The 57,671-nt window shown below is 47.6% G+C and carries 48 protein-coding genes (2 of these 48 cut by a window edge); 30 read left to right on the top strand and 18 right to left on the bottom strand.

Annotation, left to right across the window (positions count from 1 at the left end):
- On the top strand, window positions 1–212 hold the end of the coding sequence (locus K7B67_RS15245; RefSeq protein WP_252176753.1) for an rRNA adenine N-6-methyltransferase family protein. 466 nt of this gene lie to the left of the window's left edge; 212 of the gene's 678 nt are visible here — the last part of the coding sequence; its start codon lies off the left edge, out of view; the stop codon is at window positions 210–212.
- On the opposite strand, the gene K7B67_RS15240 is transcribed toward K7B67_RS15245, so the two are convergent.
- Both K7B67_RS15240 and K7B67_RS15235 read right to left on the bottom strand, forming a co-directional pair.
- The gene (locus K7B67_RS15240; RefSeq protein WP_252176752.1) at window positions 178–969 is read right to left on the bottom strand and encodes a hypothetical protein; all 792 of its coding nucleotides are present in this window, start codon (window positions 967–969) and stop codon (window positions 178–180) included. The genes K7B67_RS15245 and K7B67_RS15240 overlap by 35 nt on opposite strands.
- 388 nt (window positions 970–1,357) lie before the next feature.
- Entirely contained in the window at window positions 1,358–2,356 is a 999-nt protein-coding gene (locus tag K7B67_RS15235) for a nucleoid-associated protein (RefSeq protein WP_252176751.1), read from the bottom strand.
- 460 nt (window positions 2,357–2,816) lie between these two features.
- Between K7B67_RS15235 and K7B67_RS15230 the strand changes: the two genes are divergently transcribed.
- The gene (locus K7B67_RS15230; protein ID WP_252176750.1) at window positions 2,817–6,119 is read left to right on the top strand and encodes an AAA family ATPase; all 3,303 of its coding nucleotides are present in this window, start codon (window positions 2,817–2,819) and stop codon (window positions 6,117–6,119) included.
- Between the two features lie 15 nt (window positions 6,120–6,134).
- On the opposite strand, the gene K7B67_RS15225 is transcribed toward K7B67_RS15230, so the two are convergent.
- The 4 genes from K7B67_RS15225 to K7B67_RS15210 all read right to left on the bottom strand — a co-directional run bounded on the left by K7B67_RS15225 (window position 6,135) and on the right by K7B67_RS15210 (window position 9,202).
- Window positions 6,135–6,728 (bottom strand): TetR/AcrR family transcriptional regulator, encoded by a 594-nt coding sequence (locus K7B67_RS15225; protein WP_252176749.1) that lies wholly within the window; start codon window positions 6,726–6,728, stop codon window positions 6,135–6,137.
- 1 nt (window position 6,729) lies between these two features.
- Window positions 6,730–8,187 (bottom strand): glycosyltransferase family 39 protein, encoded by a 1,458-nt coding sequence (locus tag K7B67_RS15220; RefSeq protein ID WP_252176748.1) that lies wholly within the window; start codon window positions 8,185–8,187, stop codon window positions 6,730–6,732.
- A 72-nt stretch (window positions 8,188–8,259) separates the two neighbouring features.
- Window positions 8,260–8,898 carry an alpha-ketoglutarate-dependent dioxygenase AlkB gene (locus K7B67_RS15215; protein ID WP_252176747.1) on the bottom strand — a complete coding sequence of 213 codons (639 nt, stop codon included), beginning with the start codon at window positions 8,896–8,898 and terminating at the stop codon, window positions 8,260–8,262.
- Between the two features lie 19 nt (window positions 8,899–8,917).
- A complete protein-coding gene (locus K7B67_RS15210; RefSeq protein ID WP_252176746.1) occupies window positions 8,918–9,202 on the bottom strand; it encodes a DUF406 family protein in 285 nt (94 codons plus the stop codon).
- A gap of 286 nt (window positions 9,203–9,488) precedes the next feature.
- Between K7B67_RS15210 and ppc the strand changes: the two genes are divergently transcribed.
- The 13 genes from ppc to K7B67_RS15145 all read left to right on the top strand — a co-directional run bounded on the left by ppc (window position 9,489) and on the right by K7B67_RS15145 (window position 23,260).
- On the top strand, window positions 9,489–12,122 hold the full coding sequence (gene ppc / locus K7B67_RS15205) for a phosphoenolpyruvate carboxylase (RefSeq protein ID WP_252176745.1): 2,634 nt from the start codon (window positions 9,489–9,491) through the stop codon (window positions 12,120–12,122).
- A 92-nt stretch (window positions 12,123–12,214) separates the two neighbouring features.
- Window positions 12,215–13,339 (top strand): beta-ketoacyl-ACP synthase III, encoded by a 1,125-nt coding sequence (locus tag K7B67_RS15200; RefSeq protein ID WP_252176744.1) that lies wholly within the window; start codon window positions 12,215–12,217, stop codon window positions 13,337–13,339.
- 98 nt (window positions 13,340–13,437) lie between these two features.
- Window positions 13,438–14,199 (top strand): bifunctional demethylmenaquinone methyltransferase/2-methoxy-6-polyprenyl-1,4-benzoquinol methylase UbiE, encoded by a 762-nt coding sequence (gene ubiE, locus K7B67_RS15195; protein WP_252176743.1) that lies wholly within the window; start codon window positions 13,438–13,440, stop codon window positions 14,197–14,199.
- 2 nt (window positions 14,200–14,201) lie between these two features.
- Complete coding sequence (locus K7B67_RS15190) at window positions 14,202–14,798, top strand: SCP2 sterol-binding domain-containing protein (RefSeq protein ID WP_252176742.1); 597 nt, start codon at window positions 14,202–14,204, stop codon at window positions 14,796–14,798.
- 58 nt (window positions 14,799–14,856) lie between these two features.
- Entirely contained in the window at window positions 14,857–16,458 is a 1,602-nt protein-coding gene (ubiB, locus tag K7B67_RS15185) for a ubiquinone biosynthesis regulatory protein kinase UbiB (RefSeq protein ID WP_252176741.1), read from the top strand.
- A gap of 15 nt (window positions 16,459–16,473) precedes the next feature.
- Complete coding sequence (hisI, locus tag K7B67_RS15180) at window positions 16,474–16,887, top strand: phosphoribosyl-AMP cyclohydrolase (RefSeq protein WP_252176740.1); 414 nt, start codon at window positions 16,474–16,476, stop codon at window positions 16,885–16,887.
- Window positions 16,880–17,281, top strand: coding sequence for a phosphoribosyl-ATP diphosphatase (locus tag K7B67_RS15175; protein ID WP_346658235.1), 402 nt, complete (start codon window positions 16,880–16,882; stop codon window positions 17,279–17,281). Before hisI ends, K7B67_RS15175 begins: the two co-directional genes overlap by 8 nt.
- A 203-nt stretch (window positions 17,282–17,484) precedes the next feature.
- A complete protein-coding gene (tatA, locus tag K7B67_RS15170) occupies window positions 17,485–17,700 on the top strand; it encodes a Sec-independent protein translocase subunit TatA (protein ID WP_252176739.1) in 216 nt (71 codons plus the stop codon).
- Between the two features lie 94 nt (window positions 17,701–17,794).
- Window positions 17,795–18,220 carry a Sec-independent protein translocase protein TatB gene (tatB, locus tag K7B67_RS15165; RefSeq protein ID WP_252176738.1) on the top strand — a complete coding sequence of 142 codons (426 nt, stop codon included), beginning with the start codon at window positions 17,795–17,797 and terminating at the stop codon, window positions 18,218–18,220.
- Window positions 18,217–18,954, top strand: coding sequence for a twin-arginine translocase subunit TatC (tatC, locus tag K7B67_RS15160; protein WP_252176737.1), 738 nt, complete (start codon window positions 18,217–18,219; stop codon window positions 18,952–18,954). Before tatB ends, tatC begins: the two co-directional genes overlap by 4 nt.
- 108 nt (window positions 18,955–19,062) lie before the next feature.
- Window positions 19,063–21,591, top strand: a complete 2,529-nt coding sequence (locus tag K7B67_RS15155) for a hypothetical protein (RefSeq protein WP_252176736.1) — start codon at window positions 19,063–19,065, stop codon at window positions 21,589–21,591.
- 84 nt (window positions 21,592–21,675) lie between these two features.
- Window positions 21,676–22,398, top strand: coding sequence for a 16S rRNA (uracil(1498)-N(3))-methyltransferase (locus tag K7B67_RS15150; protein ID WP_346658234.1), 723 nt, complete (start codon window positions 21,676–21,678; stop codon window positions 22,396–22,398).
- A 70-nt stretch (window positions 22,399–22,468) separates the two neighbouring features.
- Window positions 22,469–23,260: a DUF2059 domain-containing protein gene (locus K7B67_RS15145; protein ID WP_252176734.1), complete on the top strand. Its 792-nt coding sequence runs from the start codon at window positions 22,469–22,471 to the stop codon at window positions 23,258–23,260.
- A 60-nt stretch (window positions 23,261–23,320) separates the two neighbouring features.
- Here K7B67_RS15145 and K7B67_RS15140 read toward each other — a convergent pair whose 3' ends face one another.
- Window positions 23,321–24,133, bottom strand: coding sequence for a hypothetical protein (locus K7B67_RS15140; protein WP_252176733.1), 813 nt, complete (start codon window positions 24,131–24,133; stop codon window positions 23,321–23,323).
- A 96-nt stretch (window positions 24,134–24,229) separates the two neighbouring features.
- Window positions 24,230–27,238 carry a hypothetical protein gene (locus tag K7B67_RS15135; RefSeq protein WP_252176732.1) on the bottom strand — a complete coding sequence of 1,003 codons (3,009 nt, stop codon included), beginning with the start codon at window positions 27,236–27,238 and terminating at the stop codon, window positions 24,230–24,232.
- A 212-nt stretch (window positions 27,239–27,450) separates the two neighbouring features.
- Between K7B67_RS15135 and K7B67_RS15130 the strand changes: the two genes are divergently transcribed.
- Both K7B67_RS15130 and K7B67_RS15125 read left to right on the top strand, forming a co-directional pair.
- Complete coding sequence (locus K7B67_RS15130; RefSeq protein WP_252176731.1) at window positions 27,451–29,034, top strand: NTP/NDP exchange transporter; 1,584 nt, start codon at window positions 27,451–27,453, stop codon at window positions 29,032–29,034.
- Window positions 29,035–29,190: 156 nt separating this feature from the next.
- Window positions 29,191–30,552, top strand: a complete 1,362-nt coding sequence (locus K7B67_RS15125) for an OprD family outer membrane porin (protein WP_252176730.1) — start codon at window positions 29,191–29,193, stop codon at window positions 30,550–30,552.
- 36 nt (window positions 30,553–30,588) lie between these two features.
- Here K7B67_RS15125 and K7B67_RS15120 read toward each other — a convergent pair whose 3' ends face one another.
- The 5 genes from K7B67_RS15120 to deoA all read right to left on the bottom strand — a co-directional run bounded on the left by K7B67_RS15120 (window position 30,589) and on the right by deoA (window position 35,826).
- Window positions 30,589–31,809 (bottom strand): HD domain-containing protein, encoded by a 1,221-nt coding sequence (locus K7B67_RS15120; RefSeq protein WP_252176729.1) that lies wholly within the window; start codon window positions 31,807–31,809, stop codon window positions 30,589–30,591.
- Window positions 31,810–31,866: 57 nt separating this feature from the next.
- Window positions 31,867–32,976 carry an RNA-guided endonuclease TnpB family protein gene (locus tag K7B67_RS15115; protein WP_252176728.1) on the bottom strand — a complete coding sequence of 370 codons (1,110 nt, stop codon included), beginning with the start codon at window positions 32,974–32,976 and terminating at the stop codon, window positions 31,867–31,869.
- 22 nt (window positions 32,977–32,998) lie between these two features.
- Window positions 32,999–33,556 carry a recombinase family protein gene (locus K7B67_RS15110; RefSeq protein WP_252176727.1) on the bottom strand — a complete coding sequence of 186 codons (558 nt, stop codon included), beginning with the start codon at window positions 33,554–33,556 and terminating at the stop codon, window positions 32,999–33,001.
- Window positions 33,557–33,666: 110 nt separating this feature from the next.
- Window positions 33,667–34,416 carry an HAD-IIA family hydrolase gene (locus K7B67_RS15105; RefSeq protein WP_252176726.1) on the bottom strand — a complete coding sequence of 250 codons (750 nt, stop codon included), beginning with the start codon at window positions 34,414–34,416 and terminating at the stop codon, window positions 33,667–33,669.
- 87 nt (window positions 34,417–34,503) lie between these two features.
- On the bottom strand, window positions 34,504–35,826 hold the full coding sequence (deoA, locus tag K7B67_RS15100; RefSeq protein WP_252176725.1) for a thymidine phosphorylase: 1,323 nt from the start codon (window positions 35,824–35,826) through the stop codon (window positions 34,504–34,506).
- 408 nt (window positions 35,827–36,234) lie between these two features.
- Here deoA and K7B67_RS15095 point away from each other — a divergent pair, with 408 nt between their 5' ends.
- From K7B67_RS15095 to cysG, 6 genes are all read left to right on the top strand, one after another.
- Window positions 36,235–37,716 carry an MFS transporter gene (locus K7B67_RS15095; RefSeq protein WP_252176724.1) on the top strand — a complete coding sequence of 494 codons (1,482 nt, stop codon included), beginning with the start codon at window positions 36,235–36,237 and terminating at the stop codon, window positions 37,714–37,716.
- 741 nt (window positions 37,717–38,457) lie between these two features.
- Window positions 38,458–39,495: an anaerobic sulfite reductase subunit AsrA gene (gene asrA / locus K7B67_RS15090; RefSeq protein WP_252176723.1), complete on the top strand. Its 1,038-nt coding sequence runs from the start codon at window positions 38,458–38,460 to the stop codon at window positions 39,493–39,495.
- Window positions 39,488–40,342 carry an anaerobic sulfite reductase subunit AsrB gene (gene asrB, locus K7B67_RS15085; RefSeq protein WP_252176722.1) on the top strand — a complete coding sequence of 285 codons (855 nt, stop codon included), beginning with the start codon at window positions 39,488–39,490 and terminating at the stop codon, window positions 40,340–40,342. The genes asrA and asrB overlap by 8 nt, the downstream gene beginning before the upstream one ends.
- A gap of 12 nt (window positions 40,343–40,354) precedes the next feature.
- Window positions 40,355–41,374 carry a sulfite reductase subunit C gene (gene asrC, locus K7B67_RS15080; protein ID WP_252176721.1) on the top strand — a complete coding sequence of 340 codons (1,020 nt, stop codon included), beginning with the start codon at window positions 40,355–40,357 and terminating at the stop codon, window positions 41,372–41,374.
- Window positions 41,375–41,518: 144 nt separating this feature from the next.
- Window positions 41,519–42,004, top strand: coding sequence for a ferritin family protein (locus tag K7B67_RS15075; protein WP_252176720.1), 486 nt, complete (start codon window positions 41,519–41,521; stop codon window positions 42,002–42,004).
- Window positions 42,005–42,068: 64 nt separating this feature from the next.
- Entirely contained in the window at window positions 42,069–43,484 is a 1,416-nt protein-coding gene (cysG, locus tag K7B67_RS15070) for a siroheme synthase CysG (protein ID WP_252176719.1), read from the top strand.
- Between the two features lie 88 nt (window positions 43,485–43,572).
- Here the strand turns inward: cysG and K7B67_RS15065 are convergent, their stop codons facing one another.
- The 3 genes from K7B67_RS15065 to K7B67_RS15055 all read right to left on the bottom strand — a co-directional run bounded on the left by K7B67_RS15065 (window position 43,573) and on the right by K7B67_RS15055 (window position 45,054).
- Window positions 43,573–44,079, bottom strand: a complete 507-nt coding sequence (locus K7B67_RS15065) for a GNAT family N-acetyltransferase (protein WP_252176718.1) — start codon at window positions 44,077–44,079, stop codon at window positions 43,573–43,575.
- Entirely contained in the window at window positions 44,076–44,687 is a 612-nt protein-coding gene (locus tag K7B67_RS15060; RefSeq protein ID WP_252176717.1) for a GNAT family N-acetyltransferase, read from the bottom strand. The genes K7B67_RS15065 and K7B67_RS15060 overlap by 4 nt, the downstream gene beginning before the upstream one ends.
- A gap of 145 nt (window positions 44,688–44,832) precedes the next feature.
- Window positions 44,833–45,054, bottom strand: a complete 222-nt coding sequence (locus K7B67_RS15055; RefSeq protein WP_252176716.1) for a hypothetical protein — start codon at window positions 45,052–45,054, stop codon at window positions 44,833–44,835.
- A gap of 224 nt (window positions 45,055–45,278) precedes the next feature.
- Between K7B67_RS15055 and K7B67_RS15050 the strand changes: the two genes are divergently transcribed.
- Entirely contained in the window at window positions 45,279–45,851 is a 573-nt protein-coding gene (locus K7B67_RS15050) for a hypothetical protein (protein ID WP_252176715.1), read from the top strand.
- Window positions 45,852–46,091: 240 nt separating this feature from the next.
- Here K7B67_RS15050 and K7B67_RS15045 read toward each other — a convergent pair whose 3' ends face one another.
- Entirely contained in the window at window positions 46,092–47,111 is a 1,020-nt protein-coding gene (locus K7B67_RS15045; RefSeq protein ID WP_252176714.1) for an acyltransferase family protein, read from the bottom strand.
- 233 nt (window positions 47,112–47,344) lie between these two features.
- On the opposite strand from K7B67_RS15045, the gene K7B67_RS15040 reads away from it, so the two are divergent.
- Together K7B67_RS15040 and K7B67_RS15035 are read left to right on the top strand one after the other, a co-directional pair.
- Window positions 47,345–47,557 carry a hypothetical protein gene (locus K7B67_RS15040; protein ID WP_252176713.1) on the top strand — a complete coding sequence of 71 codons (213 nt, stop codon included), beginning with the start codon at window positions 47,345–47,347 and terminating at the stop codon, window positions 47,555–47,557.
- Window positions 47,558–47,679: 122 nt separating this feature from the next.
- Window positions 47,680–48,072 (top strand): DUF393 domain-containing protein, encoded by a 393-nt coding sequence (locus K7B67_RS15035; protein ID WP_252176712.1) that lies wholly within the window; start codon window positions 47,680–47,682, stop codon window positions 48,070–48,072.
- A gap of 24 nt (window positions 48,073–48,096) precedes the next feature.
- On the opposite strand, the gene K7B67_RS15030 is transcribed toward K7B67_RS15035, so the two are convergent.
- Window positions 48,097–51,453, bottom strand: a complete 3,357-nt coding sequence (locus K7B67_RS15030; protein ID WP_252176711.1) for a hypothetical protein — start codon at window positions 51,451–51,453, stop codon at window positions 48,097–48,099.
- A gap of 1,190 nt (window positions 51,454–52,643) precedes the next feature.
- Here K7B67_RS15030 and K7B67_RS15025 point away from each other — a divergent pair.
- The 4 genes from K7B67_RS15025 to K7B67_RS15010 all read left to right on the top strand — a co-directional run.
- Window positions 52,644–53,930: a C2H2-type zinc finger protein gene (locus K7B67_RS15025; protein WP_252176710.1), complete on the top strand. Its 1,287-nt coding sequence runs from the start codon at window positions 52,644–52,646 to the stop codon at window positions 53,928–53,930.
- Window positions 53,931–54,030: 100 nt separating this feature from the next.
- Complete coding sequence (locus K7B67_RS15020; protein WP_252176709.1) at window positions 54,031–55,527, top strand: hypothetical protein; 1,497 nt, start codon at window positions 54,031–54,033, stop codon at window positions 55,525–55,527.
- Window positions 55,524–56,726 carry a hypothetical protein gene (locus K7B67_RS15015; protein ID WP_252176708.1) on the top strand — a complete coding sequence of 401 codons (1,203 nt, stop codon included), beginning with the start codon at window positions 55,524–55,526 and terminating at the stop codon, window positions 56,724–56,726. Before K7B67_RS15020 ends, K7B67_RS15015 begins: the two co-directional genes overlap by 4 nt.
- Window positions 56,723–57,671, top strand: partial view of a hypothetical protein gene (locus K7B67_RS15010; protein WP_252176707.1) — the 5' portion only. The gene runs 464 nt beyond the window's last position; only the first 949 of its 1,413 coding nucleotides appear in the window; its start codon is at window positions 56,723–56,725; its stop codon lies beyond the right edge, outside the window. The genes K7B67_RS15015 and K7B67_RS15010 overlap by 4 nt, the downstream gene beginning before the upstream one ends.

The following is a 57,671-nucleotide window of genomic DNA, read 5'->3' as shown; positions in this document are numbered from 1 at the left end:
TGGATGATCTCACTATTCGTTGCCTGACGCTCAGAATGTTGGCTCTGAAACCCGGGAGCAGAGTGATTTCCGTCAGCTATCCTCTTCAGGAGTATTGCCCTGTACCGGGTATTTTTGAGCAGCAGGAGTCGTTTCCTGTTAGCTTTCCCTGGGGAGAAGCGGATGTCTTTTTGCAGGTCAGAACATCTTATGTGCAGAAGTCATCTGTCTGACAATGGCACTGCCATAGCGAGCTACCAATTCAGGAATCGTTTTTTCTGGAAATTGCTCTAAGCCCATCTTGATGAAGTTCCAGGTCACCTGAGCCTGTTGGATCGGTTTGGCAGCATGGGCGTGGCCGCTGTATTGTTTACCCAGTTTTAACAGCTTCTGTTCGAAATGTTGAGTCAGTGTTTGCAGTTGCAGCCGACCGGACGCGCTTTTGTCTTTTTTTAATTCTGAAAGAGTCAGGCTGAGGTATTGGCGAGACAGGCGTTCCATAAGTAATGCCTGTTCCAGAAAGCTGAGCTTTTTATTTTTAAGCGGGTTTTGGTTCAGAATTTTTTGTCTCAGCAGCAGTAGCTGTCTGTCCATCTTGGCCAGCGCCAACAGCAGTGTGTTGGCTGCCGGGGGGGCAGAGTGAGCGGGCAGGTCTGCCATCCAGGCGGCGTGTCGGCTGATAATAGGCCACAGCGCCAGAGTTGATAAGAGCAACTTTGAGGTTTCCTGATCGCTGGACTGTTCTGGCAGGGCCGGGATGCTTTGGTTCAGAAGAGTCAGGTTGTCCTGAAGGTTCTCCCTGGCGTCCTTATTGAGAAAATCAATCTGGAGCAGGTGAATATTGACGATCAGCTGGTTCAGCAATAACTCCTGCTCCAGAAGATGCTCAGGCGTTAATGGGGTGTTTTTAACAGACGGCTCTGAGGCTACAGTCTGGTGCATAAAAGTCAGGAGAAAAAGCAGTGCAGCCAGTAAATGAGCTTTAGACATGGCGGGGTCCGGAAACAGTGAAATCATCCCTTATTTATCGGATGCTCCGGCTATCACTTGATCGTGAAAACCCCGAAATAGTTTATTGATGTTGGCAGCCCTCAACAAAATGGTGAACAACCTCTGGATAGTACGTCGCTTCAATGAGTTTGATGTGAACAATCTACGTTCATCCTGAGCGGAGTCGAAGGATGTGGACTCCGAAGCAACAATGAAGACCGTGCCAACCACCCTTCGACTCCGCTCAGGGTGAACGGAGTTTGGGTGCCATCGATATAGGGAACCCGTCAATTACATTGAAACCGTGTACTAGTTCAATTAAAACAGCTCCACTAAAGTAGTTCTACCAAAGCAGGTGAGGGCATGCAAACACTGCCTGATTTAAACGTCAGTTGTTGCTTTCCAGTTGCTCCTTGAGTTTGGCAGGAACTTCCTTGATCACCAGCTGGTTCAGGTCTTTGTTGTACACTACCTGAGTGCCGAGCAGCTCGGCATCAAAAGCAATATTAAGTCCCTTGCTGCGACCCGTGTACTTAACCAGTTTGGTCAGAGTGCGTTTTTCTGGTGCCATGGGCTGACTCATGTCGTAGTCCCGGGTGTTGACGAAGCGGGCAAAATCATCGGAGCCCGCTTCACTCAGGTAGCCGGTCAGTTCATCCAGAGTCAGGGCGTCTCCTTCGTCTATTTTGGTCTGGCAAAAGTCATAGACCTGTCGGCTGACTTCCCTGTGATTTTCCAGCGAAGGTGCTTCCCTGGCGTACTCTTTTACAGCGCTGACCAGCGTGTCAGCCTCTTCCTTGCTATTACTGGTTTCATTGCAGCCCAGGGCTTCCTGAAACACATCGCTCAGTCGACGGCCACCACGGGGTCGCAGGAAAGAGAGGTAGCGACCGCTGTTTTCGTTGCCCTGCCATTCGGTAATATTAATGCGGCAGGCCAGCGGCATTCTGGCCGTATCAAGATAAGCGACATCCTGAATAGAAAGATCATCGGCCACGGTTACGCTGACATTGCTGGTCAGCATACAAAGCATGAAGTAGCGGGTCAGGCCCTGCTGGTAATCAGCAAACAGCAGGTAGCCTCCCCCCAGTGCTCCCGCCTGACCGAGCTGTTCTAAAAGCCGGTTCAGAGTGTTCCGGGTCAGGGCCGTAAAGTCCATTTTTTCTTCCAGGTAATCACCCAGTTCGGCTGGGAAAGGACTTTCGGCATCGGGGTTGAACTGACCGTACTGTTTGTCTTGTTTCTTGTTGTAGGTTTGCAGCAGGTCATCCAGCATGGCTTCCAGGGCTGGAGTGGGGGGCAGGCTATGACCCGCAGGAATAGCGGTCAGGGAATCGCTGCCGGGAGCTTGTTTGAGCTGGTGGACAATGATTTGTTGAATGGCCATAAATTAATAGTCTTGAAAGCAATAGTGGTTGTCTAACCCGAATATTTAATACGTAAAAGCAGGTTTCGTCCAATCACTTTGTTAATGATGACACTGCCAAAGTTGATTTTAACGGCAAGGAGTTGTCCTTCGATTTTGGCGTACTGCTACCTGTCCTCCGGAAAAAATTCACTGATACTGTCTCTGTTCATGGCACACTGGCAAGAGCGGTGCTATATAAAAGTCTCCAATTGGCAAAGGCCATTCAACAGGGCTGATTACTTAAGCCCCAAACAGGACGATTATTAAGTGCCAGATTATGTTCTATTTTATTCTGTCTTTGTTGTATATTCCTCAGCGATCAGAAAATTCTTATCTGAACGGCATCAATATAAAATTGCTTTCACTGCCGATGTTATTTCTGGGTATTTCGTTTTTGGTAGCACCTCTCAAAGTCTTGTCCGGTCAGGGTGGGGCGCTCGTGTCGACGAGCTATGCCGGCACCGCTCCAGGCATTTACAATCCATCCAGTATCCCGTTGCCCATCCTGTTACTCCCACTTGCCTACCGTACCTCTTTCAACCATTTTCCCAACTCTTTTTCCAACTCTTTTCCCAATTTTGGTACCAGCCAGAAGGCGAAGCCTGAACCCTCCTTTTGCATTCAGCCTGACGACCCTCATCCTACCTACAAGTCAGGCTGCCTGCCCCTGCCAGACGAGCTGAATATTAAACTGGCCCCGGAGCAGGGAGCCCCGGATCAATGGACCTGGGTGTTCCCTGGCAAAGGCAGGGGAGAACCTTCCCCAGAACCACAGGCAGAAATATTGCCCGGGCCTCCCGGCTCAAACGGCGGCATAACACCGGACACTAAAACGACGATCCAGCTTATTCCCCACAATTGCGATGATGAAGCCTGTCTGAGCTGGGGCTTTGATGATGGGCGAGAATGGATTATGGACCTGTCAGAAACCATTGCCCCATCATTCAAAGACGCCCCCCTTTGGAGTGGTCAGGAGACAGCACCGTCAGCGGCCAATAGACTCATGGCCACGAGAATGATTGATCAGAATGGCAACGTCGTTTATAGACTGAGTGAGAATAACCAGACCCGTTATATCAGTGAGGAAGAATACCGGCGGCTCCTGTCATTGCACTTTCAGGCCTGGCTTGAGTACCTGTATCCAGAATATTTCGGCCCCAGACTCGCTGCCGGAGGTGGTTGGCATCAATGGCACTGGCGAGTCCGGAAAGTGCCACGGAGTCCGGGAACCCCTCCCTCCGAGCCCCCCGAAAACTTAGCTGAGGCGCCAGGAGACATATCGTTGAGGTCCGCCAGTCCGTCACCTGATGGCGGAGGAAACCCTGGCGGAGAAGGCATGTCGGAACAGGAGTCTCCTGCGCCGCTCCCATCCGCTTCTGGTGCAGAAGGTCAGCCAGCTTCCGACCGTTTTTGGGTTGAAGCGAGTAAAAGTGACGATTCTTCCATAGTCACAATGTCACCGGAGGATATGCGACGGTTATCAATATTTCGCGGAGATACTGTCCTGCTAACCGGCAAATTAAAAAAGACTACTGTAGCTATTCTTTTATCGGAGCAGAATCAGACATTAGGCACGATCAAGATGCACAGGTCCACCCGGAGCAATCTTAAGCTGTCGTTGGGCGATCCAGTCAGAGTCACCCAGATGCCTGACATTAAGTACGGTAAACGGGTGCATATATTGCCAACAAAAGAAAGCATTGCAGGCATAACCGGTAACTTGTTTGATGTGTATTTGAAGCCATTTTTTAACGAAGCGTATCGACCTGTTACTAAAGGCGACATCATTCCTATCAGGGCAGCCATGCGAACCGTGGAGTTCCGGGTGATGGAAACGGATCCGGTGGGTAGCTGCATAGTTTCTCCGGACACTGTACTTTACTGTGAAGGCGAGCCCGTTGATCGGCAGGATGAGTCTTCAATTGGGAATATTGGTTATGATGACATTGGTGGGCTTGGACCACAGATTCGAAACATACGCGAAATTATTGAGCTTCCCCTGCGTTACCCACAACTGTTTTATACCCTGAACGCTAGCCCTGCAAAAGGAATACTCCTGACTGGACCACCGGGAACTGGAAAAACAATGATTGCCCGGGCCACTGCCAACGAGAGCGGCGCCTTCTTCTTTCTGATTAATGGCCCGGAAATTTTGAGCAAAATGTCAGGTGAGTCAGAGTCCAACCTGAGAAAGGCTTTTGATGAAGCTCAAAAAAACGCGCCTGCCATTATTTTTATTGATGAAATTGATTCCATAGCTCCCAAACGTGATAAAACCCAGGGTGAAGTGGAGCGACGGATTGTAGCTCAATTGCTTACCTTGATGGATGGTTTGCTGTCCAGGCATCAGGTTATAGTTCTGGCAGCCACCAACAGGGCTAATTCGATTGACCAGGCACTGCGCCGTTTTGGCCGGTTTGATAAAGAAATCCATATCGGTGTGCCTGACGAGGTCGGTCGTCTGGAAATTCTTCAGGTTCACACCAGAGACAAAAAACTGTCCGATGATGTGGATCTGGAAACGATTGCAAAAAGCTGCCACGGCTTCACCGGCGCAGACATCGCACAGCTTATTAGTGATGCTGCTGTGCTCTGTATCAGGCAAAAAGTAGATATTACTACCCTGGAGGATGGACAGAGCCTTGATGCCGAGCTTTTAGATAGCCTGGAAATCACTCATGCTCATTTTGAACAGGCTCTGGGTTCCTCCAGCCCATCCGCTCTCAGAGAAACCTATGTTGAGATACCCGCTGTGACCTGGGAAGACATCGGCGGCATGGCGGAGACCAAAAAGACATTGAATGAAATGGTTCGCAACCCCTTGGAATTTCCCGGGCTGCTCAAGCATTTTGGTCAGAAAACATCACGGGGTGTGCTTCTGTACGGCCCTCCTGGTTGTGGCAAAACACAGTTAGCCAAGGCTCTGGCCAACGATTGTCAGGCTAACTTCATTTCTATAAAAGGACCGGAGTTGCTGACTATGTGGTTTGGCGAGTCAGAGCGTAATGTGCGCGACCTTTTTGAAAAAGCCAGGCAATCAGCACCCTGCATTCTGTTTTTTGATGAAATTGATTCTTTAGCGACTAACAGGGGAGGGGCACTAGGGGACGCCAATGGTGCAAGCGATCGCGTTCTGAATCAACTGTTAACCGAGATTGATGGTATCACTGAGCGGAATCAAATTTACATCATTGCCGCCACCAACAGACCGGATATTCTTGATCCAGCCATTATGCGACCTGGTCGTTTCGACAAGCATATCTACATTCCGCTGCCGGATTATGAAAGCCGACTGCATATTTTCAAAGCGGTCCTGCGTAAAACCCCGGTACAGGACAATGTTGATTTAAGACAGCTGGCTCGCGCAACCCCAAGTTTCTCGGGAGCGGATATTAGCGAAGTCTGCCAGACAGCAATAAGACATGCAGTCAGGGAGTACGCTAGCCAACGCACCTCGGAGGGGGCTGGAAGTGAGCCAGTGAAAGCTGAAGAGTCCCTTGACAATTACATGTTGACGCGCAGCCACTTTGAGCAAGCTATGCTCACGGCGAGACGCAGCGTCAAACCCATGGATATGCGCCGTTATGAAAATTTTCAGGCGTATAAGGAAGGCCAAACCGGAATCCCATTCCGTTTTCAGGATACGCCCGCCCCTGAAAACGGAACGTCAGCTGGATCGGAAACGGTACCAGGAGAAGACAGATTTTATGAAGAAGAAGAAGATGATGACTTGTACGACTAGGCCACCTTTTCTCAGTCATGTTTTTGGGTTCAGAATATGCCCAAGGCTGCGCTTTACCAGTAGATCTAACTGATGCTGATTGGGATTGATTCTGGCCATTAACTGAAGGCCCAGAAAGAAGCTGGTGAGTTCCCGGGCTGCATCCGTGCTGCTCAGCCCGGGGGCGATCAGATTCTTTTCAGCACTGTTGAGAATCTGGGCCAGCAATGCCTGCTGAATCCTGTCGACAGCCTGTCTGACCAGTTCTGCAGCCTGATCTGGTAGCAAGTGCAGCTCTGTACTGGTACAGGCCAGAAAGCAGCAGTTCTGGTATTGCCTATCGCGGGAATGACGATAGCCGGCTGTCAGGAATCGGCGCAGCCCTTCAAGTGGAGGGCCTGAACTAAGATGCTTGTCAATTCTCAGTTGCAGGTAGTGGTCAATGTAATATTGCAGAACCTGCAGGTATAACCCTTCTTTGTTTTTAAAGTGATAATACAGGCTACCAGGGTGCAGGTCGGTGGCCTCTTCCAGCTGCCTGAGGGAGGATGCTGAGAACCCTCGTGACCAGAAGAGGGCGAGTGCATTATCCAGTGCCTTGTCTTTATTAAAAGAGGTATGCCTGCCCATGCTACTCCTTCTCAACCCAGAGGGTCCAGTTCCTGTATTCGGATACTTTTTCGAAACGGTCTCTCAGCGACTCAGACAGTATATTGATGTTGCCGTCACGAGTAGCCAGAAAGTCCCTGCGATCGTCGTGCAACTGATTGCTGATTTCCTCTTCGCTGTTGGCCAGCAACGCCTGACCGTGAGAATAAAAGCGAGCAGAGAAGGGACGCTTCAAAAAGTAAATAAGATGACCAGGCTGCTCTACCGTATGAGCCGTCATACTTTCGATCAGGTACTTTTGTGATTTTTTACCGCCGTCATTCATCATGACAACGGTGGTGGCAATCATCAACAAGGGGGTCAGGGTTGCCAGGGCGATCAGTTTGCGAGAATGGTCAGGCCAGTTCTCCCCGAACAGCCGTGCAATAATCAGTGCCAGGGCAGGCATAACGGGCAGGGTATATGTCCAGATCAGATTGGCGGTGAACGTGAAAAACACGGGCAGAAAGAGCAGCCAGCAAAGCAGGAAGTAATCCCATTCCTGCAACTTAAGGGTGGGCTTCTTCCGCCAGCCTTTCCAGAGCTGGGTGATAACCGCTCCCATTAATACGAATGTCCAGGGAAAGCCTCCCAGCAGCAGGTAGCCCCAGATGGATCCCAGTGGATGAACATGGGCATTGCCATATTCATCGCCGTCCCAGCCGGAGTCCAGGTAGCGGGAAAAGTGTTCACCAATAAACATGTACTCCAGCAGGCCGGGGTTGCGTATCTCGGCACTGATATACCAGGGAAGGGCAATGGCGGCGGCCAGAACCGTACCTTTGATCCAGGGGAATCTGTGCCACAGTGTGATCAATCTGCCTTTTGGCAGGCACCACAGGAAAATCGGGCCGCCTGCCAGAACCAGGGCCGCGAGCCCTTTGGCCAGAAGTGCCAGACCGCAACCCGCAAAAAACAGATACTGCCAGCGCCGTGCTTCGGATGCGTTTTCGCTGTGCCAGCCGATCCAGAAGCCGCAGAGGATCAGGGTGATGGTCAGGGTCATGACCGGGTCGGCCAGCACGGCTCCGGAAAGAACCATAAATGAGGCTGAGGTGATCAGGAACAGTACCGAAATGTTTGCCTGTTGCTTGCCCATTTGAAATCGGGCCAGCTTCCAGACCAGTGCCAGAGTGCCTATGCCGCACACCAGAGAGGGTAAGCGGGCGGCAAACTCATTGATGCCAAACAGTTTGAAGCTTATCGCTGAAAGCCAGATAAACAGTGGAGGTTTACCCAGGAAAGGGACGCCGTAATCAAAATAAGGGATGATCCAGTCGTTCGTCTCTACCATCAGTCTGACGATTTCACCGTATCGAGCTTCTGAGGTATCCATCAGGGGGTAAAGGCCCAGTGAGAACAGTCGGACCAGAATGGCAAACAGGATCAGGCAATACACCCAGAACCAGCGGGAAGAAGGCTTCACTAAGGCGTCAGTCATTATTGTTTTAAACCTTGTATCTGATTGCTATTGTTTTGGCTCTTGAGCGCGGGCAGTGTAAAAAGTCTCTGCTTAGCTGTCCACCAGGTTGTTATTTTTCCGTAGATATTCTGGCTCATCAATGACATTTCTGAAAGTCAGGTTAATACGGGGTAAAACATCTCTGGATGTTTTGGGAATACAGTGCTGCCAGCAGCGCTGGGTGGGGCCTGACATCACCAGCAGTGAGCCGGAAGGCAAGTCCAGTGACAAGGGTTGGATGCCTTTTGATTTGCCCTGTTTGTGTTTCAGCCGAAAACGCCTTTCCTGACCCAGGCTCAGTGAGGCAATAACAGGGTGCTCCCCAAGCTCTGCTTCATCGTCGGAATGCCAGCCATTGCTGTCATTGCCATCACGATAGAGGTTTAGCAGTACCGTGTTAAATGAACCGTGACAGGCTTGCTCAACCCTTGCTTTTAACGCTCGCAATACCGGAGTCCAGGGCTCTGGTGTTAGCTCCAGTCCAGAGTAGCGGTAGGTCATTCCCTGATCGCCATACCACGCCTGCAACCGCGGTACATCAAACGTTTTTCCAAACAGTGTGATTTGATCCTGACGCCACTGGATGCCAGAAAGAAGCTGCTGGTAGAAGGACTCACCGTCTTGGGGGGCTATCAGTTCCGGCCAGAAGAGTATCTCGGCATCAGGGGCTTTAAGGTTGATTGAACGCAATTCAGTTGACTGCGAAGGGTTATCGCAGGGACATTTCAAAGATCAGCTTCTCGGCGGCGCAGTCAAAGTCCAGCATCGCCTTAATCACGGTGATACCGTTTTCCTGGCAGGTTTCCGATTTTATCTTGCAGTTGCCTGATCCTACAGACAGAGCGCGTTCTTCAATTTCGCTGAACTTGTCCTGGGCGGAAATGGCCTCGTCGCCACGAATCTCCAGAGTCACCCAGGTATCATCGTCGCGGATCAGGGTGCCGACTTCTACGGTGTTGCAGTTGGTGCATTCATAGGGGTCTGTTTCGTTCATGCTAATACCTCGTTAAAAGCAAGCAAGCTCGCTATCTTTATCATGAAATGAATATGCTACACCATCTCCGGGGATAAATCAGAAATAATTGCTATTCTGCGACAGTCTGTCTGGTTTGTCATCAATCGTGTCCATGTTTTGTGCGCTATGTGCTTATTTGCGTGTATTGGTTGGTGTTTGTGAAAGCTTTTTTATTCGGTTTTTATGGTATAGGCTGAGTGATTCTCGAAGTCGTGCGTCATCAGAATAGGGTGGGCGTGCTTTAAAAACCTGGGAAGTTAAATCTATGACGGACAGCAAGACGAATTTGCGTCGGAACGTGAACCTGCTGGGGACACTGTTGGGCCAAACGATAAAAGAGCATCATGGCGAGGCTTTTTTCAATCGGATTGAAAGCATCCGTCAACTTTCCAAGGCGGCAAGAGCGGGCAGTGAAGATGATCGGGAAGTGTTACTGGATCAATTAAAAAACCTTTCCGATGACGATCTGGTTCCCGTTACCCGGGCATTCAGCCACTTTCTCAATCTGGCTAACCTGGCTGAGCAATACGACAGCATTGCCGTCAGCCACAACGAAGCTTTTTGTGTCCCGGATCACTTTGATGAGCTGATGGCCAGGCTGAGGCAACAGGGTTTCAGCCAAGAGCAAATCGCAGACAGCGTGGCCAGTCTTGATATGGAACTGGTGTTGACTGCTCACCCCACTGAAGTTTCCCGCAGAACCCTGATCCAGAAACATGAATCAATGTTTGAGTGCCTCAGCAAGCTGGAAAGCAGTCGTCTTAGTTTCAGAGAGCGGGCTCGTCTTGAAGAGCGTCTTCGTCAGTTGATTGCCCAGGCCTGGCACACCTATGAGTTCAGGATGAAGCGGCCAACGCCGGTGGATGAGGCCAAGGGTGGGTTTGCCACCATCGAGCACTCGCTGTGGAATGCGGTGCCTGACTTTGTTCGTGCCATGGATGAGCGGCTCAGGGAGCATACCGACATAGGTCTGCCTCTGGATGCTGTGCCGGTCCGTTTTTCTTCCTGGATGGGAGGAGACCGTGACGGCAACCCGTTTGTTACTGCCGAGGTGACCCGGGAGGTGCTGTTATTGAGCCGCTGGATGGCAGCGGATTTGTATCTCAGGGATCTGAAGCCCCTGATTGGTGAACTCTCCATGACGGAGTGCAACGAAGAGATCACCCAAAAGGTGGGGGAGTGCCGAGAGCCTTACCGGGTGGTTCTCAGGCAACTCAGGGAACGTCTCAGGGAGACCCGACGCTGGTGCGAATATTCACTGGTCGACAGACCCCGGTCTTCAGAAGTGCTGCTGGAACATAAAGACCTGATTGAGCCCCTGGAGCTTTGCTATCGCTCCCTGCACGACGTCGGTCTGGGCGTCATTGCCGATGGCCCGCTACTGGACATGATCCGTCGTGCTCACAGTTTTGGTCTCACCCTGATACGTCTGGATATTCGTCAGGAAGCGAGCAGACATACTCAGGCGATCAGTGAATTGACCAGGGCCCTGGGAATTGGCGATTACCAGAGTTGGGATGAACAGGAAAAACAGACCTTTCTGCTGAAAGAACTGCAAAACCCCAGACCCATGATTCCAGCCAGTTGGCAGCCTTCCGAAGAAGTAGCTGAAGTCATTGCCACCTGTCGTGTGATTGCCCGGGAAGGTCAGCAGGCATTAGGCGCTTATGTTATTTCCATGGCCTATACGCCGTCCGATGTCTTGTCGGTGGCACTGTTGCTTAAAGAGTGCGGTGTTGATTTTGCCATGCCCATTGCTCCCCTGTTTGAAACCCTTGATGCCCTGGACGGTGCCAGTGAGTGTATTCGCGCTCTACTGTCGTTGCCCTGGTATCGTGGTTATTGTCATGGCGGTCAGATGGTGATGATTGGTTATTCCGATTCTGCCAAAGATGCTGGCTGGATGGCGGCAGCCTGGGCTCAGTATCGGGCCATGGAAGAGGTGACCGAAGTCTGCGGTGAAAACAATGTCGAGCTGACCCTGTTCCATGGTCGTGGCGGAACCATTGGTCGTGGCGGTGGCCCTGCCCGTGCGGCGATTCTCTCCCAGCCCCCCGGTTCTGTGAAGGGTAATCTGCGCGTCACTGAACAGGGAGAAATGATCCGCTTCAAGTTTGGTTTCCCCGATGTGGCGATTAACAGCCTGATGCTTTATGCCAGCGCCACTCTGGAAGCAACCTTGTTGCCGCCACCTGCGCCAGAGCAAAGCTGGCGGGATATGATGGATCAGCTGGCCGCAGATTCCCTGCAAACGTACCGTAATATGGTTCGGGATGAGCCTGATTTTGTTCCTTACTTTCGTGCTGTGACGCCGGAACAGGAGCTGGCCAAGCTGCCGCTGGGCTCCCGACCGGCAAAGCGTAAGCCGAACGGTGGTGTGGAAAGTCTGCGGGCCATTCCATGGATATTCGCCTGGACCCAGATTCGTCTTATGCTGCCCACCTGGCTTGGGTGCGGAGTTGCCCTGAGGAATGCCCTTGAAAGCGGTCATAGGGAAACTCTGGAAGCGATGATCAGTCAGTGGCCCTTCTTCCAGGCACGACTGGAAATGCTGGAGATGGTCTTTATGAAAACGGATGCCAACCTGGCTGAATACTACGAAGACCGGCTGGTACCCACCGGGTTGCAGTATTTGGGGGGGCGTCTGCGCGAGCAACTGGAGACTTCAGTTCGGGCACTGCTGGAGCTGAAAGGCGGGGAAGAGTTGATGTCTAACCATCCTCAAAACAAGCAGGCCATCGCTTTGCGTAATCCTTATACCGACCCTCTGAACGTACTTCAGGCAGAGTTACTTTACCGGGTACGACATTCAGAAGAGGGAGAGGATTGTGAAAACCTGGAGCAGGCCCTGATGATCACCATTGCCGGCATTGCCGCAGGAATGCGTAATACGGGTTGATTGCTGACAGTGATCCGGATATTAAGGTTTTATTACCATGATGCATGATATACGATCACGGAGCACATAAAGACAAGGTGATCGGAACAAGCATGGCTGTCGCTGCAATTATTACAGGAACGGGGTTGTATACCCCGACCAGTTCCATCAGCAATGATGAGCTGGTCGCGAGCTATAACGACTGGGCTCAAAAAGAAAATGACCAGCACCAGCAGGCTATTGCTGCTGGTGAAAGGGAGCCTCTGCCATTGAGCAGCAGTGCCTTTATTGAAAAAGCATCGGGCATTAAAAGCCGCTACGTTATGGACCGGGAAGGTGTTCTTGACCCTGGTCGTATGGTGCCCTACCTGCCCGAGCGAGATAACGAAGAAATTTCCGTTCAGTGTGAAATGGCGTTGCATGCCGCCAGAGATGCCCTTTCCCAGGCCCGGGTAAGGCCAGAAGAGGTGGATCTGGTGATTGTCGCCTGTTCTAACCTGCAAAGGGCGTATCCTGCCGTTGCTGTTGAAGTGCAATATTACCTGGGGGCATCGGGTTACGCTTACGATATGAATGTTGCCTGTTCTTCTGCAACCTTTGGTATCAAAGCGGCGACGGACGCCATTCTTGCCGGTAACGCGCAAAGGGTACTGGTGATCAGTCCCGAGATCACGTCGGGTCATCTGAATTTCCGGGATCGTGACAGTCACTTTATTTTCGGAGATGCCGCTACTGCTGTAGTGGTTGAAGCCGACAGTGTTGCCAGAAACGAGCGGGGCTTTGAAATTCTGGGTACCAAAGCCTGGACTCAGTTTTCCAACCATATCCGTAATAATTTTGGATTTCTGAATCGCACGGATGAGTCCGGCATCGGACAACCGGATAAACTGTTTGTGCAGAATGGCCGCAAGGTGTTCAAGGAAGTCTGTCCGAAAGTAGCAGAGATCATTGCCGGTCATCTGGATGAGTTGAGGCTGACCTCTGGAGAACTCTCTCGTCTGTGGCTGCATCAGGCAAACCTGAGCATGAACCAGCTGATTTCACGGAAAGTACTGGGCCGTGAAGCAACCTCTGAAGAAGCACCGGTTATTCTGGATGAGTACGCCAATACCAGTTCTGCCGGATCAATCATTGCCTTCCATAAGCACTCGATTGACCTTGAGGCAGGTAGCTGTGGTGTGATCTGTTCTTTCGGAGCGGGTTATTCCATTGGCAGTGTTGTCGTCAGAAAGCGTTGAAATTACAATAGCCCGCAATTTTTCCCGAATGCTTGCCAGCACCCGTAAATCGAAAGACAGGGTTCGGATCGTTTTCTGGTACTGGGGCGGAGAACTGGATGACTGAGAAGGTAAGAGACCAGGATAAGACGCACTTTGGTTACAAAGATGTCAAACCTGATGATAAAGAGAGACTGGTGGCGGGTGTTTTTCACTCAGTGGCTGGCAGCTACGATGTGATGAATGACCTGATGTCCATGGGCGTTCACCGGCTCTGGAAGCGTTTTACCATAGAGCTTTCGGCAGTGCGCAAAGGTCATCAGGTGCTGGATATTGCCGGTGGTACCGGTGACCTCACCAAACAGTTTTCCCGTCTGGTAGGCGATACCGGTCGGGTTGTGCTGGCTGATATCAATGAATCCATGCTCAGGGTTGGTCGTGATCGTTTGATTGATCAGGGCATTGTCGGGAATGTTGAGTACGTTCAGGCCAACGCCGAGTGCCTGCCTTTCCCGGAGAACACCTTCGACTGCATAACCATCGCCTTTGGCCTGCGAAATGTGACTGACAAGGACGAAGCCCTGCGCTCCATGTGCCGGGTTCTTAAGCCTGGCGGTCGTTTGCTGGTTCTGGAGTTCTCAAAGACCAGTAATCCTCTGCTGACCAAAGCCTATGACGTTTATTCCTTCTATCTGTTGCCGGCCATAGGCAAGCTGGTGGCGGGTGATTCAGAGAGTTATCGCTACCTGGCTGAGAGTATTCGCAAGCATCCGGACCAGGAAACCCTGAAAGCCATGATGAAAGAGGCCGGTTTCGTGAATACCACTTATCACAACATGACCGGAGGCATTGTTGCCCTGCACAAAGGCATCAAACCCTGATTATGATGAAGACGGCATTTCTGGCGTTTCTGGAGACCCGGGTCAATCAGCTGCTAAAGCTGGATCCTGTCACAGCCGAGGCTCTGAAGTCCCTGGACGGCAGCGTTGTTCATTTCATTTGTCTTCAACCTGATTTTAATGGCTACGTTTTTCTCGACTCTTTAGGGGTTCGTTGTGCGGGCTGGCATGAAGGTATTGTGGATGTCACCCTGCGGGGGCCATTGAGCAGTTTTATCATGCTTGCCAGCAATCGGGAATCTTCCTGGGCTGCCGTCAGTGGCTTAGAAGTCTCGGGAGACCAGAATATTCTGGGAGCGCTGGAAGCCACTCATCGAAAGATGGAGCTTGACTGGGAAAGCCTGATCTGTGAGCAGATGGGCCCGGTAGCCGGGCATTCACTGGCTGAAGGACTGCGCTTGCTAACCTCGACCTTCGCAGGTTTAGGAGCCACGCTTTCTGGCCACGGAGCAGCTTACCTTCAGGAAGAGCTGGAGCTGGTTCCTTCTGAGCCGGAAATCGACACTTTCAGTCGAGAGGTGACCGCCCTGAATGAAGCTGTTGAAGACTTGAGCAGACGTTTGAACCAACAAGCGAGTTGAGCAAACACGAGTTGAGCAAACACGAGTTGAGCAAACAAAAGTATCGCGGGAGAAAAGGGTGCTGCAGTTTACCCGTTTAATAAAAATTGTCGGGGCTATTGCCCGCTACAGACTGGATGATCTGATCAAGATCGACCGCCTGCCCTTTCCCGCCAGAGTGCTGATGCGACTCCTTCCCTGGCGATACTTCATCAAGAACAATGACCCCAGGGCCATCCGACTGAGAAAAGGGCTGGAATCCCTGGGACCGATCTTTATCAAGTTCGGCCAGATTCTGTCTACCCGCCGCGATCTGCTGCCTGAAGACGTCAGTGATGAATTGGCTCGACTGCAGGATCAGGTGGCGCCTTTTCCTGCGACGGAGGCCGTTGCCATCATTGAACAAAGCCTCCATGCCCCGGTTTCAGAACTGTTTGACCGCTTCGATCACGAGCCTATGGCGTCTGCTTCCATAGCTCAGGTGCACTCCGCCCGACTGCACAGTGGAGAGGAGGTGGTGATTAAAGTGATACGGCCTGGTATTGAGAAGGTGATCCGCAAGGATATCCGGCTTATGTACGTCTTTGGTCGTTTGTTAGTCGCCCTTTTAAAAGAGGCCAGAAGGCTCAGGCCGATAGAAGTGGTCAGGGATTACGAGAAAACGATTCTTGATGAGCTGGACCTGCTGCGGGAAGCGGCCAATGCTTCCCTGTTACGCAGGCACTTTATCGATTCTCCATTGCTGTTTGTGCCTCAGGTTTACTGGGATTACTGCAAGCCTTCGGTGATGGTGATGGAGCGCATTTACGGTGTGCCTGTGGCGGATATAAAAACCCTGAAGGCCAGGGGCACCGATATGAAAAAGCTGGCGGAAAGGGGTGTTGAGATCTTCTTTACCCAGGTTTTCCGGGATCGGTTTTTCCATGCCGACATGCATCCGGGTAATATTTTTGTCGATATTTCTGACCCTTCCGAGCCCAAATACATCGGCATCGACTGTGGTATCGTCGGCACTCTGGAACCGGAAGATCAGTATTACCTGGCCTGCAACCTGCTGGCCTTTTTCAAGCGGGATTATCGTAGGGTCGCCCAACTGCATGTGGATTCCGGCTGGGTTCCTTCCGATACCGTAGTCGGAGAACTTGAGGCGGCTATCCGTACCGTGTGTGAGCCTGTATTTGAACGACCATTGAAAGATATTTCGTTTGGGTATCTGTTGGTCAGGTTGTTCCAGGTGGCACGGAGGTTTGAAATGGAAGTTCAGCCTCAGCTGGTTCTGCTGGAAAAAACGTTGCTCAATGTCGAAGGGCTGGGGCGACAGCTGTACCCGGATCTGGATCTTTGGAATACTGCACAGCCTTATCTTGAGAAGTGGATGAAGGATCAGGTCAGTCCCTGTGGCATCGGTCGCTCAGTGAAGGACAACCTTTCCGGCTGGCTGCTGAGTGCGCCCAATATGGCCAGAAATACGTTGCACAGTGTCAAACAGATTTCAGAGCATCAGCAAAAGCTGATGGCGATGCATAAACGGGAAGACCAGCAATCCGGCAAGATGAAGTGGTTGGGTGGGCTATTGGTTGCCGTAGCCGCGGCTGCTCTGGTGTTCCCTGAATGGTCAGCACAGGTCCCATGGCAGGGGGTGTTTATTGGCGGGCTCGGAGTCTGGCTCCTGGCTCGATAGGGGGAGGAGAGTAACATGAGTTGGTTGGATGAGGTTCGCTGGAACAGTGATGGTCTGGTGGCAGCGACAGCCCAGGATGTCCAAACCGGCAGGATACTGATGCAGGCCTGGATGAACCGGGAAGCCCTGGCTCTGACCGCTGGCGAACAACAGGCCGTTTACTGGTCGCGCTCCCGTGGCAAACTCTGGCGTAAAGGTGAGTCATCCGGCCATGTGCAGAAACTGCATGAACTGAGGCTGGATTGTGATGGCGACTCGGTTCTGCTGGTGGTGGAACAATTAGGTGGAATAGCCTGTCATACAGGTCGGGAATCCTGTTTTTATCGTAAGTTGACCGAAGACGGGCAATGGTTAACTACGGATGAAGTCCTGAAAAGCCCTGATGCTATCTACGGTGAAGACATGAGCGGAAGCAGCGATAATGGATAACATCTTAGAGAAGCTGGAAGCTGTGCTGGAAGAGCGCCGTCAGGCCAGTCCCGACAGCTCTTATGTCGCCAGTCTGCACGATGCCGGGATGGATAAGATCCTGAAAAAAGTCGGCGAAGAGTCGGCAGAAGTGCTGATTGCAGCGAAAGCAGCGGATTTGGGTGGCAGTCTTGATGATGTGGTTTATGAAACGGCAGACCTCTGGTTTCACTCGCTGGTCATGCTGTCCCATCTGGGGCTGAGCCACAAACAGGTTCTTAAAGAGCTGGAGCGACGCTTTGGTTTGTCGGGCATCGAAGAAAAGGCCTCTAGGAGCCTGACCGAGAATAGCGCCCGTAGCGAGGACGGCAGAAAATTGAGGATAAAAATTCGGTTTTGTGAGGAGAATAGCTAGCTATTTGACGAACAAAAGCGGATTTTTAGACCAATTTGCTGTCGCCGCAGTAGGGCAGCTATTCTCGGTCAGGCTCCTAGGGATACCTGAGTGTAGTGAAACCGGATATCCGGTAAAATAGATTGATCGTACAGCTGCATTCAAAGAGGGCGGCTGTTAATGTTTCCGGGGTTTCCCCGGCCAGCCTGAAAGGAAGGTGCAATATGGGATTTGGTGGAATCAGTATCTGGCAGTTGCTCATCATCCTGCTGATTGTAGTGATGCTGTTTGGTACTAAGAAACTGAAAGGCCTGGGGGGGGATCTGGGCGGTGCCGTCAAAGGATTCAAGAAAGCGATCTCCTCTGACGAAGAACAGAAGCCTCAGCAGTCCAGCAGTCATCAGGAAAAAGAGACTGAAGAAACTCAGCGTAAATCCTGAGGCAGGTGGTAGGACAGCTTTTGCCTCCCGTGTACCGGGACAGGGTAAGCTGCTGTATGTTCAAACATGTTTTTGAGATATCTCTGGAGATAAAGTGTTCGATATCGGTTTCACAGAGCTGCTTCTTATCGCTGTGATCGCTCTGGTCGTGCTGGGACCTGAGAGGCTGCCGGGTGCGATTCGAACCACGGCCTACTGGATCAGTAAGATAAAACGCAGCTTTCAGTCTGCCAAGGACGAGCTGGAGAAAGAGCTGGATGTCGAAGGCATCAAACGACAGATTCATAACGAACAGGTGATGAAAGAGCTGGAAAAAACCCGCTCCCAGGTGACTGAGTCGATCAAGGAGCCATTAGAGACCTTAAATAAGCCCATTGATCTTGGTGAGGGTCTTGGTGAGGGTCTTGGTGAGGGTCTTGGTGAGGGTCCTGGTGATAAAGATTCTGGCGACAAAGCTCCTGATGACACCAAAGGCAAAGCACAAAACAAAACTGAAGAGGAAAAAGATAAGAGCGCATGAGCGAAGATGAAGCCGACGGGGAACAGTCTCTGGTTCAGCATCTTGTTGAACTGAGGCGTCGTCTGCTTCGTGGTTTTGCGGCTGTGCTGCTGGTATTTCTGGGTCTCTTCTATTTTGCCAATGATATTTATCGGTTTGTTTCCGAGCCCCTGAGGGCGCACCTGCCCGAAGGGGGCACTATGATTGCCACCGAGGTGGCATCCCCCTTTCTGGCGCCCTTTAAGCTGACTCTGTTTGTGGCTTTTTTTCTGGCAATTCCCTACCTTCTGCATCAGATTTGGGCGTTTATTGCGCCGGGTCTGTATAAAAGTGAGAAACGGGTGGCTATTCCCATGCTGGTGGCCAGTGTTCTGCTTTTTTATCTGGGGATGGTGTTTGCCTATTACGTTGTCTTCCCGATTATCTTCTCTTTCTTTACTACCGTCGGGCCGGAATCGGTGACGGTGATGACGGATATCAATCGCTACCTCGAATTTATACTGAAAATGTTCTTTGCCTTCGGTATGGCTTTTGAAATTCCAGTCGCAACGGTAATGCTGGTTTGGAGCGGTATCTCAACCGTAGAAAGTTTGTCGAAAAAACGCCCTTATATAGTGATTGGCTGTTTCGTTATAGGCATGTTGCTGACTCCCCCCGACGTTGTTTCCCAGTCCCTTCTGGCCATTCCGATGTGGTTGCTGTTTGAAGTGGGTATCGTTTTCTCCCGACTCACTCAACGCTCAGCGCCAGATTAAAGTCGTGATCTCTCCTGTTTCGGACTACTGAGTGAAGTTTGTCACTGAAATGACTCGCCCTGCTTTGACTAAGTTGAATAGAAGGATGACACAACTTTCGGGGCGCATATGGATAATCTTCAGAAGACACCGCAGGACGACAGTGTTCTGCACCATCTCAGGATGGCTGCCATCAGTATTCGCAAAGCAACTTCTCTGGCACTTGGCAAAGCTCGGGCTTTCTGTCGGAGTGTGGTTGCGGTGCTGACCCCTTCCCGTCTGAAAAAAAATCTGGATCCTTTTAAACCATCTGCGTCGCCTATGAAACAGCGTTCAATATCAACGATGGGACCCCAGGGGCTGGCAGCATTAGTAAAAAGCTATTCATTTGCGGAGGTGGATGCATTCAAGGAGGATTTCAAACTCCGGGTTAGAGATGTTATGGATGATATGATTGCTATTAAAGGCGAAAAAGAACCGGAGCTACACAAGAAAGTAAAGAGCAGCCTTCTTGACAGAATCGATGATTGCCGCTCTTTGGATGAGGTGCTGTTTTTTTTGAATGATGTGGTACCAGAGCCCTATCTGAAGAGACTGTGTATGAGCTTCTTACAGATTGGACGAAAAACCGGGGCCGATTTGGGACTGTCAGAACAGGGCCGTTTATGGCTGGAATCCATGATCCAGAATGTATCGTTTGAAGGGCTAAAGGAAAATCTGTTTCAGCTATTAAAATCCGAACTGGGTCAATCCACTGAATGGCTGGCTGAGGGTTTTAAAGAATATACAGCGAAAGAACGCGATCTTTTGCATTCGATTCAGGCAGTCCAAGATATACCAGAAATGGTTTTATGTCTCGATAACCACTTTGAGCATTGTGAACAATATGGTTACCTTCTGAAACTGAAAACACTGGTGGCGCGGGCTGGATTTAAACCGAGATCTTTTAAGGTGCGGGCCCCGCTATTGGCTGCTGGTGATGAACTGGGTACATTTAAAGAGAAATTTTTCCCTCATCTGGAATTGATTCATAAGAATCAAAGTGAAGAAATAGACAGTCGATCCGGCCTGATAACAAATCAAATCAGTGCCCTGGCCCTGAATGTGATGAAGGCCAGCGATATCAATGACGTATTTGAGTTGATCAAACAGGAAGCACCTTCAAAACACGCGAAAAACCTGCTGACTGCCTTCAAGGAAATCTGTGAGGAAACCGGCGATAACTTGCAGCTGGATCCATCCATAAGACAGTTTCTGGAGGATCGCGAAAACTGCGCTGAAGACACCTCTTTAGACTTAAACTGGAGTCACGTGTCTCAAGACTTTGAGATGGTAGCCAAGCTGAAGGCAGACCTGATGGGTGATCTTGACACTATCATCAAGGGAATAGTAGATGAATGTTATGCGAAGGCTGCTCAGGAAAAGGTAGATAAAGAGGGCGAGTCTGCCTCGTCAGAAAAAAAATACGTCTTCATTTCATATGCTGAGGTTAATCCCGAAGATCTGCCCGATGTTAAAGCCCTGAAAGCACTGAAGACAGAGGTCGAACGCTGTGATTCTTATGAAGACATGGTGGCAGAGTTGATCAAGCATGCGCCTGAAAAATACACCACACCTCTGTTGCGTGGACTGGGAGAAATTTATGAAAACCTGAAAGACCCCGATGAGGAACTCTCTGATTCAGAGGAAGTTTCACAAGCTCCCGATTATGTGTCTGATGGCATACATGAAATATTTCCCCCGGTTGAGGTTGACGAATTAAAAGACTTTGAAGTGTCTTTAGATGATCCGCAAATACTCAATAAGGCTAGTGATTCTGGAAAAAAATATAATTTGCAAAAAGTATCTATTGGGGATCAGTTAAAAATAACAATGTTAAAGGCGACCGATGATTCTCAAGGGGAAGAAGTGTTAGATGATAAGCAAGACTTTTTGTGTGATTTTTTATTTCAACGTGACATAAAAAAAGTTTTTAAAATAAATATAAAAGGTAAAGAGTTTGCCATTTCCGTGCCGACGAAAAGTTATGAAGCGAGGCATTGGCCTACTGTGTTAAAGGAAACACAGTCAACAGAACGACTCAGGCAGCTAGGTTTTAACACGCTCTCTTTTCATAAAACCGTTCTTGTCGAGATAGACGGTGTGACTGTTCCCGCCACAGTTATGCCTTTATTTGACGATCTTGATGGCCAGATTGCAGATCATAAAAACGCCTATATTCTCGATTCATTTATAGACGACATTGCTGCTATAGATCAAAGTACTGGAGAAAAGTTCAAGGTTGAAGAAATTCCTGACGAAGAGGTGTTTTATGGTGTACTTCAGCATGCTATTGAAGACGCAGGCATATTGGTAAAGAATGGAATATGTCTGGACTCTGGCTCAATTAACTATCAGATACTCGAGTCTGGTGATGTTAAGTTGTTTTTGTCCGATTTTCCAGGAGGTATAATCGAAACAAATCACACAAATATGGATTTATGCAAAGCTTATGCTTCTCACTTGGTAGATAGTTTTGTTCAGTGTCTTAGAAAGCAGGATTGCATGAAATTTGAGACAGGCCATAAAAACCCAAAATTCATGCAAAGATTAATTGAGTTGATCGATCTGGCTTCCAAGGGGGAGAGAGTCCCTAGACCTCCCAGGGAGTCAAGTTGACTCCCTGTAATAAATCTTCGATAAAATTAGCCTTTCGTTAAGGGGGCTTTATCTGGACAATGCAGGTTTCTTTTCTGACTGTTGATGCTTTCCGATATGAACCTGCTGTTATTGACTCCCACCGATTTTATTTCTGAAAACCGCGTCAGCTTGACAGGCAGACCCCTGCAGCACGTTCTTAACGTTCATCGCTCTCAAACCGGTGATCGCATCAGGGTCGGAATGCTCAACGGAGAAATGGGTGAAGGCATCATTGTTTCTCTCACGGATCAGGCTATGGAGCTGGAGGTATGCCTGAATCAAAAGTCTCCTGAGCCTCTGCCCCTGACGGTTCTGCTGGCACTTCCCAGGCCGAAAATGCTAAAGAGGATTTTTCAGCACTTGTCGTCTATTGGGGTTAAGAAAATCATTCTTATGAACAGCTACCGGGTAGAGAAAAGCTTTTGGCAATCGCCCTGGCTATCGGCAGAAAAAGTCCGTGAGCAGCTTATTCTGGGGTTGGAACAGGCAAGGGATACGCTGCTACCGGAAGTCATCCTTGAAAAACGTTTCAAGCCTTTTGTTGAGGATCGTTTACCGGCCATGATGGACGGCAAACGTTGCTTGGTAGCGCACCCGGTAGGCGGGGTTCCATGCCCTCATCAGGTGGATGATGAAGTGGTTCTGGCTATTGGCCCCGAAGGTGGTTTTATTCCTTACGAAGTGGAGAAACTGGAACAGGCAGGGTTCGAACGGGTTCACCTGGGCCCAAGAATTCTTCGGGTGGAAACGGCTGTTACCGCTATTACCAGTAAGTTGTATGACTGAATCACATTTTACACGGTCCTGCGGTTTAGGTATGTTGTAAGCTCAACCTTCCTGCTCGCAGGGTCAGTGTATGGATACACAGCGCGACTTTTCATTACCCCGACTGAGCCATTGTTTAAAAACTCTGGCGCTCCTTCTCTTATTTGTCCTGAGCACAAAGCTGTCAGCGGCTGACAAAAATGTTCTGCTGGATGAACTCTACGAGAACGCTCAGCTGCAACAGCAGCTGGGTTGGGTGTTATCCAGTATGACCATTGACCAAAAGCAATACACATTGCCACCGGAAGTGGTGAATACAGTGAATCAGATCGTCAAGGTTCGCTACAGTCCCGATCTTTTCAAATCATCCATGGCGGCCACTCTCGATGAAGCGTTAAGTGTCGGTGAATTACTGAAACTCCTGGACTGGTACAACTCAGCATTGGGCCAAAAAATTCTGCGTCTGGAAATGGAAGCCAATGATCCTCGCAATGCACTGCGTATGCAGGCATACATAGAAAAATTATCCAAAGATTTACCCAGAACGAGTCGTATACGTCTGATAGAAGAATTGATGGAAACGCTGGATGCCGTTGAACTGGGCACTGAACTGGCTGCCAGTGCCTCGGTGGGAGCCAAACGCATACTCCATGAAGTCATGCCAATCAACGACGGGCGCCCTTTAAGGCCACCCGAGGTGCTTAAAGCCAGGGAAAAGCCGACCATACGTAAAGGGATGAGCGACCATATGAGATACGTCTATCTCTATACCTATCGCAGCTTGCCCGACAGTGAAATTCGCGCTTACCTGAATTTTGCCAGAAGCACTGCCATGCAGAATTTTCAGCGTGGGCAGATTCAGGCTATAGCTCGGATTCTTTAAAAAGGCTATTCAGTTTATATGGATGTCCTGATTTTCTTTCAGGAAGAGGGGCATTCAATACTAGTTTATATAGGATGGTGTAATAGACTCTGAAACAGGTGTTTTTTGAAGCCTGCACTGGCGAATACTATCTTGAATTTGTTTTTGCTTGCCACTAAGTATTTTACATAAGATATTTATCACAATTCGTGAAATATCAGATGTCGAGCTTACACAAGAAACAATGAAAAGTTTCATGTCTTCGGAAGTTTTACATCCGTTGAAAAGACATGTTGCATCGTAAAGATCTAAATTTTTAATGAGCTCTATCCACGACGGAGCTAATAGGATTTTACCTGAAGTGTCAACAGATGTTGAGTCAACAACCCCTCCCTCAATAAAAAATACAATTCCATCTTTCCTTTGGCCTGCAATAGACCATTGCTCTCCTATCCATGGTTCAATATCACAATTATAAAATACTACAGAGTGAACAAGATCAATTTCAAATCTATCAATTGGAGAATATGAAAGTAAATCAGATGATGGTATTCCCTTTATAGTAAACCATTCGCTATTGTGGTGAATTATATCTTCTTGCAAACATTTTGATAACCCATTAACCCAAGTTGTTTCTGGAACAAAAGAAAAATCGATATGGCTAACTTTATCGGCTATATCATTAGTTACCAGCACTATAGCTCTTTCCATACCTTCTACATCTTGAATTGCTTCAATAAGGTTTACTTCTTCTGGACAAATTAAATAGTTTAAAATAATTAAAAGCGGTGCATCATGTTTAAGAACATCTTTTAAGTGAATTGCTACTGCGCATTGCACGTTTAAAAGAAAAGTACCTATTACTGCAATCAATGAATTTTTTATTAAGTTCATAGTAGGGTAATCACAAAAATATCTTTGAAGAAAAAACAAAAAATAATAGGACACCCTTATATTTGACAAATGTTTTATATGGATGTCCTAATTTTCCTATAGCCCGGATTCTTTAAATGAAATTTCTGACCAGCCCTGCTGCATCATTTTCACCTTCATCATCCCGTCAGAATAGATATTACTATCCACGGGAATTTTACTTTTTAATTGCTCACCGGCTTTGTTGAGAATAGTGTCGTTCAGAGCATTCAGTTCATCACGATAGGAAGCGGTCAGGGTTATCAATGCATTTTTCAGATGGGTATCATTTCCAGATAAATCCGGAGCGTATAAAACGACCCTGACCAGTGCTGAAGCTATCAGGTCAGTGGCTTTGTCTATTTCGTTGTCAGCCATTAAAAAACGGGCTTCTGAAAAGCAATGAATGACAGAGGTAATAATTTGTACCAGCTGGGTACGAGCATCCAGCTCTGGTTTGCCAAAATAGAATTTTTGACGTCGATAAGACTGCGTTAACTCTTCATTCGCAGAATCTGCTGCCATTTGCTCATCCTCGCTATGGGATGCCGCGACATTCAACATGGCCTTGCGGGAATGGGCATAAATTCTTTTTCTGAGAGGGTCGGTTGTCCCGAATTCAAAAATATTGGCCAAAAAGTTAACTATAGCCCGGGAAACCAGATCCTTGCTGTGGAAATAAGCTTTAATGGACGCCTGCACTACGAAGCCTGTAATCCCAAGCATATATTCGCCATAAACGGCCCAGGAATCCAGGACATCCTGAGCATATTCTGTATCTTCCTGATCACATTGAATACCCCAGTTATTTAATATTTCCAGATAGCTGTCCTTAATGGCTTTGTCACCATAGTTTGGATCCAGCTCGGCAAGATGAAGTAAAACCTGCTTTGCATAAAGGGGCATCAGATTTTTTTGTTGCAGCATGTTGAGAGCATTGCCCAGCCGTGCATTGGCCAGGGCAGAGATGACTGTACTGCTGGTTTTAAATTCCGGATGATAATACCTGAGGACGTAAGCGGAGTATGCGACGACTCTGGCTGAGTCAGTGTAGCTTTTCTCCTGATCCGTCAAAAGGGTGGTCGCCAGTAACCAGCATTTTACCAGCATGGCTTCCATTGTCATTTTATAAGAGCGACTGGTTTGAGCTTCAATACTGAGTTTCCGGTGTACAACATTCACCTTGGCAGCAAGCTCGTTCTGGATCGCCTGATCTTCCGGATCAAGAATGCCGGTTGTGCTGCCTATCCCGTTTTTAACGACAGTTTGCAGATGCACAATGGCAGGTTCACCCACTGAACGAAGTCCGAACTCTATCATTGACAGCATGAAATAATAACCAAACAGTTGCCAGAAATGTTTTTGCCCGGTTTTATTTGGATCAAGTTTATCAATGGTGGAAGGTTTGATCAGCCCCATTATCATTGAATACCCGAGAGCAGCACCATGTATTGTTGCGGTAGTCACGGTCTCTCTGCTGGGCAAATAGTGGTAATACCATGGCGATTCTTCTTCGGGCTCAGTCGATCCCTCGGATGGACACCCTTCTGCGGGGCAACTGTCAGTTTGCTTGTTGGTGGCCATTGAATGGGATGCAGCAGGTGTTGCGCCATCCAAAGAAATTTTTGCCCAACTTTCGGTGAGTTCCTTGTACCCCTCACAATCAGGACAGGCAGGGTCGAGAATTTTAATCTGGTCATAGATTTTGTTAACCTCTGATACCGATTTAATGGGCTGGTAGGCCATCAAAAGGCTTCTCATCAGTGTGTCCTGGGCGTTGACTTCAACGATCTCCCGATAATTCTGCACCAGGGCACCGGCTAAAACAGGGGCTTTTTCAGAGGGGTTTCTGTAGGCATCCGCAAAGTGAATAATCAGTAACTCCAGTGCCCTTTGACCATTGGATCGGGCGAAGTTGGGTTGCTCAGCCAGAATGATTCCCGCTTTTTTTTGCAGGGTACTGAAATACTGGTTGGTATAATCAGCAATACCGGATGTTCTGTTGACCGATGACCCAGTATTGATAGCACCCCAGTTTTCAAGGGTACGCCTTGACTGGGACGCAAAGCGTTCCATATTTTCTTTTGTGGTTGACAGTCCGACTATTTTGGAAAAATGTTTAGCTATCACTTTGATAGCGATATGCTGGTTCTCAACAAAATAAAGGAAAGTTCCGGGTACAGAAACCCCTAAAATAAAAATACTTGTTCTGATTTGATCTTTCGAAACACGTTTTAGTAATGACTTAATAAGCCCTGTTTCCTCAAGATTAGAATGAGAGGCAAGCTCTTTTAACTCATCCATCGCATCGTTTTCATATTGATGACAATCAGCACGATCAACTTTCCACTGATTCAGGATATCGCAATACCTGAGACCCATAGTGGCCGAATGCTCCATCAGGGGATCCATAGCCTTCAGGTAGTGCGTTACTCGAGATCTGAAGCCAGGATGCTTCGGCCAGTCAATGGTACGGCTGAAGCTGGCGTAAACACTGTCGAACACATCAAGGGCTGTCGCCTCTGGATGGAGGTAAACCATAGACAGGGCACTAAATGCCATCAACGCTGCGGCGCGATCTTCATCGCCTCTGGACATAGCCAGGTTTGCAGAAGAAGACACTGTATCAATAATGTCCAAGAGCCGGAAATAGGTTTTCCTGGCCTTCTGCGCATGAAGGCTCAATATTGAAAATGTTGATAGCGAGCGATAAACCAAATCTGATTGCAGTTCATCTGTCTTTTTAGTTGTATGACTGTCCGATAAGGCTTTGTAGCTGACACTTTCCAGACGGGCACTGATATTATCAGTGAGGTGTTGGCTCATAGCCCTTTGTACATTATTTTTGTGAATCTCTAATAGCTTATGTAGAAACTTATATTTATTAGATTTCAGATAGTGATTAAGGGTAGTGATCGCTATCTCTGAGCCAAGGGGGACCAGCCCCCAGGTGACGCCCGTCTTCAGATGATCGGTTATGTAAAACTGATGGTCACCATCATCCTGATCATCCTGCTTCTCTGTTCCAAAAGCAGACTGACCGAACAGCACAAACGTGACGATCAAACTCACTGCTATTTTTTTCATGAGTCACCTGACAGATTGAAAACCGGTTTTTGTTGATAGGCGTAGTGGCGTGACTGCTCCCCGCCCTCTCGAGAGTGATGCGAAAACCTCGATTGAGCGAGAATTTACGACACTTTTGCAGTAACTATAGTTAGAAAAAAGTTGTCGTATTTAATCTTTTCGACTAGATAAAGTGAGTTTGTCGTAGAATTCATCAGTCACGAGGCGATAAAATGTCAGACAATACCGAATTCAGTAAGTGGAGAGCGAGGCTCTGGCCCGTCTACGCTTATGAGCTTAAAAAGCTTATTCCGATGATCCTGATGTTCTACCTGATACTCTTTAACTACACCATATTGCGAGATACGAAAGACACTCTGGTAGTCACTGGTGCTGGCTCAGGAGCGGAGATAATCCCTTTTTTAAAATTATGGGTGAATGTACCTTTTGCAATAATATTCACAGTAACCTACGCAAAACTGAGTAATATATTTGAAAGGAAAGCTTTATTTTATTTAGTTATATCCAGTTTTCTGCTGTTTTTCTGTTTTTTCTCTCTGGTTCTTTATCCCGCTCGTGACATGCTCCACCCTACAGAGTTTGCCGACTACCTGCAGAGTATTCTGCCACCCGGGTTTATGGGATTGATTGCTGTTATGCGCAATTGGACGTTTTCTCTTTTCTACGTCATGTCTGAGCTTTGGGGGAGTGTCTGTCTCTCCCTGATGTTTTGGGGCTTTGCCAATCATATTACCCGAGTCTCCGAATCCAAACGGTTTTATGCACTTTTCGGCATGATGGGGAATCTGGCATTGCCGACTGCCGGGCTGTTTGTCTACTTTGCTTCACAGACTCGTGAAAACCTTGCCGAAGGTGTTGACCCCTGGGGTTACTCCCTGAATTTAATGACGGGTGTCCTCACTATTGGTGGCATTTTGATTATGCTGACTTACTGGTGGATCAACCGCTATGTGATGACGGATACAAGACTGTATAAACCTGACGAGATAGCAAGCTCCAATAAGGAAAAATTGTCGTTATCCCTGAAAGAAAGTTTTATGCATATTGTCAATTCAAAATACCTGCTTTGTATTGCCCTTTTGGTTATCGGTTATGGTGTCTGCATCAATATCGTTGAAGTCACCTGGAAAAACCAGCTGCGCATGCAATATCCAAACCCTCATGAATACAATCAGTTCATGGGGTTATTCTCCACCTGTACAGGCATTGTGACCATTACCATGATGTTATTTTTTACTAATAACGTTATCCGTCGCTTTGGCTGGACAGTAGCAGCACTGTGCACTCCGGTGGTTTTGTTAATTACCGGAACGCTGTTTTTTTGCTTTGTTTTGTTCAGGGATTTCGTACCCGATATTTTATTTCTGGCGCTGGGTACCACGCCATTGATGCTCACCGTCATATTGGGAGGGGTACAAAATATCATGAGTAAATCGACCAAGTACTCCTTGTTCGATCCCACCAAGGAAATGAGCTACATCCCGCTTGACCCTGAAGAAAAAGTGAAAGGTAAGGCGGCGGTTGATGTTATTGGCAACCCGACTGGCAAATCGACAGGTTCAGTCATACAGCAAATATTAATCATTTATTTTGGTTCACTGGCCGCTATTGCTCCTTACGTAGCTGTTATCGTTCTGGGCTTTTTTGCTATATGGATTGTCGCAGCCCGCTCATTAGGTCGCCAATTTAATGTGCTCTCAAGTGCAAAGAAAAAGTCGTCTGAGACACAAGCTCAGGTAGCGGCCGACAGCTCGCAAGAACCTTTGTACAAAAAACTGGATCCGGCTGATTCCTGAGGCATTTTTCAGAATGCCTTAGCACCCAACCAGTCGTTGCCGATGGTGAAACTGACCCTGATGTCGAGTTTTGCCATTAGGCCAGTGTGACCATCATCAAAATATCAAAACGTAGCTATTGTGCGATCCACAGTAGCTACGTAACAGGTTTTTACTATGCACTTAAAATCAGGTTTGCAACTAGCAGTGCTTTTTGCTTCAGGATTTTGGAGTACTGCGGTTTTATCCAGTGAATCATTATCTGATAACTCGTCGTTTATTAATAATACGACAGTGGGCGGAAAGCTTCGGACGGTATATTACGATATACGCAACACGGTAAAAGACTCAACAGCAGGAGCCTGGACGGGAGGCTTATCCCTTGATTTGCGTTCCGGTTTGGGTGAAATAGCAGCAATAGGGGCCAGTTTATATAGCGCGGTTAAGTTGTACATGCCCGAAGATAATACGAATTCATCTCAATTGTTGAATAATGCTAACGAAGGTTTCAGTAAGCTGGGGCAGGCTTATGTCGAACTAAAATTACCCTCAATGTCCGAAAACCGATCTGCCAGTTTTACGGCGGGACGACAGAATTTACGTACCGGACTGATTTCCGGCTCCAGCTCAAGAACCGTTCCCAGCAACTGGAATGGGTATACCCTCAAAGGCACGATTGAAAACCTGAAAATCGGTTTTGCCCTGGTTGATCAGATGTCACTTAGAAATCAGGCAGGTTTTCATAGTCTGATGAACTTTTCCGGGGAAAAAATTGATTACATCGTAGGTGCTGAAGCGATCTATACACTTCAGTTTTCCCATGAGCGTGAATTGCGGCTTAAATATCGCAATGCTTTCGCCAAAGAGTTTTTACAGGCACACAATGGCGATATTTTATTTACCACTTATGCAGGACAGAATCTCAAAATTAACCTGGGGGCCAGCTATTATCAAACTCAAAAAAGTGGTCGTCTCTGGGAGGGGACTGGCTGGGGTGGTTCACCATTATTTGACGATAAGGCCAGTGCTATCAACTTGCACGGGGGCTTGACAGCGGGTTCATGGCATTTTCGTGCAGGCGTCAGCCATTTTAAGGCGCCATCCAGCGTAAAAACTTCGGGCACCGGTTACACTCCACCCGGCGCCTATTATTATGATCTTGGAGCAAACACCCACGGGTTCTGGGACATGAACACTTCCGGTTTTGCTGAAGATATGTTGTACGACGGGGAAACAACATGGATGATGGGCCTTATCTATCATTTTTCAGAATCCTGGCTCAAAGGGCTGAAGGCCGGTTATGCATTTCATTATGGCTCCGGAATGGAAGTCAGCACTCCCGGCGGCGAAAAAAAATCTGTCGCAGAACAGGAACACGACGTTCATCTGGTTTATGCATTTCCGAAGACTGTGCTGGAAGGGTTGAAATTCAAACTGAAATACGGTCTTTATCGAAATGATAAGGCATTACGACAAGCCATTCGCAAAGAAGAAAACGATTTGCGAATCTGGCTCGATTATGATTTCCGGATTTTCTGATTTCAGTCCGAGTTGCTGTCGTGAGTTGCTGTCGCTTTAAGGTGACTTAATAACGGCATAAAAGCGTCGGCAACGTTCCATTTCGGCCTGATAGTTTCTTTTAAAAGACGGATTAAGGGCTGAGAGCCTTTGCCAGCCCGATGACACCGTTACCCTGGGGTCAACAACCCGGCAACGGAGATTCTCAAAGATTGTGCTAGCCTCACTCGCATCCGTTGTTTCATAAACCCGGTACCAGGCGGATTTTATTTTCTCAACAAGAGCGGCAACCTTTGTATCTCCAGTGCTTAGCATGGACTGCCATACCTCACTATCCCCCATGTGGTATTTGATGTCTTCCAAGGTCAGTTCATTGATAGCTACCATGCGGTTGATTGCTTCTGTCGTCCATTGGTAGAGTACCCGCCCCCAGGCGGTGACAAATATATTCTTGTTGAGTTCCAGGCTGGCATCTGCAAGTAACTGGGCTGAAGCCTGACTGCTAAAATACCAGTGGTTTGTTAACGGATCATGGTGCAGGGACTTCAGGATCTGATCGACCTGCGCCCGGGTTAGCATTTTCCTTCTGGCTGAGCCTTGTAATATGTAATCCAGCCGGTCTGCGCATATATCCGGCAGCTCTCTTTCAAGCATTGTAAATTGACTATTTTCAGGGGCTATGTCGTCAGGCGTCAGACCATAATGTTTTAATATCAGGGCAACTCCGTGCTTTTCCAAAAAACCTCTAAATAGCGAATCATGGTATTCAGGATTTCCTGCAGAGCTGTTAGTAAAAAGGTAATCTGAGACATGACTGAATGCAGTGTGAGATATATCGTGAAGCAATCCGCTGACCTGCTCCTCAAAAGGGGCCCCGAAATAATTCAGAAGATAAAGTACCCCAAGGGAATGGTCATAACGGGTATAAGATTCATTATTATACCCTTGAGAGTCAACCAGCTGAATAATCCCATACTGATTAATGTGCTTCAGTCGTTTAACAGGTTGACTGTTCAACAGTTCTGAGAGTAAAGGGAGCTGGGCAGGATTAAGCTCCAATACGCCATAATAGGTTTCTATCTGCTCATGGTCGCTGCTATTGGCTTTGTCTAGGAATCCGAAAACACATAAATGGGCTAAAAGCAGGTACCACGAGAAGCCTTGAAACTGCCGGTGGCCGGACTCAGACAGAGTGTGACGGGTTATCATTTGATGCACCTTGAGACACTGGTAAACCAAAATTAGCTTTAAAGCGTTGTTTGCCAGTATAGTCGCCACTTCTCTTGATTAAAACCGCAACGAGCGCAACACTCGCTGTTATGGCTAAGGTTCAAGCTACCTCGTCAAACACTTAAGAAAGACATTTCTGGCACCGTTGATGTCACGATCAACGGTGAAGCCCTCACCCTTAATAACCTTGGAAGAACCTAATTTTTCGTCAATGGTCCCGTTCCATGATCGAGTCTTGGATGTATAGGCTTCGTTGCAATCAATCACATGCTTTCCATACTTTTTTGCGTACCACTTAAGCCGCTTTTTGAATTGGTAATGATTGAGGTCAAGCATCTGGCGGCAGGTGTTACGGCGAATGGTGCGAACCTTCTTATTTTTGCGCGTGACCATACCTCTTGTCTCAAAGGTTGGCAAAAATACAACGTCGTAGTTCGACACCAGCTCGAACGCCAGCCGGTTATGCAGATCAAGAACAATGTCATCCTTTTTGCATTTCAGCCGGTCAATTTCCCTGTTGAAATGAATAATCCGATCTCTTGCCCACTGGGGCATATCGGGGAACTCAACGCCCTTCTGAGTGTTCAGGATTTTTTGCTTTTGACTGACCAAGCTGTCCACTTGCTTCATCAGTGGGAACAGCTTTGTTTTTGCAACGTTATCACCCGCTATCAACGCCTCTTTTTCGCTGTAGCAAGTGGCAAAGGTGCGAACTCCGGGGTCAACTCCAACGCATCTAACCTTCCCTTGGATTTCGGGATTTAGCTCAATATGTTGTTGAACCTGAACGAACCAGCGACCCTTGTCGTAGGTTATGACACAAAACTTGCCAATCGCTTCTGCTGGCACATCTTCTGTCAGGTGAATCTTGCCAAGAGCCTCTACGCAGGGATTTAATCCCTTTGGGAAACGGTCAATAGAAAATGAGTGCCTGCTACCTTTGCGGCTTTTGAAATGGATTTCTGCAAAGCCCTCTTTAGCTCCAGCTCCCTTGAGCTTCTTGTTGTGCTCGCGGACCGCTTTGAATGTATCCGCTGCCTCCAGTGTTCCATTATCAGAAACAATCGAGTTATAAGCCCTGCCACTTTCTTTGTGCTCTTGCTTCACCTGAGCTTTAATAGCAGGTCGCATGTTGATGAATTTTCCGCTGGCATCTTTATAGTCATCGTTACGGAAACGCTCAACAGCAAGGTTGTACGACCTGCGATAGAGCATCAGGGCATCGTGATAGGCTTGCTCATTCTCTGGGTAAAACCTGATCTTTTTTGACGCTATTATCTTTGCGTCCTTTGCGTCTTCTAGCAGATCGCTTCCCGTAGTGGCTATTGCAGAATGAGGTAATGAAACCGATAAGCTCTTGGGTGTCGAATGACTCACTGGCGTTATCCGGGTCATCCAAAACTTCGATGTGTCCTCCCGATAATTCAACGAGCCACTTGATAAGTTCAAACCCTGATCGGGCAAGGCGATCTTTTGTGGCAACCACAATATGGGTTGGATTTCCGCACACCGCTGATTCCAGAATGGTTTGCAGTCCTTTTCGCTTAAAGTTGAAAGCACTGGCAATGTCGCTGATAAATTCTGCATCAGGGTGCTCTTTGAGTAAGATACGCTTTTGAGTGTCAATGCTGGATTTTTGCTTTCCAGAACTGACTCTTGCGTAGCATATCTTCCTTTGCTGGTTAATGAATATGCGAAAGTGACCACCACTGGTTTGCTTAACTTTTTCGTAGTGACCGCTTTCGATCTTGCGCCTTATAGTTTGGCTGGTTACGCCTTCAATCTTGGCTAGCATTGTAGTTGAAACCCACAAGATAAATTCACCTTTTGACAATTTATCTTGTGTCTAGCGTAATTGATTTTGCGATTGTTGCAATTTTATTTAACTGCCTAAGATAACCAGGCTCAGATAATATCAATATCCGCAACACAATCAAAAATATGGTTAGGCTTGAAAGGGACCTGTTCAATATCGGCGAGGCGAGAGACACCGGATAAAACCAGAACGGTTTCAAGGCCAGCCTGAAAGCCTGCGAGAATATCCGTGCGCAGGTTGTCACCGACAATGACCGTGTCGTCTGAGTGCGACCCCATCTTATTCAGGGCAGCACGGATAATCCAGGCACTGGGTTTGCCGACATAGAATGGTTTTTTGCCTGTAATCCGCTCGATAGGAGCACAGAGCGCACCGCAGGCCGGAGCCATATTGGGGCCATGCGTATCGGGGTTCGTGGCAATAAAGCGCGCCCCTTCAGAGACAAACCGGGCACCGGTGTGGATCATGTTCCAGTTATAATTTTTGGTTTCTCCCACGACGACAAAATCCGGATTGATGTCGGTAATAGTAAAGCCTGCCTTATACAGCTCGTGAACCAGCGCACCTTCGCCGATGACATAAGCTTTCTGACCCTCCTGTCGTTTAAGGAATTCTGCTGTGGCCATGGCGGAAGTGAAAAAGCAGCTTTCCGGGATGGTGATGCCCGCAGAAGCAAAACGGTTTTGCAGGTCTTTCTCGGTCTGGGAGGGGAAGTTGGTCAGCATGATCAGGGAGATGTTCCTCTCCAACACACTGTGAATAAACTCATCAGCACCGGGAATAAGGGTGTTGTCGTGCAGAATCACGCCGTCAATGTCACAAATCACGCTTTTAGACATACTGCTACCTGGGCAAGTTAGACTGAGAGGAAGGTATTATAAAGGGCTTGAAAGCCGGAAGGCCAGAAAGCCTTCCAGCCTGAAGTGCTAGCTTGCTATCACCTGATAAACACAGGGTGAATCCTCCGGCTTGCTATCCGAACAAGAAATCGCCTGTCTCAACCTGTCCGCCGCCGTATGCCAGCTTTCTTCATCGTTGGCATGAAGCAGTGCAATGGGTTGTTTTGCCGATAGCTTATCTCCCAGACGACAGATGTCGGTGATACCGACGGCATAATCGATGGAATCGCTGGCTACTTTTCGACCACCACCCATCTGCACGACTGCAAGACCCACTTCACGGGTGTTCATGGCGCTGATATAACCTTCGCCTTCCATGTAAACCGGCTTGATAATGGACGCTTTTGGTAGATAGTCGTCGTATTTTTCCAAAAAGTCCGAAGGCCCGCCCAGGCTGTGAACCATCTTGCCAAAGATGTCAGCCGCTTTGCCGGAATCCAGAGCCTGCATAAGTTGCTCCCTGGCCTGACCGGTACTTTCAGCAAGACCGCCTGAAACCAGAAGTTCTGAAGCCTGGGACAGAGTGATTTCATGCAGTCGTTGATTACGGTATTCACCGGTCAGGTAACGCACCGCTTCCCTGACTTCCACGGCGTTACCAGCACTGGAGGCCAGGCACTGATTCATATCCGTCAGCAGGGCCGTGGTTTTCACGCCTGCACCGTTGGCAACCCGAACAATACTTTCTGCCAGTTCTACCGATTTTTCGTAGGTTGGCATAAAGGCACCACTGCCCACCTTGATGTCCATGACCAGGGCGTCCAAACCTTCGGCCAGTTTCTTGGCAAGAATGGAGGCGGTGATCATATCGACGGACTCAACGGTAGCGGTGACATCACGAATGCCGTAAATACGTTTGTCAGCAGGCGCTAACTCACCTGTTTGGCCAATGATAGCCACGCCTGTCTCTTTCACCACTTTGCGAAACAGTGTTTCTGAGGCATTTGTCGTATAGCCGGGAATGCTGTCCAGCTTGTCCAGAGTACCACCTGTGTGGCCCAGACCACGGCCAGAAATCATGGGGACATAACCACCGCAGGCGGCAATCATGGGGCCTAGCATCAGGCTGACCACGTCGCCTACACCACCGGTAGAATGTTTATCCAGAACCGGGCCGTTCAGATGATCCGCAGCCCAGTTCAGAACATCACCAGAATCTCTCATGGCGCAGGTCAGCGCGATACGCTCCTCAATATTCATGCCCTGAAAATAGGTAGCCATGGCAAATGCCGCTACCTGACCTTCAGATACGCTGTTGTCTGTAACGCCCAGGATGAACTCACGAATGGCATCCGACTTCAGAACGTCGCCTTCACGTTTGCTACGAATAACTTCCTGTGGGAGAAACATAATAGCAACCTCCTTTTTCTTTGTAGGTAGCTTATTTATTTAAGCGGGTTTCATCATGCTAATTAATGTTGTTTTTGAGTTGAAGAAATAATTTTTGGATGACTGTTTGATAATTTTGATGATGAAGCGTCATTAGAACCCTGATGTCCCTGGCTTGCTATAAGTATCAATTAACTTATAGGTCTCATAAGGAATGCTTTAATCAGTTGATAATCACGACGACCTGTTAACTTGCTACCTATAAAGTGGTAGTGATCAGTCGTTTTATTGTTTTTTTGAAAGTATATAGGCGTATTCCGTAGCGTTGTATCTTAAGTCTGGTTAATTCAGAATTCCATGATCTAAATCAATGAATCGAATGATGAACTCGTGAACAATGTGAGGGTTATTTTGAGCACTGGAAGTAGTATGTGGAATAAGCTTAATAAGTCCATGATGTTCTGCCAAATGATGTTTGGCTTATCGTTTTATGGCGTGATGGTCATTTTGACCCGTTTCTTTCTGGAAGAGCTGAATTACAGCGAAGCCGATACCATGATGGTGGTCGGAGCTTTTTCTGCTATTGGTCCTCTCTTTGCCATTGCCGGCGGCATTATTTGTGACAAGTTCCTGGGGTCAAAACGTGCCCTGACCATTGCCTATATCTGTTTTGCCGCAGGTTATGCTTTGCTGGTGCTGGGCTCTTCTACCCAAAATGTCGCCATGAGCCTGCTGGGTATCGCACTGGCCAGTTATGCCCGGGGCTTGATGTCTCCCTCTTATCCGAGTCTTTATAAGCGTACTTTCAAATCTCAGGAAGATTTTGAAAACGGCTACCCGATTAATTACTCCGTGAATAATGTCGGTGCTCTGCTGGGGCAGTATCTGTATCCGATTTTTGTCTTGACGATCGGTTTTGCCGGTGGCTTTATGCTGTCAGCCGTTATGGCAGCGTTCGCCGTTGCTGCGCTGTTTTTCATCAAGAAACCTCTGGAAAGTATTGGGGAGGATATTGACAGGGAGCCTGTCAGCGCCAAAAACATGGTTATCTTCCTGGCATTATCAGCGGCGATGCTGGGCATGGTGTTCTTTATGTTCTCCGATATGGATACCGGGCAGTACATCGTTTATGCCATCGGTGCTGTCGCATTGTTGTACTACGTCACCCTGATTTTCAAAACAGGCAGAGCCGATGCCTTGAGAATGGGAGCTATCCTGGTCATGACGGCGATCCTGACCACTGCCTTCTTTGTGTACTATGGACAGATGATGACGTCTATGAACATTGTCGCCATTAATACCTTGCAAGGTGATCTGCTGGGCTTTATTCCACTGGCTCCTGAAGCCGCCATGGCATTGAACCCACTGTGGTGTATTGCCATGGGACCGGTGATTACCCTGTTGTTTGCCAACCTTGAAAAGCGTGGTATCCAATTCAGTACGGCCACTAAAATCTCTTTTGCCTTTGTGATGACCGCGATTGCTTTCGGCATCCTGACCTATGCCGTCAGAACGGTAGGCCCGGATGTCAGCATCTCTCCCAATGTGTTCCTGGTGATTCATGGCTTCCAGGCCTTTGCTGAAGTGATTGTTGGTTCTCTGGTGGTCGCCTTTATTATTTCTGTGACACCCAAAGAAATTGAGGGCTTCTCTGTTTCCCTTTATTCAGTGGCGATTGCTCTCAGTGGTATCGTAGGTGCTGTAATCTCCGGTTCCATTGCTATGGATAAGGGACAGGAAATCACCCAGTCGTTTGTTCAGAATGTTTACGGCGACTATTTTATGATACTGACCGTTGCCGCTGTCATCATGGTGGGTGTGGCGCTGGCCGCTTCTCTGTTGATCAGGAAGATGATCAGCAAGGCCGATGAATGGGATGAGACTGAAGAACTCTCTCCAGCCACGGTTTGATGGTGTTCTTTCAGGTCGGTGATCTATGATTGCTGGCCTGAAACTGCTGGCCTGAAACTGCTGGCCTGAAAGAGCTATTTATAAATCAAAAGAATCATGTCTTGTACCCAATAGTTTAAACCTTCTCTTATCAGCAAATCCCGAGCTTTTGCTCGACCTCTTGCATACCAAGGCTTATTAAATTATTTTTTCAGAGATTTAAATACACCTTAATGGGTTCTTATATTATCTGTATTTATGTTTCCGGAGAACTATAAACAGTTCAGGGGGCGCTAGCTGACTAGCATTTCTACTGTGGCTTTTTAGAAACTCATTTTCCACTTATAGCAATTAAGTATTTTTTGATCTCAATCAATATCATGACTTTAAATAAAGGGTTTCTCGATAAATACCAATGACAAGAAATGTGGGAATTATGATACAAATAGCATCAGATTTAATTAGCTTTAACTTTTCAGAATAGAGTTTATAAGGGCTGAATTTTAAAACCTAAACGATTTGTTTTTTCAGGCTAAGTGAATTCACCTAAAAAAGTAAAGCTGGAGTAATACAGTAAGAGTAACAGGCTGAAATTTGATGAGTGAAACAGCAAATGAGTACATTCCCGATTGCAAGGACATCGCTGAACGTCCTGATGTGGTCTATTTTCGGGTTCCCCTTACGCTTATTGCTTGAATCCAGTAAAACTATTTGCACTTTTTAGTCTATTCCGAAGAAATTACCAACTTGGCAGGAGCATCTATGAGCTTATTATTCAGCTTCCAGGATCTCAATGCTGTCTTTGAAAAACTGACAAGACAGTATCGTATCATGGCACCCATACGAATTGTTGGAGGTGGTCGATTCTCAGATGATGACAGCATCCAATACGGTGAAGTCACCAAAATTGAAGAGGTCGTTTGGGATGAGAAATCTCATTTCTCCCCGAAAGAGGTCATTGCACCTATCACTCAAACTCTTTTTCATATCAGCAACGACCAACTGATTACCTCCACTATAGATCGGCGTAAAATTTTACTGTTTATGCGTCCTTGCGACATTCACGGCATGAGTCGTCTGGATGATATGTTCATGAAAAATGGTGATAACGAAGATTTCTATTACAAGCGTCTGCGTGACCGCGTTAAAGTTGTCATGTTTGAATGCGACAGTGGCTGGGACAACTGCTTCTGTGTCAGTATGAAGACAAACAAAACTGAAGACTACGATGTTGCAGTCCGCTTCTCTGAAAACGACATCAGCATGAAGTTCCAGAACGAAGAGCTGGAAGCTCAGTTTGCAGAGCACGGTCAACCCTCTGAATTTGAACCAAACTTTGTCGAAGAAAACTCTTTCACTGTGGATCTGCCTGCTGAAACCTCTGGTCTGGCACCACAACAGATTCGTGACAAGATCATTGGTCACCAGCTGTTTGATGAATACGACAGACGTTGCGTTGAATGTGGCCGCTGCACTACATCCTGCCCAACCTGCTCTTGCTACACCGTCCATGACGTGAAGTACAGTGAAAACGCCAAGGTCGGCGAACGTCAGCGTGTCTGGTCATCTTGTATCGTGCCGGGCTTCTCCGACATGGCCGGTGGGCACTCTTACCGTAATCGCAAGAGTGAACGTCTGCGCTACAGGCTGCTACACAAAATGGTCGATCACAATGAGCGCTTTGGTCATCACATGTGTGTGGGCTGTGGTCGTTGCGATGACCGGTGCCCTCAATACATATCGTTCTCCAATATGGTTATGAAAACAACGGCAGCTCTTACGGAGGTTGAACATGCCTGAAGTCGCTCAAAGTTTTAATCCGTCTGACCTTTCTGTTGGTGAGCTGGAAGCCTTGCAGAATCACTATCTGCCTAAACCCTACAGAATTGAACGCATCGTTAAGCACACTGCTGATGAGTGGGCTTTTATGGTTCCGGTCGATTTTGAAGGCGGCTTCGATAAGTTCGTGGAAGTTTCTTTGCCAATGGCAGGTGAGTGCCCGATCTCTATCTCCGACTTTGGCGAAGGCTGGATTGAGCTGGTTATTCGTCGTGTAGGCAAAGTGACCTCCGAGCTGTTCAAGCTCAAGGAAGGTGACACTCTCTATTTGCGTGGTCCAATGGGTAATGGTTATCCCGTTAAAGAGGTGTTTTCCGGTAACAACCTGACTGTCATCGCCGGTGGTACGGGTGTGGCACCTGCTCGCTCGGTTATCAACTACTTCATGAGAAACCGGGACCAGATCAACCATATGGATGTAATCGTCGGTTTCAGGAGCCGTGATCACATTCTGTTTTCCGATGATATTGAAGTCTGGAAAGAGAAGTTCAATACCACGGTAACTTTGGATCAGGGTGATCCTGAAAAAGGGGAAAACGTCGGTCTGGTAACCGCGTATCTAAGCGATCTTGACTACAACGAGCCAGAACATCATCACTACGTTGTGGTGGGTCCTCCAATGATGATCAAGTTCACCGTTAAGGGATTACTGGAAAATGGTGCCCGTGAAGATCGTATCTGGGTATCACATGAACGTCGTATGGCGTGTGCTGTGGGTAAATGTGGTCACTGTCGTGTTGGTAACACTTACATTTGCCTCGATGGTCCTGTCTTCCGCTACGACCAATCCAAGCACCTGATCGATTAAGGAGTCAGAAACATGCCGTTAGATATAGATATTGTTAAAGCGCGCGCCAATAACGAATACCGTTTCTCTAAGGTGCGTGGCGAAGCGATGCTCAGCCTGAGAACCATTGGTGGTACTATTCCAGCTCACCTGCTGGATGTGGCTCGTGATGTTGCCATGAAATATGGCAACGGTGTTATTCGTCTCACCACCCGTCAAAAACTGGCGATGCCCGGCATTCGCTACGAAGACATGGACAAAGTCAACAAGATGATCGCTCCTTTCATTAAGGAGATGACCATCGACATTTGTGGCATCGATCAGGATCCGGAAGAAGGCTACAAGACCATTGGTGGCCGTAACATTGTGACCTGTCAGGGTAACCGTATCTGCCAGAAAGGTAACGTTGATACGACGGGTATGGCACGTCGTCTTGAAAAGCTGATCTACCCATCTGAATACCACTTGAAGACCACCATTGCAGGCTGTCCGCAAGACTGTGCCAAGGCAAACCTGGCTGACATTGGCATTTTCGGTATTGCCGAAATGATTTACGACCGTGATCGTTGCATTGGTTGTGGCAAGTGCGCCGAACTCTGTGATCATCATGCCGCCCAGTGTCTGCATATGGACCAGGGGAAAGTTCGCAAAGAAAAAACCAAGTGCATCGGCTGTGGCGAGTGTGCCCTGGTCTGTCCAACCCTGGCATGGCGTCGTAATCCGAAGAAATTTTACATGGTCAAGCTTGGTGGTCGTACCTCTAAGGTAACTCCTCGTATCGGTAAGATTTTCCTGAACTGGGTCACTGAAGACGTAATTGCTGCCGTGATTCAAAATATCTGGAAGTTTTCTGCAGAAGTGCTTGATGGTTCGCCAAAGTACCTGCACATGGGTCACCTGATTGATATGGCTGGCTATAAGAAGTTCAAGGAATGGGCATTGAAAGATGTCGAATTGAATCCTGAAGCGAAGGTTGCTGATCGTATCTACTGGCTGGAAAACGAATATGTCGCCAACATGCACGTTAAAAGCCCGAATGCCGGTGGTCATTAAGGTTTAACCGAAGGCGTAATGAAGCCGCGCTGCGATGACAGTGCGGTTTTGCCGGATACTAAATAACTTACATTGTTGCAAAAATAAAAACCTAGTTATCAACAAAAAAGCATTAACGAAACTCTATAAGTGATAGGACGCTTTATGAGCATGAATATTGTCTTTAACATCGATCAGATTCTGCAGATGTCTGAGCGTATCGAAGAAAATAACGTTCGTTTCTACGAACAAGCTGCTGAGAAAGTTGAAACCGCTGAAAACAAAGCTTTTCTTGAAAAAATGGCAAGCTTTGAAAAGGAACATGAAAGCTGCTTTAGCAGCATGAGAAAAGAGCTGTCTACTGAGGAAAAAGAACAGACCACGTTTGATCCTGAAGACCAGAGCATGCAGTACTGCCAAAGTCATGCTGATCTGCAAAAGCTCCTCAACTACGATGTTGATTTTTCTGATTATGAAGAAGTGCTTAAAGCGGCCATTCAACACGAAAAGGATGCCATTCTCTTTTATGTCGGCATGAAAGATTTCGTGCCAGCCCGCCTGGGTCTTGACAAAATCGAAGACATTATCCATGAAGAAATGTCTCATATTAATATCCTTTCCCGCGAATTGAAGAAGCTGAAGGAACTCTGATTCCTTCTCTTTAAAACCGGAAGCGCTTTTGCTTCCGGCTCCCTTTTGTTATTTGAGATCTTATATGGATTACCTGCCTTTATTTCTGGATATCCGAAACCAGCAGTGTCTTGTTGTCGGTGGTGGTGAAGTCGCCCTACGTAAAGTTCGTTTGCTATATAGTGCTGGCGCAGTCGTTCGTGTTGTTTCTCCTCTAATTCATAAAGATATTGAAACACTTCTGGCAAATGCTGATCATCAGCTTTATGCAAGAACTTACCAACCTGAAGACATGGATGACGTCAAATTGGTTATAGCGGCCACCAGTGATGGCGAATTAAACCTGAAAGTCTCACAACATGCCCGGCAAAAAAATCTTTTCGTCAACGTTGTTGATGATGGTCAGGTCGGCAATGCCATTATGCCCTCTATTGTTGACCGCTCTCCAGTGATTACGGCCTTTTCAACCGGAGGCAAAGCACCTGTTATGGCCCGACACATGCGCCAGACTCTGGAAGGCATTTTGCCTGCGAATTATGGCAATCTGGCAGAAATGGCAGGTCGGTTCAGACACCGTGTTATCAGCGAAGTTAAAGATATCAATAGACGTCGGCAGTTCTGGGAAGACGCACTTCAGAGCATCGCATCGGAAAAAGCACTTAGGGGTGATTTGGAGGGTGCAGAAAGACTGCTTGAGCAGCTTTTATATGATATGTCTGACGAAATGGTTGGCGAAGTTTATCTGATTGGTGCAGGCCCGGGTGACCCGGAGCTGTTGACTTTTAAGGCGTTGCGCCTGATGCAACAGGCAGATGTTGTTTTATACGACAACCTTGTTTCCAAAGAAATAGTAGATCTCTGTCGTCGGGATGCCGACCTGATTTATGTAGGTAAGAGGTGTTCTAATCACACTTTCACCCAGGAAGAGATCAACAGTATGATGGTTGACTTTGCCAAAGTAGGCAAACGTGTAGCCAGGCTTAAAGGCGGAGACCCCTTTATATTTGGACGTGGTGGTGAAGAACTTGAAACACTGGCTGAGGCGAATATACCGTTCCAGATTGTACCGGGCATTACTGCTGCATCCGGTTGTGCCAGTTATGCAGGCATTCCCCTGACCCATCGTGATTATGCTCAGTCAGCTCAATTCATTACCGGGCACTGTAAATTTGATGCCGATGAAATCGACTGGGATAAAATGAAGGATCCCCGTCAGACTCTGGTCTTTTATATGGGTATTAACAATCTTGATAAAATTTGCAATATGCTGATTAAATTCGGCACCGAGCCTGAGCGTCCTGTGGCTATTGTCTACAAAGGTACCACAGCATATCAACGCGTTTTCACCGGCACAGTGGACACCATTGCTGACATTGCTAAAGAGCACAAGGTTAAGCCACCATCGCTGATCATTATCGGTAATGTTGTCAAACTCAAAGACAAGCTGGAATGGTTTAATCCTGTTTCTGATTCAGCACTGCATGAACCCTGTCATTGTTGACACGGTTTAATGGTGTTCTTTAGGCGGTTATCTATGATTGCTGGCCTGAAACTGCTGGCCTGAAACTGCTGGCCTGAAAGAGTTGTTTTTAAATCAAAAGAATCATGTCTTGTACCCAATAATCTGAACCTTCTCTTATGGGTACTCTCTCACCACGGGGTTTAAACCCTAGCGATGCGTAGAGGGCAATGGCTGGCGTGTTGATGGTATTCACTCCCAGAGTGACGGATTCCATACCCTGTTCTCTGGACCAGTCAATGATCGTTTCCAGCAAAGCCCGTCCTATACCCAGTCCTCTCGCATCGGGTGAGACCCACATCTTATAGACGTTAGTAGTCGTCTCTTTTGGGCTGCGGATAACGCTCCAGACCAGACCACAAGGTTGGCCATCAACTTTAGCCAGCAAGGGCAGGGCTTTTTGATCAGGTCTGGTTTTGCAGCGATCCTGCCATTGCTGATCGGACTCTTTTGACGCCTGATCATAGGTGTAACCAAAAGCTTCAGGTGAATCTTTCAGAGAGCGAAGACGGATGTCCTTAAAGGTTTGCCAGTCTGATTCTTTGATGGTTGTTATTTGAAATGCTTTGTTGTTCATGTTTTTATACCTATATTGGAACTCAGAAGACCATAGATCTCGCTATCTGTCACTTTTCCATCAACTATCCATCTTTCTTTAAGTAAGCCTTCAACCTTGAAGCCACACTTTTTCAGTAATCTGGATGAAGCCTCATTTTCAGGGTTGATTTCCGCTTCCAGCCTGTTGAGCCTCAGTGTTTCAAAACAGTAATCGATAAATGCTGAAAGAGCTTCTGACATCAGACCTTGCCCCCAGAATGAACTGGAGAGGATGTAGCCTATTTCCGCCCTTCTGGACTCAGGGTGAATGTTGAAAAGGTTGATGGTGCCTATCAGTTCATCAGATGAATGCTGGACCATAGCCAGCTTGAGTGAAGTGTTGTTTTCGATGCTGTTAAGAACTTTTTCAATATGCAACTGAGCCTGATTAATAGTCTCATAAGGTGAATGATTCCAGTACTTCATCGCTTTGAAATCTGAATAAACCTTGAATAATGCGTTGCAGTCTTTTTTTTGCAAAGGCCGGATATTCAGTCTGCGGGTTTTTAGTGAAACAGACTTTAAATCCCTGATGGACATATTATCCGTGGTTTGTGACGAATCACTCAAAGTGGTTACTTCATTCATAATATTCGTTTTTTTTGGATAGACGTATAGTTATTTGAGTTGCCTGCCGTAGACTAGCACTGTCGGGAGTGAAAAGATATCAGAAACCAGAAAAGTACCTGTAGACACCTCCGTGATCGAATATAATCTGATTTTTCCTCGTTCATCAATACTCAAGACCCTGCCACAGATCCTCTATGGGCTTAAGGTCGTCTTCGCTGATTTCTTTCCAGCCTCTTTCAAAGGAGTTTGCTGCACTATCGAATGCAACACTCTCACGAAAACTGTGAACGATAGTCAACAAGGCTGGCAAGAATTCTGGTGGTACTTGCTTTATCTCCCTCAGCAACTTCTTTTGGATATCGGTTTCGTTTTTACTTACTTTCATGATTGACCACTCTCAGAGTGGGAATGCATACCTCAAACAAACTAGTACATCATTTCAATGAGTTTGATGTGAACAATCTACGTTCACCCTGAGCGGAGTTTCACCTTCACCAGCCCTGCTTTTGGAGGACGCCCAGCCTGCGGCGCAGTCCCTGAAATCAGAATTATGCCTTCCTGGAAATTTCAGCTATACATACTGCAGAATCACAACTTGCTTGAAGGCTGATGATGAAGATCATAAGGTGTTTCCTGATTTTAATAGCTACATGTTCTGTAGAGCTTCATGCTGACCTACTATCTGAAACGAAAAAAGTATTGGATTTTTTTGATCTGGTCATGGAGAAAACCTTTCCAGTAACCTCAGAGAAGTTTAAAAAGCATGAACACTTAAAAAGATCTATAGGGCTTAGCATTCCTCTTGATCAACTTAGGGCATGTTTTTCAGTACTTCACTCTAAACTGGAAGTTTCTGCAGGATCCGCCAAAGACGTGTTTGTGCAGAATCTTCAAAAATCAACGAGCAAAGCCTTCCATGAGCATGTATCTCAGGAGTTTGTTACGAGGGCAGCAGAGCTCAGTGTAACTAATCTGCATTGTGTAAGCTTGAGTGATTTCCTGAGTCCGTATGAATTAATGGAGGTAGGAGATTTGAAAGTAAAAACCAAATGTCTACTGGAACAAATATTAAGTATTTTTCTAAATAGAAAAGTTATTCATGACTTTTATAAGTCTATTAGAGTCGATACCCATTTTTATGAAACCATAGTCTTGTTACAGTCTATTTCATCTGAAAAGTAATTTATGTGCCTTAACAACAAGCATCCCTCGTTCCCACGCTCTGCGTGGGAATGCATACCTCACCTAACAAGCTAGTACACGCTTTCAATCTAATTGACGGGTTCCCTTTATTAATGGCACCCAGACTCCGCTCAGGATGAACGGGGTTTGGGTGCTCAGGATGAACGAGGGGTCTGTATCAATACCAAGGCTTGACTGCACCAGAAACCAAAGAGGTGCCCGTCGGCACCTCCCGGAAGATCAGGGAACCAGCCACTGAGTTAAACGACTCCGACTGAGTAACCAGACCAGTGCAGTGCTGGCCAGTAAGATCACAACCGTCCAGAAAGGAATCATGATAATAGCGCTGGCCGGGTAGAGGTCGTAAGCTCTGACGGGCCAGAGCAGAAGCGGGTGGACAAGGTAAATACCAAGGCTGTAACGGCTGAACATGGAAATAATGCACTTGCTTCTACCCTGAATTCTGTCGCCATAGTGTTTAGCCAGACAGAAGACCATGGTCGCTGCAAGAACCGTATTGATGGTTTTATAGGAGTTAAACCGGCCAAAGCTATACATTCCCTTCTCGGTGCTAAGCCAGACCACACCACCTAAAGTGACCACCAGCCCGATAATGCCGCCAAGAATAATCAAGGGTTGATACTTGCGGGTATCATACTTCGCCAGGCAATACCCCCAGATTAAATAGCCGCCGTACAAGAGTGTATTGATATGCCAGAACGTTTCAATCTTGATCAGGTAACTCAATGTCAGCCATAACCAGACACCCGCCATAAATTTGAGCAGATCTTCTGGCATGGCATGTACAGCAGGTTTCAGAAAAGGAATGACAAGGTAAAGAGGGATAAAATAGTAATAGAAGCCAAGGTGGTACCAGGTACTTTCGTAGGGAAGTACTTTCAGGGTGTCAATGGCCTTGGTCCACTCGTAATCGAAAGTGGGTGTGAGTCCTGCCAGAAAGGAATAAAACACTGCCCAGAAAAGAAAGGGCACCAGCACTTTCATGACTCGCCTTCTCAGAAAATAATTCAGATCAAAAGGGCGTTTGTCCGACAAAAACAGCATACCGGTGATCATAATAAAAATGGGCACGCACCAGCGGGAAACACTGTTAAAAGTCACCGCCGTGAGCCAGTCCGCCATGGGGATTTGTCCGTAAAGCTCACGATAGGGTCCCAATACGTGGATAATGATCACCGCTATGGCAGCCACAACACGCAATAGATCCAGATAAAATACAGGTTCTCTTTTTGATGACATGGGCCTGATTCTTCTTGCTGGGTGATTGTCTATTATGATCCCTGTTTTATTACTTATTCAGGAGGGAAACTACTTATTTGTGACGGCTTTCTTGACCTTAGGTAAAAACACGTATTAAATGCCCGTCTCAGGCAGAACCCGGATAAACATCCAGAAGGGGGAAAGCTGAGCTCCAGGGCAGCTAAACAGGCTGCCAGTGTAGTCTAACATCAAGAACAGGGATGTATCGATCTATGAACAGTCTTACCCGACTTATACAAATTGTGTTTCTGACCTTACTAATGTCTCCTGCGTTGGTTAAAGCGGAAATTATCGCGACTATCTATAATTGCTCAGCTCCTGAAGACACAGTCTCTGAGCAGGATGTACAGGAGAACTCACAAGAATGTGTAGCAGATCAGGAAGCCGCTGAGCCTGCTGAAACCAATGGAGACAGTAAGGGCTGAACTGACCGCAGGTGATCTGGAAGCTGAGTCTGGCCGTATTGAAGTTGAACCTGCAACAGACAAAAAGCAGTTCTTAAGAACACTTCCTACAACTGCTGATGTCCTGAAACGAGAAAAAGGCGATGCAAATAAGAGTTTTATACGACGGACTCTGTCCTCTGTGCACCAGAGAGGTGGCTCGCTGGAAAAATGCCCGGTTTCGCAACCAAGTAGAATGGTTTGATATCACCGGCCAGGAAAAAACGCTGGAAGCTTGGGGGATTGATCCCCACAAAGCATTGCTTGAATTGCACACCATGACCGACGATGGTCGGATATATACCAGTATCGACAGCTACTCACTCCTGCTCAAGCAACTGTCTGGCTGGGCCTGGCTGGGCTGGGTCATGAGCCTGCCCGGCCTGAAACAGTTCCTGAAATGGACTTATGACTGGATGACCAGAGTCCGCTTGAAAAAAGAAGGCCGCTGGCCGGGCCAGTGCAACACCAAGCAATGTAACAAGCAATGTAAATAGCCGCAGGATCCGCTACTTAACGGTTTACTCCTTGTTTTTACCCTCTGTGAATTGATGTCTGTACACAAAAATATGGCCGACAAACCGCGTAATTAACTTGGTCAGGGTGACCAGAGGAAAAACGGCACTAAAGGCTCCGAGATGCAGGTGTTCACCCGTTTTAGTGAAGTCTCTGGGAAATTTTTTCTGCACTTCCAGGGAATGCAAAGGTTTCGGGTACAATCCTTTATCGAGATGTCCCATGTTCTTTAAGTGCTCTGAGTAGCACTCACTGTTGGGGGTAAATGCACAGTGCTCTGTAGCCTCATAAGGTTGTAGGGCCGTCCAGTACAGGATCTCCTGGGCTGAACGAGTTAACCACGCGCGGTATTGGGTATCGTCAAATTTCATAAATGATTGCAATCTTGACGTGGGCTGTCGTTCTTTTTCTGCTGCAAACAGACCCGACAGGTATTCGTTCAGTAGCTGTTCAATAAAGGTTTCCGTCTCTTTCAATGCCTGTGGATTTTGATAATAATAATCCGGGGAGTCCCGACGCAGGCGTGACCTTAACAATACAGCGGCAACCAAATTTTCACCCAGGGCATTGGCAAAGCTTAATCGTTGCAAAACCTCTGAAGTATGACCCCAGGTTTTAGAATCTGTGGAACCAAGGCCGCTTTTCATGGAGCCATAAAACTCAACATCACCCCAATCCCTTAAACCACTCCAGCCAAAATCAGGACGTTCAATGGCTTCGATCCAGTTTGCAAAATTTCCGGGTAATGGGAAAGCAAAATACTTCGAGTTCCCTAACAACGGGCTAAGGAAAACCCAACGACGCGTGGTGAAGTGAAATGCCGGTATCGCTGACGTGGGCATAACCCCATACTGGCCATTCAGTACGCCAATATCATGAATGCTGTTCAATAGACCTCGCTCAGCAGACGCGTAAGGCGTGTCGGTTTTATCAGGGGTATAAGCGTACTGGCTATAGTCGTCTGTCGCGTGAAAGTAATAGACCAGAAAGGCTCTTTCACCCTCAAAATTGCTTGCTTGCAAACGGTCAGTAAAGTGCCGGGTAATCTCGGGAAGATCCTTTTCCAGTACCATGAGGTATCCACCAAAACGGGGTTTCTGGCTTTTAAAGCGGTCGTTTTTGTCAATAAATTGATGCATGACACCTTCTTGCGCGAGAGTGTCTACGGACTCTCCGATCCGTTGAAACTTATAATAATCAACCCACTCACCATTGGCTATTTTCAGTGTCCGACCACCCAGGATGGTACCTTCCTTTGTAAATAGTGATAACGGATGTTGACCAGGATAAACCCCTTGAAAGCGTGTTTTACCTGCACCAGCAAAGGCTAACTTTAACTGATGACCGGCGTCCTCATCCGAAGGATCAAAACCACCTGCCTCGGCAGCCACCGTCATTAGGAATGCCTCAGTATTTGGCAGTTGAAATTTAAGAGGGTTAACGGGTTCTGGCAACTGATTGGCAGAATCCAGTTTGAAGAAAAGTTCCGGATCTTTGAGAAAATCCAGAATAGCATCCAGTAATTTCGGGGGAAGACGATCTTTCCAGTACACCAATAAAGAGTCTTTGTCGGCGATTAACCTTTCTGCAAGTACGCGTATGAGCCTTTGTCGGATTATTGGATCATTGCAACATTTCTCCAGGTAGTCTTTGTCGTCAAAAAATCGGAAAAAGTCTATATGCCGTTCCATGTAGTCTATTGCAATATGAGGGTTGTCAGGCCTTAGCTTTCTGCTTAGAAGGTGTGCGCCTCCCTTGCCAAAGGTTTGTTCAGATTTGAGCACTATTTTGTCTTGCTCCAACAGAATGTCTTCCGGAAGCTTATCGTAATTCTGTTCAGGTAGATAAGGGTAAACAATATTCAGGACATCGGTTTTAAAGTTATTATCGGCACCGACTTTTTCAAAAAAATGATAAAGGATGTCGATATTAAAATTCTGACTGATTTCAGGTCTGGTGTTTAATAAGTTCCATAATGAATTCTTTGCGGTATCAACGAATTCCTGAGGCAGCGTATCATTGAAGTGTTCCATGTAATTTAAAATAAAAGGATTGGTTTTTATCAGTTTTATTAGCAATGAATTCAATGCTTTCTCATCTGTCTTATATCTATTTATGGCAGCAAAATATACAGTGCGAAAGATAGTGTGGAATTCGTAGTTATCCCCCCTTTCTGCTTCCTGTTCGATGCTTAAAGCCTTGGTCATTACTGCTTCTAAAAAGTCAGGATCTTTGGTGAATATATTATATTGAGGATAAAAAACTGTAATGGTATTTTCGTTCCAATAATTTCCACTGATCGAATTCAGGATCAATTCTTTTGTCAGAAAATGAATCGGAACCTCTGATAATTGACACCAGCCGTTTAATAGTTGAGAAAGGCAATAGTCTTTGTTTTTGTTTTTAATGTGTTCTGGAAGGTCTTCAAGCCACATCATTTCAGAATGAATAAGTTCATCATAAAGCTCATCATTTTTAAAACTGTCTGGAAGAAAATTCAGGGATTTTATTTTCGTTGTGATGTCCAGATGACTATAAATAAAAATAGCCAGTTCCGGTGGTGTTCCACGAGGAATACCGGCTATCTTTGAGAATTCGATAAGAAAATTAACATCTTTTTTCAATTCGTCCGGCATATCTTCGTACAAAGGTTTGGAACGAACAAAGTTGGGTTTAGCAAGAATTACTTCTTTGGTTATTTCTTCTGTTGGTACTTCGTGAATAAACAAAAGACGATTCTTTACAAGTTCTTTCCAAAGGGTAGGTGATTCAAATCGATCAAAAGACATACCTATCACATGCCTGTCTCGTTCCAAGAAGTCAATAGCATTTATAAATTCATCTTTCGGAAGATTTCTAGGGCCACCATCAACCAGCTTTTTAATCAGCTCGACTTGTTTTTCAGTGAAGATAGCGGTGTTCAAAGCCGGTCTGGCTTTAAGGCTGTTTGAAGGATTGGGGGATGAGGCTTCGGGCTCTACCATAAAATGCCTGAATGAGCCGGGGTACAGCCGCCATGGAATCGGTGCAACCTTGTGGCGCTTTCCTGATTTCCAGAGACTGCCTTCTGGCATCAACGTTTTAACCAGTAACTGCAAAGGTGCAACCAGCTTGGGGTGTGAGGGGGTTTGCTGAAGGGAAGGCGGAACATAATCGTTGCCAGTCTTTTTTGCCTCCTGATTGTTTTGCTGAAAAGAGGCTATAAAAAAGTGCAGAACAGCCTTTTCCAGAAGTTGCAGCATCAGCTCGGCGCGGTTGGCATTGGCCAGTTGCTTAACGGTCGCGTCAACGCTGTTTTTAATATCATATTGTCCCTGCAGTATCATGCCAAAATGCGGGTATGGAAACAGTTTATAGGTCAATTGCAGGTGACTGTTGCAATCGGCTTGCTGCTCACCACCTTTCTGCTTACCACAAAGAGAGAGCTGGCCGCTATGTCCGTCAGCGTCATCAAATTCAAGTTGGCCAGCAACCTGTGTTATAGGGAGACGGGTTAAAGACGAATCCGGATTTTGGATCAAGCCCACGGTGTTTTTAATAACCGCATCACTTAACAGGCTGGCAATGGCCTGGCCCTTGGCAAAATGTTTCGCCTCATTGTGCAGCAACGACTCAATACTGACTGGCAGACTTTCTGAACCTTCGTTACGGGTCAGTGTCACTAACGTTGATTTCGTGGCTTTGTCGGAATAATGAATGTCGATGCGAATGGCTTCTGGCGTCTCGGGTGAAACCCATGAGAGATCCATATAAACGACACTGTGTTGCAAACTGGCCTCGTACAGTTGCAGCCAATGGGAGTAGCCATCAGAAAAGGGCTTTTCAGCCAGCCGGGGGTTGATGGATGGGTTCAATGGAAAGGGCGTGATTCGCAAAATCTGCTGATGACTTTCCTGCTGGTAAATCAGCTCCAGGTAAAATCGCCTGCGGATCTGGGGTGCGTCTACCTGAATTTGCTCTGAGCCTGGACGAGTACCGGTATACCAGCTGTACAGGGCACTTTTGACACCGGGCAAAATGGCCATGGACAAGACTTGAGCCGTGTGCAGTGTGACCGGATTCACTGTCCAGCGACTCAGCACAGAGGCGGTTGTTTTGCTTACCATCCAGTACATCATGGCACTGAAGGCCATCGAGGGCAGGGTGCGCAATCCGTTCAGTGACAAATAATCCCCATAACGGCGAAAAGTAAAATCATCGCCAAGGCGAATAAAAAAGCCCAATGGGGAACTGCTGTGAAACTCAAAATCAACCAGTGAAAGTCTGTTTAACAGAGCTTCATTTTTATCATAATCCTGATGATCCGTATCTGAATAGCTGAAATTTGCCAAAGATAACAGTAGAAAAAAACAGAACAATAATGCGCAATTTTTCATAAATTATGGCTGCAGAGGGTAACGAGATTGTTTGAATTTAAAAGTGGATAAATACATCCAAAAGAGCGTGAAAGCGTAGTTGGGTTATGGCAACTTTTCCAATCCTTCGACCTCTCTCCAATTTTTTGACTAACCTGTTTTCCCAATAAACCGTTCAACGACTGGGGACAAAGGCCTTGCTATCCAAAAATCCATTGATTTTGACCTTGGTCGTTGTCCTTTCTATGTATTCCTCTAATAGCCATGCTCAGGAAAACAGGTTGCCTTTGCTGGTCGCTCTGGCTGTTGGCAAGGCGCTGATGAATGCCCCGAAGCCTTTTATTGAGGTCTTATTTATGAAAGAAGTCTACGTTACGGGCATTGAAGAAGAGAGTGAGGCCATTGAATGGTGGGAGTTAAAGGTTCACAGTCGGGCAGCCTCTGATAATGGTTCTGACAGTGAAGACAGCGGCACCTCTGATGAAAGCAACGACAACCGTTCAAACGAAGAAGACGAAGCCAATGCCGAGTCTGATGTTCAGCATGTAACCACAACACTTAATCCTTTTCGGGTAGCCAATGAAACCAGTCAGTATTGTACGACTCTGGAACTGAAAAAGATTAAGCAAGAGCCCGATTCAGACAGTGAAATACTCACTGAGTCAGAGGTAGACGTGACAAAAGTGGACGCTGCTAAGCACCAGTGTGACCATGAGGGCTGTGACTACAACACCGACTGGGCAAGTGTTCTGAAAAGGCACAAACAGACCCACCTGCCTGCCGACCAGAGACTCAAGGTGCACCAGTGTGACCATGAGGGCTGCAACTACAGCACTGATCTGAGGGGCAATCTGAAAGTGCACAAACAGACCCACCTGCCTAGACCCAAAGTGCACCAGTGTGACCATGAGGGCTGCGATTACAACACCGGCTGGGCGGGCGTTCTGAAAAGGCACAAACAGACCCACCTGCCTGCCCAGAAACTCAAGGTGCACCGGTGTGACTATGCGGGCTGCAACTACACCACCAACCGGGCGGATAATTTGAAAGCGCACAAGCAGACCCACCTGCTTGCCAATCAAAGACCCAAGAGACCCAAGATTCACCAGTGTGACCATGAGGACTGCAACTACAGGTCCAACCGAGCGAGCGATCTGAAAACGCACAAACAGACCCACCTGCCTGACGACCAGAGACTCAGGGTGCACCAGTGTGACTACGAGGGCTGCACCTACTCCACGGACCGGGCGGGTAATCTGAAGGCGCACAAACAGACTCACCTGCCTGTCGACCAGAAACCCAAGAGACCCAAGAAACCCAAGGTGCACCGGTGTGACTATGCGGGCTGCAACTACAGAACCGACCGCGCAGGCAATCTGAAATCGCACAAACAGACCCACCTGCCTGCCGACCAGAGAGCCAAAAGGAAAGCCTATGACCAGCCGCCATCTAACCAGAAAAGAAAGAAGGGTGATAAAGAATGACCTGCCTCTCAACCCACCTCAAAAAAAACTCTGACCTCTCTCCAGGTTTTTACTAACCTGACTTTCCAGTAAAACAGTTAAAGGACTGGGAACCTGGGCTTTGCCATCCAAAAAACCATTGATTTTAACCTTGGTCATTGCCTTTTCTGTGCATTGCTCCAATGGTCGCGCTCAGGAAAACAAGCTGCCTTTGCGCTTCGCTCTGGCTGTCGGCAAGGTGCCGTTCAACGCCCCGAAGCCCTTTATTGAGGTCTTATCCATGAAAGGAGTCTACGTTACGGGCATTGAAGAAGAGAGCGAGGTCATTGAATGGTACCACTTCGATATGCCACGAATTTGTTTCGGTGATGACATCCTCCTAAAGCCAGATACTCGCTATTGCTTTTTTCCTGCCACCGGCGTTTTTCCTGCCACCGGCGTTTTTCCTGACTCTGGCGTTTTTCCTGACTCTGGCGTCGAAGCTAAGGTTCACAGTCAGGTAGCCTCTGATAGTGGTTCTGACAGTGAAGACAACAGCACCTCTGATGAAAGCATTGAAAACCGTTCAAACGAAGATGAAGACGAAGCTAATGCCGAATCTGATGTTCGGTATGAAACCACAACACTTAACCCCTTTCGGGTAGCCAATGAAACCAGTCAGTATTGTACGACTCTGGGGCTGAAAAACATTAAGCAGGAGCCCGATTCAGACAGTGAAATAGCCACTAACGGCACCTCTGATGAAAGCATCGACAACCGTTCAAATGAAGACGAATCTGATGTTCGGTATGAAGCCACAACACTTAATCCTTTTCGGGTATCCAATGAAATCAGTCAGTACGGTGCGACTCTGGAGCTGAAAAAGATTAAGGAGGAGCCCGTTTCAGACAGTGAAATACTCACTGAGTCAGAGGTAGACGTGACAAAAGTGGACGCTGCTAAACACCAGTGTGAGCATGAGGGCTGCGACTACAGGGCCAAGCGGTCGGGTGATCTGATAAGGCACAAACGGATCCACCTGCCTGCCGACCAGAGACCCAAGGTGCACAAGTGTGAGCATGAGGGCTGCAACTACAGCACCAACAAGGCAAGCGATCTGAAAAGACACAAACAGACCCACCTGCCTGCCGACCAGAGAGTCAAGGTGTACCAGTGTGATTATGAGGGCTGCGACCACAAAACCAACTGGGCGAGCGATCTGATAAGGCACAAACAGACCCACCTGCCTGCCGACCAGAGACCCAAGGTGCACAAGTGTGACCATGAGGGCTGCAACTACAGCACCAACAAGGCGAGCGATCTGAAAAGGCACAAACGGATCCACCTGCCTGCCGACCAGAGAGCCAGGGTGCAGTGTGATCATGAGGGCTGCAATTACAGCACCGATCAGAGGTACAATCTGAAAAAGCACAAACAGACCCATCTGCCTGCTGACCAGAGACTCAGGAAACCCAAGGTGCACCAGTGTGACCATGAGGGCTGCAACTACAGAACCAACCATGTGGGCAGTCTGAAAAAGCACAAACAAACCCACCTGCCTGCCGACCAGAGACCCAAAAGAAAAGCCTGTGACCAGCCGCCATCTAACGCGAAAAGAAAGAAAGGCGATAAAGAATGATCCGTCTTCCGATTTTGACCTTGGTCATTGCCTTTTCTGTGCATTGCTCCAATGGCTACGCTCAGGAAAACAGGTTGCCTTTGCGCTTCGCTCTGGCTGTCGGCAGGGTGCTGATCAACGCCCCGAAGCTCTTTATTGAGGTCTTATCCATAAAAGGAGTCTACGTTGCGGGCGTTGAAACCATTCTTCTCCCTCTTTTCCCGGTCCGGGATGGGCTACCAGATGAACAAGAGACCGAGGCCATTGAATGGTGGGAGTTGAAGGTTCACAGCCGGGCAGCCTCTGATAATGGTTCTTACAGTGAAGGCAGCAGCACCTCCGATGGAAGCAGCGACAATCGTTCAAACGAAGATGAAGGTGAAGTTAATACCGAATCTGATGTTCGGTATGAAACCACAACAGTTAATCCCTTTCGGGTAGCCAATGAAACCAGTCAGTATTGCACGACTCTGGTACTGAAAAACATTAAGCAGGAGCCCGTTTTAGACAGTGAAATAGCCATTAACGGCACCTCTGATGAAAGCATCGATAACCGTTCAAACGAAGATGAATCTGATGTGCAGTATAAAACCACAACACTTAATCCTTTTCGGGTATCCAATGAAATCAGTCAGTATGGTGCGACTCTGGAGCTGAAAAAGATTAAGGAGGAGCAGGAGCCCGTTTCAGACAGTGAAATACTCACTGAGTCAGAGGTAGACGTGACAAAAGTGGACGCTGTTAAGCACCAGTGTGACCGTGAGGGCTGCAACTACAGCACCGACCATCTGGGCAACCTGAAAACGCACAAAAAGAGCCACCTTCCTGCCCACCAGAGACCTCAAAGTGCCAAGGTACACCAGTGTGACCATGAGGGCTGCAACTACAGAACCGGCGACAGGGCCAGTCTGAGAAGGCACAAACAGATTCACTTGCCTGCTGACCACAGATTCAAGGTGCATCAGTGCGACCATGAGGGCTGCAACTACAGCACCGACCGGGCGAGTAATCTGAAATTACACAAAAAGACTCACCTGCCTGCCGACCAGAGACCCAGGGAGCACCAGTGTGACCATGAAGGCTGCAACTACAGCTCGGACCGAGCGGGCAATCTGAAAAAGCACAAACAGACCCACCTGCCTGCCGACCAGAGACCCAAAAGAAAAGCCCGTGACCAGCCGCCATCTAACGCGAAAAGAAAGAAAGGCGATAAAGAATGATCCGTCTTCCGATTTTGACCTTGGTCATTGCCTTTTCTGTGCATTGCTCCAATGGCTACGCTCAGGAAAACAGGTTGCCTTTGCGCTTCGCTCTGGCTGTCGGCAGGGTGCTGATCGACGCCCCGAAGTCCTTTACTGAGGTCTTATCCATAAAAAGAGTCTACGTTACGGGCGTTGAAACTGTTCTTCTCCCTCCTTTTCCGGTCTGGGATGGGCTACTAAATGAACAAGAGAGCGAGGCCATTGAATGGTGGGAGTTGAAGGTTCACAGCCGGGCAGCCTCTGATCATGGTTCTGACAGTGAAGGCAGCAACACCTCCGATGGAAGCAGCGACAATCGTTCAAATGAAGATGAAGCTAATACCGAATCTGATGTTCAGTATGAAACCACAACAGTTAATCTCTTTCGGATATCCAATGAAACCAGTCAGTATTGTACGGCTCTGGAGCTGAAAAACATTAAGCAGGAGCCTGATTCAGACAGTGAAATAGCCACTAACGGCACCTCTGATAAAAGCATCGACAACCGTTCAAATGAAGACGAATCTGATCCTCGGTATGTAACCACGACACTTAATCCCTTTCGAGTATCCAATGAAATCAGTCAGTATGGTGCGACTCTGGAGCTGAAAAAAATTAAGGAGGAGCCTGTTTCAGACAGTGAAATACTCGCTGATTCAGAGGTAGACGTGACAAAAGTGGACACTGCTAAGCACCAGTGTGACCATGAGGGCTGCGACTACAGGGCCGAGTGGCCGGAGTGTCTGAAAAGGCACAAACAGACACACCTGCCTGCCGACCAGAGACTTAAGAGACTCAAGATCCACCAGTGTGACCATGAGGACTGCAACTACAGCACCGACCAGGCCGGTAATCTGAACAGACACAAACAGACCCACCTGCCTGCCGACCAGAGACCCAAGCGGCACCAGTGTGACCGTCAGG

This window comes from Endozoicomonas sp. 4G, assembly GCF_023822025.1.
Taxonomy (GTDB): domain Bacteria; phylum Pseudomonadota; class Gammaproteobacteria; order Pseudomonadales; family Endozoicomonadaceae; genus Endozoicomonas_A.
The sequence above is the reverse complement of the archived record's forward strand: the minus strand, read 5'-3'. Positions and strand labels throughout refer to the sequence as shown.

Excerpts from the sequence above, each read along its gene's own strand:
- hisI (WP_252176740.1), top strand. The coding sequence starts at position 16,474 with ATGAGTTGGTTGGATGAGGTTCGCTGGAACAGTGATGGTCTGGTGGCA.
- tatA (WP_252176739.1), top strand. The coding sequence starts at position 17,485 with ATGGGATTTGGTGGAATCAGTATCTGGCAGTTGCTCATCATCCTGCTG.
- K7B67_RS15050 (WP_252176715.1), top strand. The coding sequence starts at position 45,279 with ATGATGAAGATCATAAGGTGTTTCCTGATTTTAATAGCTACATGTTCT.
- K7B67_RS15110 (WP_252176727.1), bottom strand. The coding sequence starts at position 33,556 with ATGCTAGCCAAGATTGAAGGCGTAACCAGCCAAACTATAAGGCGCAAG.
- K7B67_RS15060 (WP_252176717.1), bottom strand. The coding sequence starts at position 44,687 with ATGAATGAAGTAACCACTTTGAGTGATTCGTCACAAACCACGGATAAT.
- K7B67_RS15155 (WP_252176736.1), top strand. The coding sequence starts at position 19,063 with ATGGATAATCTTCAGAAGACACCGCAGGACGACAGTGTTCTGCACCAT.
- K7B67_RS15240 (WP_252176752.1), bottom strand. The coding sequence starts at position 969 with ATGTCTAAAGCTCATTTACTGGCTGCACTGCTTTTTCTCCTGACTTTT.
- K7B67_RS15045 (WP_252176714.1), bottom strand. The coding sequence starts at position 47,111 with ATGTCATCAAAAAGAGAACCTGTATTTTATCTGGATCTATTGCGTGTT.
- K7B67_RS15210 (WP_252176746.1), bottom strand. The coding sequence starts at position 9,202 with ATGAACGAAACAGACCCCTATGAATGCACCAACTGCAACACCGTAGAA.
- ubiE (WP_252176743.1), top strand. The coding sequence starts at position 13,438 with ATGACTGAGAAGGTAAGAGACCAGGATAAGACGCACTTTGGTTACAAA.
- K7B67_RS15095 (WP_252176724.1), top strand. The coding sequence starts at position 36,235 with ATGTGGAATAAGCTTAATAAGTCCATGATGTTCTGCCAAATGATGTTT.
- K7B67_RS15175 (WP_346658235.1), top strand. The coding sequence starts at position 16,880 with ATGGATAACATCTTAGAGAAGCTGGAAGCTGTGCTGGAAGAGCGCCGT.
- asrB (WP_252176722.1), top strand. The coding sequence starts at position 39,488 with ATGCCTGAAGTCGCTCAAAGTTTTAATCCGTCTGACCTTTCTGTTGGT.
- K7B67_RS15145 (WP_252176734.1), top strand. The coding sequence starts at position 22,469 with ATGGATACACAGCGCGACTTTTCATTACCCCGACTGAGCCATTGTTTA.
- K7B67_RS15130 (WP_252176731.1), top strand. The coding sequence starts at position 27,451 with ATGTCAGACAATACCGAATTCAGTAAGTGGAGAGCGAGGCTCTGGCCC.
- asrC (WP_252176721.1), top strand. The coding sequence starts at position 40,355 with ATGCCGTTAGATATAGATATTGTTAAAGCGCGCGCCAATAACGAATAC.
- K7B67_RS15065 (WP_252176718.1), bottom strand. The coding sequence starts at position 44,079 with ATGAACAACAAAGCATTTCAAATAACAACCATCAAAGAATCAGACTGG.
- ppc (WP_252176745.1), top strand. The coding sequence starts at position 9,489 with ATGACGGACAGCAAGACGAATTTGCGTCGGAACGTGAACCTGCTGGGG.
- K7B67_RS15200 (WP_252176744.1), top strand. The coding sequence starts at position 12,215 with ATGGCTGTCGCTGCAATTATTACAGGAACGGGGTTGTATACCCCGACC.
- K7B67_RS15135 (WP_252176732.1), bottom strand. The coding sequence starts at position 27,238 with ATGAAAAAAATAGCAGTGAGTTTGATCGTCACGTTTGTGCTGTTCGGT.
- K7B67_RS15105 (WP_252176726.1), bottom strand. The coding sequence starts at position 34,416 with ATGTCTAAAAGCGTGATTTGTGACATTGACGGCGTGATTCTGCACGAC.
- K7B67_RS15115 (WP_252176728.1), bottom strand. The coding sequence starts at position 32,976 with ATGCTCTATCGCAGGTCGTACAACCTTGCTGTTGAGCGTTTCCGTAAC.
- tatC (WP_252176737.1), top strand. The coding sequence starts at position 18,217 with ATGAGCGAAGATGAAGCCGACGGGGAACAGTCTCTGGTTCAGCATCTT.
- K7B67_RS15125 (WP_252176730.1), top strand. The coding sequence starts at position 29,191 with ATGCACTTAAAATCAGGTTTGCAACTAGCAGTGCTTTTTGCTTCAGGA.
- K7B67_RS15190 (WP_252176742.1), top strand. The coding sequence starts at position 14,202 with ATGATGAAGACGGCATTTCTGGCGTTTCTGGAGACCCGGGTCAATCAG.
- K7B67_RS15040 (WP_252176713.1), top strand. The coding sequence starts at position 47,345 with ATGAACAGTCTTACCCGACTTATACAAATTGTGTTTCTGACCTTACTA.
- K7B67_RS15055 (WP_252176716.1), bottom strand. The coding sequence starts at position 45,054 with ATGAAAGTAAGTAAAAACGAAACCGATATCCAAAAGAAGTTGCTGAGG.
- K7B67_RS15075 (WP_252176720.1), top strand. The coding sequence starts at position 41,519 with ATGAGCATGAATATTGTCTTTAACATCGATCAGATTCTGCAGATGTCT.
- deoA (WP_252176725.1), bottom strand. The coding sequence starts at position 35,826 with ATGTTTCTCCCACAGGAAGTTATTCGTAGCAAACGTGAAGGCGACGTT.
- K7B67_RS15015 (WP_252176708.1), top strand. The coding sequence starts at position 55,524 with ATGATCCGTCTTCCGATTTTGACCTTGGTCATTGCCTTTTCTGTGCAT.
- K7B67_RS15225 (WP_252176749.1), bottom strand. The coding sequence starts at position 6,728 with ATGGGCAGGCATACCTCTTTTAATAAAGACAAGGCACTGGATAATGCA.
- K7B67_RS15150 (WP_346658234.1), top strand. The coding sequence starts at position 21,676 with ATGCTTTCCGATATGAACCTGCTGTTATTGACTCCCACCGATTTTATT.
- K7B67_RS15035 (WP_252176712.1), top strand. The coding sequence starts at position 47,680 with ATGCAAATAAGAGTTTTATACGACGGACTCTGTCCTCTGTGCACCAGA.
- K7B67_RS15220 (WP_252176748.1), bottom strand. The coding sequence starts at position 8,187 with ATGACTGACGCCTTAGTGAAGCCTTCTTCCCGCTGGTTCTGGGTGTAT.
- K7B67_RS15140 (WP_252176733.1), bottom strand. The coding sequence starts at position 24,133 with ATGAACTTAATAAAAAATTCATTGATTGCAGTAATAGGTACTTTTCTT.
- cysG (WP_252176719.1), top strand. The coding sequence starts at position 42,069 with ATGGATTACCTGCCTTTATTTCTGGATATCCGAAACCAGCAGTGTCTT.
- K7B67_RS15235 (WP_252176751.1), bottom strand. The coding sequence starts at position 2,356 with ATGGCCATTCAACAAATCATTGTCCACCAGCTCAAACAAGCTCCCGGC.
- asrA (WP_252176723.1), top strand. The coding sequence starts at position 38,458 with ATGAGCTTATTATTCAGCTTCCAGGATCTCAATGCTGTCTTTGAAAAA.